55 protein-coding genes (2 of these 55 cut by a window edge) are annotated in these 57,671 nt (G+C 48.3%); 31 read left to right on the top strand and 24 right to left on the bottom strand.

The window, feature by feature from the left end; translation table 11 throughout:
- Positions 1-210: the start of a mechanosensitive ion channel family protein gene (locus D1627_RS09505; protein WP_119432021.1), read on the bottom strand. Its footprint begins 1,113 nt before the window's first position; 210 of the gene's 1,323 nt are visible here — the first part of the coding sequence; it begins with the start codon at positions 208-210; its stop codon lies beyond the left edge, outside the window.
- A gap of 267 nt (positions 211-477) precedes the next feature.
- Between D1627_RS09505 and D1627_RS09500 the strand changes: the two genes are divergently transcribed.
- The 7 genes from D1627_RS09500 to D1627_RS09475 all read left to right on the top strand — a co-directional run bounded on the left by D1627_RS09500 (position 478) and on the right by D1627_RS09475 (position 6,523).
- On the top strand, positions 478-1,011 hold the full coding sequence (locus D1627_RS09500; RefSeq protein ID WP_119432020.1) for a DUF2911 domain-containing protein: 534 nt from the start codon (positions 478-480) through the stop codon (positions 1,009-1,011).
- Positions 1,012-1,350: 339 nt separating this feature from the next.
- Positions 1,351-2,334: a sterol desaturase family protein gene (locus D1627_RS09495; RefSeq protein WP_119432515.1), complete on the top strand. Its 984-nt coding sequence runs from the start codon at positions 1,351-1,353 to the stop codon at positions 2,332-2,334.
- Between the two features lie 246 nt (positions 2,335-2,580).
- Complete coding sequence (locus D1627_RS09490; RefSeq protein WP_119432019.1) at positions 2,581-4,563, top strand: tetratricopeptide repeat-containing sensor histidine kinase; 1,983 nt, start codon at positions 2,581-2,583, stop codon at positions 4,561-4,563.
- 13 nt (positions 4,564-4,576) lie between these two features.
- Positions 4,577-4,834 (top strand): hypothetical protein, encoded by a 258-nt coding sequence (locus D1627_RS09485; protein ID WP_119432018.1) that lies wholly within the window; start codon positions 4,577-4,579, stop codon positions 4,832-4,834.
- Positions 4,782-5,060 (top strand): hypothetical protein, encoded by a 279-nt coding sequence (locus D1627_RS18285; protein WP_147383263.1) that lies wholly within the window; start codon positions 4,782-4,784, stop codon positions 5,058-5,060. Before D1627_RS09485 ends, D1627_RS18285 begins: the two co-directional genes overlap by 53 nt.
- Positions 5,061-5,334: 274 nt before the next feature.
- On the top strand, positions 5,335-5,709 hold the full coding sequence (locus D1627_RS09480) for a DUF4174 domain-containing protein (protein WP_158607166.1): 375 nt from the start codon (positions 5,335-5,337) through the stop codon (positions 5,707-5,709).
- Between the two features lie 19 nt (positions 5,710-5,728).
- A complete protein-coding gene (locus D1627_RS09475) occupies positions 5,729-6,523 on the top strand; it encodes an SDR family NAD(P)-dependent oxidoreductase (RefSeq protein ID WP_119432016.1) in 795 nt (264 codons plus the stop codon).
- A 341-nt stretch (positions 6,524-6,864) separates the two neighbouring features.
- Here D1627_RS09475 and D1627_RS09470 read toward each other — a convergent pair whose 3' ends face one another.
- From D1627_RS09470 to D1627_RS18335, 4 genes are all read right to left on the bottom strand, one after another.
- Entirely contained in the window at positions 6,865-7,515 is a 651-nt protein-coding gene (locus D1627_RS09470) for a hypothetical protein (RefSeq protein ID WP_119432015.1), read from the bottom strand.
- 167 nt (positions 7,516-7,682) lie between these two features.
- Positions 7,683-7,946 carry a hypothetical protein gene (locus tag D1627_RS09465; protein WP_119432514.1) on the bottom strand — a complete coding sequence of 88 codons (264 nt, stop codon included), beginning with the start codon at positions 7,944-7,946 and terminating at the stop codon, positions 7,683-7,685.
- 162 nt (positions 7,947-8,108) lie between these two features.
- Positions 8,109-8,576: a DUF1801 domain-containing protein gene (locus tag D1627_RS09460; protein WP_119432014.1), complete on the bottom strand. Its 468-nt coding sequence runs from the start codon at positions 8,574-8,576 to the stop codon at positions 8,109-8,111.
- A gap of 85 nt (positions 8,577-8,661) precedes the next feature.
- The gene (locus D1627_RS18335; RefSeq protein ID WP_158607165.1) at positions 8,662-8,814 is read right to left on the bottom strand and encodes a hypothetical protein; all 153 of its coding nucleotides are present in this window, start codon (positions 8,812-8,814) and stop codon (positions 8,662-8,664) included.
- A gap of 136 nt (positions 8,815-8,950) precedes the next feature.
- Here D1627_RS18335 and D1627_RS09455 point away from each other — a divergent pair, with 136 nt between their 5' ends.
- Positions 8,951-9,136, top strand: a complete 186-nt coding sequence (locus D1627_RS09455) for a hypothetical protein (protein ID WP_119432013.1) — start codon at positions 8,951-8,953, stop codon at positions 9,134-9,136.
- A 158-nt stretch (positions 9,137-9,294) separates the two neighbouring features.
- Here D1627_RS09455 and D1627_RS09450 read toward each other — a convergent pair whose 3' ends face one another.
- Positions 9,295-9,708 (bottom strand): hypothetical protein, encoded by a 414-nt coding sequence (locus D1627_RS09450; protein ID WP_119432012.1) that lies wholly within the window; start codon positions 9,706-9,708, stop codon positions 9,295-9,297.
- Positions 9,709-10,177: 469 nt separating this feature from the next.
- Here D1627_RS09450 and D1627_RS09445 point away from each other — a divergent pair, with 469 nt between their 5' ends.
- Positions 10,178-10,780, top strand: coding sequence for a short chain dehydrogenase (locus tag D1627_RS09445; protein ID WP_119432011.1), 603 nt, complete (start codon positions 10,178-10,180; stop codon positions 10,778-10,780).
- A gap of 111 nt (positions 10,781-10,891) precedes the next feature.
- On the opposite strand, the gene D1627_RS09440 is transcribed toward D1627_RS09445, so the two are convergent.
- Both D1627_RS09440 and D1627_RS09435 read right to left on the bottom strand, forming a co-directional pair.
- Positions 10,892-11,446: a lipocalin family protein gene (locus tag D1627_RS09440; RefSeq protein ID WP_119432010.1), complete on the bottom strand. Its 555-nt coding sequence runs from the start codon at positions 11,444-11,446 to the stop codon at positions 10,892-10,894.
- 18 nt (positions 11,447-11,464) lie between these two features.
- Positions 11,465-11,899, bottom strand: a complete 435-nt coding sequence (locus D1627_RS09435) for a GNAT family N-acetyltransferase (protein WP_119432009.1) — start codon at positions 11,897-11,899, stop codon at positions 11,465-11,467.
- Between the two features lie 272 nt (positions 11,900-12,171).
- Here D1627_RS09435 and D1627_RS09430 point away from each other — a divergent pair, with 272 nt between their 5' ends.
- From D1627_RS09430 to D1627_RS09415, 4 genes are all read left to right on the top strand, one after another.
- Positions 12,172-12,669 carry a YajQ family cyclic di-GMP-binding protein gene (locus D1627_RS09430; RefSeq protein WP_119432008.1) on the top strand — a complete coding sequence of 166 codons (498 nt, stop codon included), beginning with the start codon at positions 12,172-12,174 and terminating at the stop codon, positions 12,667-12,669.
- A 121-nt stretch (positions 12,670-12,790) separates the two neighbouring features.
- Positions 12,791-13,573: a TerC family protein gene (locus D1627_RS09425; protein ID WP_119432007.1), complete on the top strand. Its 783-nt coding sequence runs from the start codon at positions 12,791-12,793 to the stop codon at positions 13,571-13,573.
- 131 nt (positions 13,574-13,704) lie between these two features.
- On the top strand, positions 13,705-16,017 hold the full coding sequence (locus D1627_RS09420) for a M20/M25/M40 family metallo-hydrolase (protein WP_119432006.1): 2,313 nt from the start codon (positions 13,705-13,707) through the stop codon (positions 16,015-16,017).
- Positions 16,018-16,138: 121 nt separating this feature from the next.
- The gene (locus D1627_RS09415; RefSeq protein ID WP_119432005.1) at positions 16,139-16,714 is read left to right on the top strand and encodes a DUF4142 domain-containing protein; all 576 of its coding nucleotides are present in this window, start codon (positions 16,139-16,141) and stop codon (positions 16,712-16,714) included.
- A gap of 26 nt (positions 16,715-16,740) precedes the next feature.
- Here D1627_RS09415 and D1627_RS09410 read toward each other — a convergent pair whose 3' ends face one another.
- The 3 genes from D1627_RS09410 to D1627_RS09395 form a co-directional block, all read right to left on the bottom strand.
- The gene (locus D1627_RS09410; protein ID WP_119432004.1) at positions 16,741-17,400 is read right to left on the bottom strand and encodes a hypothetical protein; all 660 of its coding nucleotides are present in this window, start codon (positions 17,398-17,400) and stop codon (positions 16,741-16,743) included.
- A gap of 464 nt (positions 17,401-17,864) precedes the next feature.
- Positions 17,865-18,881, bottom strand: a complete 1,017-nt coding sequence (locus D1627_RS09400) for a dipeptidase (protein WP_119432002.1) — start codon at positions 18,879-18,881, stop codon at positions 17,865-17,867.
- Between the two features lie 61 nt (positions 18,882-18,942).
- Complete coding sequence (locus tag D1627_RS09395; RefSeq protein ID WP_119432001.1) at positions 18,943-19,503, bottom strand: DUF4864 domain-containing protein; 561 nt, start codon at positions 19,501-19,503, stop codon at positions 18,943-18,945.
- A 138-nt stretch (positions 19,504-19,641) separates the two neighbouring features.
- On the opposite strand from D1627_RS09395, the gene D1627_RS18650 reads away from it, so the two are divergent.
- Together D1627_RS18650 and D1627_RS09385 are read left to right on the top strand one after the other, a co-directional pair.
- Positions 19,642-20,430: a phosphatase PAP2 family protein gene (locus tag D1627_RS18650; RefSeq protein ID WP_119432513.1), complete on the top strand. Its 789-nt coding sequence runs from the start codon at positions 19,642-19,644 to the stop codon at positions 20,428-20,430.
- A gap of 309 nt (positions 20,431-20,739) precedes the next feature.
- Positions 20,740-21,186 carry a hypothetical protein gene (locus D1627_RS09385; protein WP_119432000.1) on the top strand — a complete coding sequence of 149 codons (447 nt, stop codon included), beginning with the start codon at positions 20,740-20,742 and terminating at the stop codon, positions 21,184-21,186.
- Between the two features lie 79 nt (positions 21,187-21,265).
- Here D1627_RS09385 and msrA read toward each other — a convergent pair whose 3' ends face one another.
- On the bottom strand, positions 21,266-21,766 hold the full coding sequence (msrA, locus tag D1627_RS09380) for a peptide-methionine (S)-S-oxide reductase MsrA (RefSeq protein WP_119431999.1): 501 nt from the start codon (positions 21,764-21,766) through the stop codon (positions 21,266-21,268).
- Between the two features lie 89 nt (positions 21,767-21,855).
- Here msrA and D1627_RS09375 point away from each other — a divergent pair, with 89 nt between their 5' ends.
- Positions 21,856-22,944, top strand: coding sequence for a DUF3616 domain-containing protein (locus D1627_RS09375; protein WP_119431998.1), 1,089 nt, complete (start codon positions 21,856-21,858; stop codon positions 22,942-22,944).
- A gap of 63 nt (positions 22,945-23,007) precedes the next feature.
- Entirely contained in the window at positions 23,008-23,454 is a 447-nt protein-coding gene (locus D1627_RS09370; RefSeq protein ID WP_119432512.1) for a hypothetical protein, read from the top strand.
- Between the two features lie 146 nt (positions 23,455-23,600).
- On the opposite strand, the gene D1627_RS09365 is transcribed toward D1627_RS09370, so the two are convergent.
- The 4 genes from D1627_RS09365 to D1627_RS09350 form a co-directional block, all read right to left on the bottom strand.
- Positions 23,601-23,825: a hypothetical protein gene (locus tag D1627_RS09365; protein WP_147383261.1), complete on the bottom strand. Its 225-nt coding sequence runs from the start codon at positions 23,823-23,825 to the stop codon at positions 23,601-23,603.
- Positions 23,826-23,909: 84 nt separating this feature from the next.
- Entirely contained in the window at positions 23,910-25,430 is a 1,521-nt protein-coding gene (locus D1627_RS09360; RefSeq protein ID WP_119431996.1) for an HTTM domain-containing protein, read from the bottom strand.
- Between the two features lie 82 nt (positions 25,431-25,512).
- The gene (locus D1627_RS09355; RefSeq protein WP_119431995.1) at positions 25,513-25,809 is read right to left on the bottom strand and encodes a hypothetical protein; all 297 of its coding nucleotides are present in this window, start codon (positions 25,807-25,809) and stop codon (positions 25,513-25,515) included.
- A gap of 193 nt (positions 25,810-26,002) precedes the next feature.
- Positions 26,003-27,361, bottom strand: a complete 1,359-nt coding sequence (locus tag D1627_RS09350) for a lysophospholipid acyltransferase family protein (RefSeq protein WP_119431994.1) — start codon at positions 27,359-27,361, stop codon at positions 26,003-26,005.
- A gap of 118 nt (positions 27,362-27,479) precedes the next feature.
- Between D1627_RS09350 and D1627_RS09345 the strand changes: the two genes are divergently transcribed.
- Positions 27,480-28,133, top strand: coding sequence for a DsbA family protein (locus D1627_RS09345; protein WP_119431993.1), 654 nt, complete (start codon positions 27,480-27,482; stop codon positions 28,131-28,133).
- A gap of 57 nt (positions 28,134-28,190) precedes the next feature.
- On the opposite strand, the gene D1627_RS09340 is transcribed toward D1627_RS09345, so the two are convergent.
- Both D1627_RS09340 and D1627_RS09335 read right to left on the bottom strand, forming a co-directional pair.
- The gene (locus tag D1627_RS09340) at positions 28,191-28,595 is read right to left on the bottom strand and encodes a hypothetical protein (protein WP_119431992.1); all 405 of its coding nucleotides are present in this window, start codon (positions 28,593-28,595) and stop codon (positions 28,191-28,193) included.
- A gap of 234 nt (positions 28,596-28,829) precedes the next feature.
- Entirely contained in the window at positions 28,830-29,108 is a 279-nt protein-coding gene (locus D1627_RS09335) for a hypothetical protein (RefSeq protein WP_119431991.1), read from the bottom strand.
- Between the two features lie 222 nt (positions 29,109-29,330).
- On the opposite strand from D1627_RS09335, the gene carB reads away from it, so the two are divergent.
- The 4 genes from carB (at position 29,331) to D1627_RS09315 (ending at position 36,642) form a co-directional block, all read left to right on the top strand.
- Positions 29,331-32,144, top strand: a complete 2,814-nt coding sequence (carB, locus tag D1627_RS09330) for a carbamoyl-phosphate synthase large subunit (RefSeq protein WP_119431990.1) — start codon at positions 29,331-29,333, stop codon at positions 32,142-32,144.
- Positions 32,145-32,797: 653 nt separating this feature from the next.
- Positions 32,798-33,082, top strand: coding sequence for a DUF4834 family protein (locus tag D1627_RS09325; protein WP_119431989.1), 285 nt, complete (start codon positions 32,798-32,800; stop codon positions 33,080-33,082).
- Between the two features lie 42 nt (positions 33,083-33,124).
- The gene (locus tag D1627_RS09320; RefSeq protein ID WP_119431988.1) at positions 33,125-35,569 is read left to right on the top strand and encodes a YfhO family protein; all 2,445 of its coding nucleotides are present in this window, start codon (positions 33,125-33,127) and stop codon (positions 35,567-35,569) included.
- A gap of 173 nt (positions 35,570-35,742) precedes the next feature.
- On the top strand, positions 35,743-36,642 hold the full coding sequence (locus tag D1627_RS09315; protein WP_119431987.1) for a 1-aminocyclopropane-1-carboxylate deaminase/D-cysteine desulfhydrase: 900 nt from the start codon (positions 35,743-35,745) through the stop codon (positions 36,640-36,642).
- 73 nt (positions 36,643-36,715) lie between these two features.
- On the opposite strand, the gene D1627_RS18280 is transcribed toward D1627_RS09315, so the two are convergent.
- The gene (locus tag D1627_RS18280) at positions 36,716-37,126 is read right to left on the bottom strand and encodes a hypothetical protein (protein WP_147383259.1); all 411 of its coding nucleotides are present in this window, start codon (positions 37,124-37,126) and stop codon (positions 36,716-36,718) included.
- Between the two features lie 925 nt (positions 37,127-38,051).
- On the opposite strand from D1627_RS18280, the gene D1627_RS09305 reads away from it, so the two are divergent.
- Entirely contained in the window at positions 38,052-38,687 is a 636-nt protein-coding gene (locus D1627_RS09305) for a DUF4230 domain-containing protein (RefSeq protein ID WP_119431985.1), read from the top strand.
- Positions 38,688-38,712: 25 nt separating this feature from the next.
- On the opposite strand, the gene D1627_RS18670 is transcribed toward D1627_RS09305, so the two are convergent.
- Together D1627_RS18670 and D1627_RS09295 are read right to left on the bottom strand one after the other, a co-directional pair.
- Positions 38,713-38,895, bottom strand: a complete 183-nt coding sequence (locus D1627_RS18670; protein ID WP_394342582.1) for a PLDc N-terminal domain-containing protein — start codon at positions 38,893-38,895, stop codon at positions 38,713-38,715.
- Positions 38,896-39,218: 323 nt separating this feature from the next.
- Positions 39,219-39,704, bottom strand: a complete 486-nt coding sequence (locus D1627_RS09295) for a regulatory protein RecX (RefSeq protein WP_119431983.1) — start codon at positions 39,702-39,704, stop codon at positions 39,219-39,221.
- 258 nt (positions 39,705-39,962) lie between these two features.
- Between D1627_RS09295 and D1627_RS09285 the strand changes: the two genes are divergently transcribed.
- The 3 genes from D1627_RS09285 (at position 39,963) to D1627_RS09275 (ending at position 44,317) form a co-directional block, all read left to right on the top strand.
- A complete protein-coding gene (locus tag D1627_RS09285; protein WP_233555577.1) occupies positions 39,963-40,853 on the top strand; it encodes a DMT family transporter in 891 nt (296 codons plus the stop codon).
- 98 nt (positions 40,854-40,951) lie between these two features.
- Positions 40,952-43,537 (top strand): DUF5686 and carboxypeptidase regulatory-like domain-containing protein, encoded by a 2,586-nt coding sequence (locus tag D1627_RS09280; RefSeq protein ID WP_119431980.1) that lies wholly within the window; start codon positions 40,952-40,954, stop codon positions 43,535-43,537.
- 483 nt (positions 43,538-44,020) lie between these two features.
- A complete protein-coding gene (locus tag D1627_RS09275; protein WP_119431979.1) occupies positions 44,021-44,317 on the top strand; it encodes a hypothetical protein in 297 nt (98 codons plus the stop codon).
- 54 nt (positions 44,318-44,371) lie between these two features.
- Here D1627_RS09275 and D1627_RS09270 read toward each other — a convergent pair whose 3' ends face one another.
- Complete coding sequence (locus D1627_RS09270) at positions 44,372-45,319, bottom strand: EamA family transporter (protein WP_119431978.1); 948 nt, start codon at positions 45,317-45,319, stop codon at positions 44,372-44,374.
- 221 nt (positions 45,320-45,540) lie between these two features.
- Here D1627_RS09270 and D1627_RS09265 point away from each other — a divergent pair, with 221 nt between their 5' ends.
- The 5 genes from D1627_RS09265 (at position 45,541) to D1627_RS09245 (ending at position 56,056) form a co-directional block, all read left to right on the top strand.
- On the top strand, positions 45,541-47,997 hold the full coding sequence (locus tag D1627_RS09265) for a bifunctional UDP-N-acetylmuramoyl-tripeptide:D-alanyl-D-alanine ligase/alanine racemase (RefSeq protein ID WP_119431977.1): 2,457 nt from the start codon (positions 45,541-45,543) through the stop codon (positions 47,995-47,997).
- Between the two features lie 145 nt (positions 47,998-48,142).
- Positions 48,143-48,394 (top strand): FeoA family protein, encoded by a 252-nt coding sequence (locus tag D1627_RS09260; RefSeq protein WP_119431976.1) that lies wholly within the window; start codon positions 48,143-48,145, stop codon positions 48,392-48,394.
- 6 nt (positions 48,395-48,400) lie between these two features.
- Positions 48,401-50,554: a ferrous iron transport protein B gene (gene feoB, locus D1627_RS09255; RefSeq protein WP_119431975.1), complete on the top strand. Its 2,154-nt coding sequence runs from the start codon at positions 48,401-48,403 to the stop codon at positions 50,552-50,554.
- Between the two features lie 701 nt (positions 50,555-51,255).
- A complete protein-coding gene (locus tag D1627_RS09250) occupies positions 51,256-54,504 on the top strand; it encodes a SusC/RagA family TonB-linked outer membrane protein (RefSeq protein WP_233555576.1) in 3,249 nt (1,082 codons plus the stop codon).
- A gap of 28 nt (positions 54,505-54,532) precedes the next feature.
- Positions 54,533-56,056, top strand: a complete 1,524-nt coding sequence (locus tag D1627_RS09245; RefSeq protein WP_119431973.1) for a SusD/RagB family nutrient-binding outer membrane lipoprotein — start codon at positions 54,533-54,535, stop codon at positions 56,054-56,056.
- A 169-nt stretch (positions 56,057-56,225) separates the two neighbouring features.
- Here D1627_RS09245 and D1627_RS09240 read toward each other — a convergent pair whose 3' ends face one another.
- Both D1627_RS09240 and D1627_RS09235 read right to left on the bottom strand, forming a co-directional pair.
- Entirely contained in the window at positions 56,226-56,942 is a 717-nt protein-coding gene (locus tag D1627_RS09240) for an SAM-dependent methyltransferase (protein ID WP_119431972.1), read from the bottom strand.
- 240 nt (positions 56,943-57,182) lie between these two features.
- Positions 57,183-57,671, bottom strand: the 3' portion of a protein-coding gene (locus tag D1627_RS09235; protein WP_119431971.1) for an alpha/beta fold hydrolase. 282 nt of this gene lie beyond the right edge of the window; only the last 489 of its 771 coding nucleotides appear in the window; its start codon lies beyond the right edge, outside the window; its stop codon occupies positions 57,183-57,185.

The following is a 57,671-nucleotide window of genomic DNA, read 5'->3' as shown; positions in this document are numbered from 1 at the left end:
GGTTATTGCCACCGCCAGCACCGTTGCCTGCCTGAAGTTCTTTAATCGGTTTTCTGCCCCCTTTACGGCACCCTCGCCGGAGATTCTTCTTTTGACTTTTCTGCGGGGAGAACTGGTTTGCTGCGATACGGACGTTCTGCGCCTGCTGCGGGTAGTATAATTTTGCTCGTGTGTTGCTTTTGAAGTGGAGGGTCTTCTGTAGGAAGCCATATACGTATGTCGGTTTTGCGCTTTAAACCCAAAGCGCGGTAGCTGGTTTTTATACCTACTGCTATACGCAGAAACCCATGGCTTGTGGTTACACAGGGTTATCTTGTTTCCTGGCGAAGCTGAGCTGCCGTTTGGCGGGCTTTTATGGCATAGTGGCTAAATTAAGTTTCAGGATATGAGGGAATTACTAACTTAGAGGGAAGGCAAAGTACCGGATAATAATCCAATGCTTTGCCGTATATCTATCTTAACCTTACAGTGAAAATTATGAAAAACACACGCATCTTAAGTATGGTAGCCGTGCTGCTGCTCGGTATATTAGTTAGCACCAGCGCAATGGCACAGAAACAAGACAAAGCTCAGCGCGCCAGTCCACCTGCCACAGCAACTGGTAAAATAGGTAATGCCACCCTCACCGTAAACTATAGCAGCCCTGCTGTTAAAGGCCGCGAAGTATGGGGCAAGCTAGTACCTTATGGCGAAGTATGGCGGGCAGGAGCCAACGAGGCCACAACCGTAACCACCGATAAAGATTTGATGGTGGAAGGCAAAGAACTGCCGGCCGGCACCTATAGCTTTTATGCCATACCCGGCGAAGACCAGTGGACCATTATTTTCAATAAAACGGCCGAGCAATGGGGCACGCAGTATAGCCAGGAGCAGGATGCCCTGCGCGTAACGGTAAAGCCCCGTAAGGCAGGAGCCATGCAGGAGCGCCTAAAGTATAACGTAACCGACGAAGGCATTATACTGCAGTGGGAGAACTTGGAAGTGCCCGTTTCTGTAGATTCTAAGGAATAGCATAGCCACACTTGGCTGCTAAGAGCGGCAGGCGCGAAATGCGTTTGCCGCTCTTCTTTTTGTGTTATGGCTCGGCTCCGCAAAAGTTTATTGGTCGGCCGAAACCCAGTTGCTAATCTTTGGTTTCTTGGGCGCTTTGGCTATTTTCAAGTTGTTGTTTACCAGCATGCTGTGTGCTGTCTGATGCTTTTTTTAATACTTATACTTGCAATCTTCAGCAGCAGAAGCAGCAACTCAGGAATAGGAATTTGCATAGGATATAGTTAAATTTCGGATATGCGCGCAGTTCTGAAAAAGCTGCCGTTTAAATATTTTACTACTTGCCATACATATTTCTCTATGGAAATTCTTTTCGATAACATGCCCAATCCCTTCGTGTACTTTGTGCCGATATTCGCCCTTCTGATCTTAGGCGAAGCGTACATTAGCTACCGCGAAGACAAGGAGCTATACAATTTCAGAGACTCGATAGCCAGCACATGGGTGGGGTTGGGCGCAGCACTGTTCAATACCCTTACCAAAGCCTACCAAATAGGCTTGTTCTTTGTGTTTTATAAGCTTTTTGAACCACTGCGCGTCACCTACCTTGGTTACGAGAACATGGGCTGGGCCTGGTGGGCCTGGGTGCTTTGCCTTGTTGGTGATGATTTTAACTTTTACTGGCACCACCGTTTTTGCCATACCGTGCGTATTTTCTGGGCGGCACACATCGTGCACCACTCCTCCGAGAAGTTTAACCTGGGCACTGCCTTCCGCAACGGCTGGACAATCTTCCTGTACAAGCCGTTCTACTGGATCTGGTTGCCCATACTGGGGTTTAACCCCGTAATGATTGCCCTGTGTATGTCATTCAACTCCATTTACCAGTTCTTCCTGCACTCCACACTGGTGCCTAAGATTCCTGTGTTTGGCCAAATTTTTAATACGCCCTGGGTGCATCAGGTGCACCATGCTTGCAACGTGGAGTACCTCGATCGTAACCATGGCGGCATACTTATTATCTGGGACCGAATGTTTGGCACGTACATGGATAAAGACAAATACCTCGAAACGAAATTCGGCGTATTGCACCCACCTGTAAAGCACGACCCAATTACCCTTAACTTTCATGAGTTTTCAGACATCTGGAAAGATGTAAAGCAATCCAGCACATGGCACGAGCGCCTGATGTATGTATTTGGCCCTCCGGGGTGGAGCCCTGACGGAAGCCGTAAGACCTCTAAGCAACTGCAAGCCGAGCTACAGGCTCAATACGTAGCGCAGCTGCAGCAAGCCGAAGTAAATGCGCCGAGGCAGAATACCCCGCAATTAATAGCCGAGTAGCTTTCACAATTAAATTTATAAGTGCCGCCCCCAAGTGCAGTTACGTCTATGCTTGGGGGCGGCCTTTTTATGTTCAGAAAGCCTGAGAGCTTATAAAGAAGAGCTATACTTTGCATGGCAACGGTAACTGTAAGAACTGGAATCATTGCTTAAAAAGTGGTAATGAGTTGCGTTATATAGGATGTTTTCTATTTTTACTTAGTCAGTTGTTGATTTACTTTTAAGGAGCCTTGTTAAGGCCGTAGTATGAGGCACTATTTACTCGTTTTGTTCAGTTTACTTGCAGGAGCAGCCTATGCGCAGCAAACGCCGATAGACAGCCTGCAGGCAGCGCTCGCCAAGGCAACCACGGATTCGGCGCGCGTGATGCTGCATTGCCAGCTAAACGAGCACTATTTTCTGTCTGACCCTCCGAAGGGGATTATTCACGGCCTGAAAGCTGAGAAACTGGCCGCGAAAATCAAGTTTAAGATAGGGCAGGCCAAAGCCCTGAACGCGCTGGGTATTTCCTACCTCATCATGGCCGATTATGGCAAGTCTCTGGAAAAGCACCTGCAGGCCCTGAAACTACGCGAAAGTATGCGCGACACGGCAGGTATGGTAGCTTCTTACATCAACCTAGGCAACGTATACTTTAAAACCCACGACCAAGGGCGCGCTTTAAAAAACTACTTAGCGGGCTCTGTGCTTGCCGAGAAGGTTAGTGACAAGCTTGGCCTCAGCCGGATTTATAATAACGTTGGAAGCTTCCACGAAAACAAAGGCGATTACAAGGAGGCGCTCAAGTATTTTTTAAAAGCGTCTAAACTGAAGGAAGAACTTGGCGATACCCGAGGGTGGGCCGTTACGCTGGAGCACATTGGCGTGGTGCACATGTTGCAGGGCAATGCCAGGAAAGCGCTGCCTTATCTTTTTCAGGCATTGCGGCTAAATGAGGAAGCACATAACAGCGTGAGCAACATTGGCACCAACCGTATGTTAGCAGAGGCTTACCTTAGCCTTAAAAACTACGAAGAAGCCATGCGCTATGCCCGGCAAAGTTACGAAGCGGCTCAAAGTATAAAATCGCACAACGAAATTACGGTATCGGCTGGGCTGGTTGAAACAATTGCAGAAACGCAGGGCGATTTTAAAACCGCTCATACTTACCTGCAGATAGTGGGGGCGCACTCCGACAGCATGTATAACGAACAGGCCGACAGAATCCGGGAGGAGATAACGGCTAAGTTCGAAACGGAGAAGAAGGAGTTGGAAAACCATCGGTTACGCGCCCTTTCCGAAAACCAAAGTGCGTTGCTGGAGCAGAAAAATCTGGTGCAGGGCTTAGGAATCATAGCTATTCTCCTGCTTAGCGTGTTAGTTATTGTTCTGTATCTGGGCTGGAAGCGCATGAAATCCCAGAATCTTCAACTTGGGAATCTATATGTACAAGTACAAAACCAGAACGCGGAAATTGGGCTGCAGAAAGACGCCATAGCCGGGCAAGCCACAGAGTTGCAGATTCAGAATACAAAGATGGAGCAGGCAAATGCTTTTAAAAGTAAAGTGCTGTCCATTATCTCCCATGACCTGCGCAGCCCTCTGGTTTCAATTAAGATGATGTTTAACCTGCACCAGCGCAAGCAGCCGGGAGAGGTTGATATGAAGCATATGTTCTGGTTACTGGAGAAAGAAGTGGATGTAGCCATGAACATGCTAAACAACCTGCTTGTGTGGGCTCAGGCGCAAATGGAAGGAGGCGAGATACACAGCGAGCCTGTAACACTGCATGAACTGGCCCATGAAAATCTGGCGTTGCTCGCCAGCCAGGCGCAGGGCAAGGACATAAGTTTGGTTAATAATGTGCCGGCATTTACACTGGTACAGGCCGATAAAGAGCGTCTTAACTTTGTGCTGCGCAACCTGCTTTCCAATGCCCTTAAATTTACTTACCCCGGCGGGCAGGTGCAGGTACTTGCTACACTGGAGCAGGACGAGGTGGTGCTTGCCATTCAGGATAGCGGCAAAGGCATCCCTGATAAATACATGAGCCTGCTTTTCACGAACCGCCGCTTCTCTACGGTAGGCACTTGCAACGAAAAAGGCACGGGCCTTGGCCTGCTGCTGTGCCAGGAGTTTGTTGAAAGTATAAACGGGCGCATATGGGTAAAAAGTAAAGAGGGGAGAGGAACCACCTTTTTTGTAGCCTTGCCCAAAGCCGAAGTAGGGCAGGTAATAGAAACGGTTTAGATATTATGAAACTATGAAACAAACCTACTTTCAGTACGACACCGGTAAATACTTTAGTGTGGCTGCGCGTGCCGGCAGTTGGATAGTTTCCGGGATAATGCTCGTGTACTTGCTCTCAGGAGCATGGATTGCGGTGCTGTTGCTCCCGCTAGGGCCGATAGCGCTACTGACCAAATACTTCTTAGCCTTCGACCTGGAGCAACAGGCATACCGAAGGTGTGCGGATAGGAGGAATAACCTTTGGAAAGAAGTTACCACTGCCGGGTTTTGAGTTCGCTTTCCTGAAGAAGAACACGTACAGCCAGACCTTTGAGTCCAAAGCCTCTATGTCTGTGGCGCACCGCGAGAAGTATGATGGCTACCTAAAGCTACGGAACGGCAAAAAACTGCACCTGCTACAGCATAGCCAAAAAGAGCCAGCCATGCAGCAAATGCAACAGGTAGCAAGCCAACTCCAAACCGAGTTCCGCGACCTTACAGAACAGAAGTACGTCTAGGGGTTCCCCACTTCCCATTTTTGCGCATTGATAATTCTTCTTTGTTATCCATAGCATAGTTTCGGTCTGCAAAACCTAAGGTTTTCTTCGGATAAGCCCAATAGCCTCTGCCCGCGCTTTTCACGAAGTATGGCAGGCAGCATTTCCGGCTCAGCCAATCCTGCCCACCCTTATGTGCGTAGGTGTATGTATGCGATGCAAGTATACTTTACCCCTGCTCTTACTTTTCCTTTGTTGCACGGCAGTGGCCTGTGCCCAGCAACCTAATGCACCTATGTACCTCGATGCTTATAAATGGAAAAACCGCCTAGTGCTGGTCTTTGTTCCAGATGAGGCTAATGCCGCCTATCTCTCTCAGAAAGAAATGTTATACGCAGAGAAGCCAAAGCTAAACGAGCGCGATATAGTGCTAATAGAGCTGGTTGGGGGCAATAAATTATACATAGACGGCAAGCTACAGCATGAAAAGCAAGCGAAAGCCATACAAGGCTGGTTTCAGGTTCCCCCGGATAGTTTTGCCATACTGCTACTGGGCAAAGACGGAACCGAAAAACTGCGCCGCAACCAACCCGTAGAGCCTGAAGAACTATTTGGCCTGATAGACCAGATGCCCATGCGCCGTCAGGAAATGAGAAACGATAAAAACTAAGTATAAAAAGACGAATAACGTGAGTGATAAAAGAAAGTACACCGCACTGATAACCGGTGCCTCCGGTGGGATTGGCCAAGAATTAGCAGCGCTGTTTGCCCGCGATGGGCACAATCTGGTATTAGTTGCCAGGTCGGAGGAGAAACTGCATAACCAAGCCCTGCACTATGCCATTACGTATGGCATCTACACCAAGGTAATTAGCCAAGACCTTAGCAAAGCCGATGGGCCCGCAAAGGTTTTTGAGGAGCTTAAGAAAGACGGCGTAGCGGTAGATGTGCTGGTAAACAATGCTGGTTTCGGTAACTTCGGCCCGTTCCGGGAAACTGCTTTGCAAAAAGAGCTGGATATGATGCAGCTTAACATGGTGTCTCTAACGCACTTATGCAAACTGTTTTTAGACCAACTGCCAAAAGGAAGCAACGGAAAGATCTTGAATGTATCGTCAACGGCTGCTTTTCCGCCTGGGCCGTACATGGCTGTTTACTATGCCTCAAAAGCGTATGTGCAAAGCTTCTCGGAAGCGCTTGCCGCCGAACTTGAGGACGATAGCATAACCGTGACAGCACTATGCCCCGGGCCTACCAAAACAGATTTTCAGGATGCTGCTAACTTGCATGAGTCCGGTTTGTTTAATAGCCAGCTTGTTGCCGATGCCAAGAGCGTGGCAAAAGCTGGCTACAATGGCATGCTGGCTGGTGAAGTAGTGGTTATCCCAGGCATTCAGAATAAACTTACAGCTTTCTCGGTACGGCTGCTGCCAAGGCATTTGGTGCGGCAAATGGTAAAGAAGATACAGGGAAAGCGGAGCTGAAGCGTAGTTTATACTTTACAAACACAAAGCCCAGGTTCTCTGATATAGCCTGGGCTTTGTGTTTTTAAACAGCGCATTCCATACTTGCCTCTAGTAAAGGTTAGCTTGCAGTTTATAAACTGCCGCAATGATACTTCTCGTTGCCACTAAGTGTAACTCCACGGCTAGCTTTGGCTAGGTTTTAGGTTAACTGAGGTTTCTGAGTGCTGCTAGTGATCAGCAATGGCTACGCTCATACCCTGCCTAAGCCACAGGCTTTTGAAGCGACATCAGCATGAGCATCGCAGTTCTTGCAGCATGCGGCAGTACAAGCTAGATACTAAAATAGAGGCCTTAACTGGCTAACGGAGTGCGTACTCTGTGATAATGCATTTATCTTTGCGGAGCTTGCGATAAAGCGCCCGTGCCAGGTAATTATTTAGCGTGTCGTAACCAGCCGAAACGCCCTGTACTAATGTATTGGCATACCATACAGGTTGTAGGCTTTTAGTATCTATTAGGTAGCTATGGAAATCTGCGTTTGGCTCTGTGTCTATGGTTGTGGCACTGGTATACTCAAAATTTACGGTTTGGGCAGAGTTTACGGTTGTCCAGTAACTGCGCTGGTTTACCAGTAAGATGCCATCCGCGCCAGTGTATTCAATTTGATCTAGGAAATCACTGTAGCTAACATCGGTGTTTAACTCAAATAAGTCCTCAGATTTGATGACGCGTGTTTGTGTCCCTTGCTGTGATAGGTTTCGCTCCAGGCTTTTCTCCAACTGTTTGCGATATTTCAGGTTTTCAAGGTTGTTAAATTTACCTCGCACATACTTATTATATGTAACGGAATCTAGCTTGCTAAAGTCTTGGTCTATATTTACTACCAACGTTACAATGCCGACATAGTACTTTTGAGACTTGTTGAGGTTAGCAGTGTTAGTGCTGGAAACAGCACAGCCAGAGAAAAGCAAGATGCTTAGCATCAGGCAAATAGAAAGAGAGGTTTTCATAGGGTATATTTATTTTAGTTGAACTCACACACCTAAAGCAGCTCCATTTCCAAATAACCAACCGGGCACAACTGCTGGAAAATATTCTAATCGTGCAATGTATAAAAAAAGGAGAAAGCATTGCTTTCTCCTTTAAGTTATTTTTATAATTATCTAAAGCGCCAATATTAATCGTGGCCAAGCTGTTTTACCAGCTTATTGTATATGCCCAGTAGCAGGAATGGTGCCGGCCACTGACCCACGAAAAGCGCTTCATCGTCTTTCTTCATTATTTTGAGCACTAGCGAGGCTCCAATTGAGCCAACGGCTGCCCATAAAAATACGTCGGATGGTATTTTAGCGGTTTGCTCTTCAATAGCGGTTGCTACTTTTCCTTCTTTCTTATCAGGGTTCATGCTGTCTACCTTGTTCTTCAAATCTTGTGCTTCCATAGTTTTATGCTTGTTTAATAATATGTTGTATTCCTGGTTAAAACGCTTAAACCAAAATATTGTTTGCAAAACTATGTAGAAACCCTCTGGTAAGGCAGCCTGCAACTGGCAGCATAAGTATAAGTTTGCTAAGGAGTGGCGCTATTTAAGTATGATGTTAAACTAGCTGGCAGGCTTACTTTTGAATTGATGCTCATACGTTTCAATCCATTGCTGGGGCGTGACTTTGGCAGCCAGCTCGCCGATGAGCGTTAATGGTAGATGCCCCGTTTTCTTAAACCGAATGCAGCTTTTCCCCATATCCAATTTAGTGGTAGCCTGCTTGGCATACTCCTGTTTAAACCAACCCAGAAGTGCTTCATCCGCATAAATACCCATGTGGTACACCGCGATGAAGTTTTTTTGGGAAGCTATGCTCATAAACGGTAACGGCTCTGCTGGCTTGCAATGGTAACCTGCAGGGTAGAGCGAATGCGGCACCACATAACCGATCATGCCGTAAGCCATCGTTTCCTCGAAACCGGCAGGCAAGTTCTCAAGTATGGTTTGCCTTAATTGCGCCATGGCCTGCTGGCGGTCTTCGGGTAACTCGGCAATGTACTGCTCGGGGGTGAGGGCTGTTGATTGCATCAGATAGCGGTTTAAGGTTATAGTTAATGGCAACTGCCTGAAGATACAAAACTATTTTTACCTACCATCAGACAGCACTGCTAAACTAAAACCGCTGGTTTCTGGAGATAACGTACGCCACCTGCAGCCCCGCCGCCGGATATGCCTGGCTATTATCGAAGTCAAAATCAGTGGCATAACCCAAGCCCAGATGGCCTTTAGTATCAATTGCTGCCCCAGTGGCCGCTGCATGCCCCAATGCACCTCGCTTAAAGTGTGCGATTCATAGGGTGTGCCGAGGCGTTCCAGTCATCCGTTTCAAAAATCCTGTTGGTGGTATACTTCGTCTGGAGTGCGATGTAATTGCCGGTATTATCTATGGTTGATTTGCCCTAATGCGCTCTAGTGGCTTGGTTGTACGTATACTTTACCTCGTACCGAAAATAAACAGCGGGCTTGTTGAGGATGAGCGTGCTACGGAAACCATTGGCATACGCCTCATCTTGGATGGAGTAGCCGCCACCCAAGCCAGCGCTCAGGCTTACAGACCATTTCTGGCTGAAAAGCACTTCATTGCCTAACCCAACGCCCTGAAGCCCGAGCTCTAGTTTAGTTATAAGCCCGACAAGTGGCTTTAGTTCCGGGGACTGCGTAACAGCCGCTGTGTTTGGGAGAAGTAGAGCTAAAAGAAGAATATTTGTTTTCGTATAGCATGCTGTTTGGTTTGTGGCGCGGAATTTTATTCAAAAGGAAGTAAATCTGGTTCCAGAAATGCAGTTTTGGCTGCTTCGGAGCTGAAAATGTCGATTCCGTAATGGCAATTCATCAGTTCTTTAAAGTTATACTTTAGCCTAGGGAGTGCTGCAACAAAATCTGCGAAATTGTCAGCATCGGATTTGCGCATAAAGTGATGCACGGCTTTGACAGCAGCCACTGTCAGGGTCATATTATACTTGCTCTCTGCGCCTACGTGCGCTACAAAATTCTGAAGCTGCGCCTGCACATTTTCTATCGCTTTGGTAATACCATACTTCCGGATGTGAATCCAGGCTAGCCGCAGGTGCGCTTCATGGCTGAAAATAGATGGTGGCAGCTGGCAGTGCTCAAACTGGCTCTCAAACGCTGCATCGGAAAGGGCAAGGTGCTTTTCCATGATTGTTGGGTATAGTGTACTTTACAAATGTAAAGATACAAGCTACAAGTATATTCTAAACCTTGACGGGCCTACTCATGCTCTTATGCGAATAACTTATCTGCATCACACAGGTTCTTCTATATATTGATATTTATGAATATGCTTTTATGGTATAGGTTACGGCTAACCATTAACGTAAGTAAATCGCTGTCTAACCTTATGCAATTGCAAATGTTAGTATAGCAAAAAGCACCAAGAAAGCACTTCCTCTGCATGCCCTGGCATTTCTGTAGTGGCGTTCAAGCAACTCGAATTCAGGAGAAAACACGTTGTTATAGCCTGCTATTACTTCTGGTGTGGTAAGTGCGAGGAAAACGGACTGCTGTTAACTAAACGCCGTGTAAGTTTTTGAAGCATCTATACCTTGTGAGTTAACAGCCTAAAGCAGACAGATTGATTTTAAACCATTTTATATAAGAGATAAACAATGAAGATACTGATAATAGGAGGCAATGGAACCATCGGTCAGAAGGTAACCAGCCACTTTGCTCCAAACCATGAAGTGCTTGTAGCCGGGCGAACAAGTGGCGATGTAACCGTGGATATAGCCGATACCAGCTCTATTGAGGCAATGTTTACCAAAACAGGCAAGCAGGATGCCATTATTAGCATTGCTGGAGAAGCCAGGTGGGCTGAATTTAATGAGCTATCGGAAGATGATTATTATATTGGCCTGAAGAGCAAGCTAATGGGGCAGGTTAACCTTGTACGCATTGGGCAGTATTACCTTAACCCTAAAGGGTCAATAACGCTTTCTACAGGTATATTAGCCGACGACCCAGTGGTTAAAACGGCAAGTGCAGCCATGGTAAACGGCGGTATTCATAGTTTTGTGCAGGCTGTTGCGCTAGAGATAGAAAACGGCATTCGGGTGAATGCGGTATCCTTAGGGATGGTGGAAGATGCGTATGAAAAGTATAAAGACTACTTCCCGGGCCACAACCCTATCCCGATGCAGAAAGCGGTTAATGCCTACATTAGAAGCGTGATAGGTAAGGCTAACGGAGAGGTGATCAGGATATACAGTTAAAAGGTTAAATTCCCAAAGCATCAGTAAATCGAGCCTGAAACATGAAGAGCATCAGCCCAAAGTATACATACTAACGGTTGATGCTCTTTTGTGCAAAATTGTATAGCCAAGCTACTTGCCCGTGTAGCAGCTTTGGTCCATTTTCTCCATCTTCTCTACCGGGAAGCCTTTCTCCTGGGCCAGTTGCAGCAGGCGGTTATAGGTTTGGGGGTTTAGCTGTGGTGAGCGGGCAAGTATCCAAAGGCTTTCGCGGTCCGGGGAGCCAACAAGCACATAGCTATAGGCCTCATCAAGCGCCAGAATCCAGTAATCGCCACGGAATGGCCAGAAGAATTGCACGCGCAGTTTACTATTGTTGCTGCCCTCCACCGGAAAGCCCTTGCCCTGCACCTCTTTTAGTTTTCCGTTAGGGCCACCCTTGCGGCACACGTTATGCACCTCCACATAGCCATCCGGGTTTATTTTATATTCCGCGAACACACAGTGGCACCCTTTCTCATAGCGTTGCGGCAGCGCTGCAATCTCATACCAACGGCCTTCGTACTTGTTCAAGTCCACGCTTCCCACGGTTTGGAGAGGCGCGTAGCTGCGGTTGCAACTGTTAAGTATAAACGCGCCGGCCAGTAAGGCCCCGGCGCCAAGCCATAGTTTCGTGTTTTTATTCATGCTCAGGTATGTTAGTACCTACTGCAGCGGCTTGCCCATGCTGTAATGTTGGATGGTGCCGAACAGCAGGTAGGTTTTTTCATGTACTTCATACCCGTTGCGGCGGTAAAAGTTTACGGCATTGTCGCGGGCTTGCAGCATTATGCGTGTTGCGCCTAAATTGCGCGCGCGCTCCTCTAAGTAAGCCAGCAATTGGTCTCCGAGGCATTTGCCCTGCTGGTCGGCCCGGATGCCCATAAAGCGCAGCTGTCCCTCTTGGGGTGTGTTCAGATGCAGGCGGCACACGCCAATGGCCTCGCCGGCCTCGTTTACCAGCATGGCATGTATGGCGGAGGCGTCGTCGTCTACGCGCTCGCTGCCTTCGGGCTGGCCCCAGGGTGCGCGCAGTGTTTGGTAACGCAAGCGGTAATACTGTTCAAACTGCTCTGGGGTGGCGGGTTCTATAATATGCATGGAGTTGATCGTTGGTTGATAATTGTTAATTGCTGCATGATTAAACGGTTGTATGCTTTCTGCTGCATGTATTATTGATGGCTCGTTAGGTGACTAGTTGCTCTGTTTCGTGTAGCAGCCAAGTATGGAAACTCCGGGTTGTAAAGAGAGCCAGCCTCTAACAATGTAACCGTGTAGCAATTTAACCACGCAGCGGTGCAAGAATCAACAATTAAAAATAACTTTGTCGTATCAACACATGTAAAATCAATTTTTAAAGCATAAGAAAAACTATGGCATCTTTTGACATTGTAAGTAAAGTAGACCCACAAACCATGGACAACGCCGTGAACGTGGCGCGTAAGGAAATCATGAACCGCTACGACTTCCGCGACACCAAAGGCAGCCTGGACTATGATAAGAAAAACAACGTCGTAAACATCACGATGGAAAACGAAATGCGCGTGCAGCATACCGAAGACGTGCTGATCGGTAAAATGGTGAAGCAGGGCCTGGATGCTACCGCCCTCGATTTCTCCAAAGAGGCGTACCAGTCTGGGGCGATGCTCAAGAAAGATATCAAGGTGAAGGCCGGCATTGAGAAGGACACGTCCAAGATCATCATGAAAATAATTAAGGACAGCAAGCTGAAAGTATCGGCGGCCATGATGGATGAGATGATCCGGGTGACGGCCAAAAAGATAGACGACCTGCAGGGCGTAATTGCATTGCTGCGCGGTAAATCCGAAGAAATAGGCATGCCGCTGCAGTTCGTGAACATGAAAAGCTAAAACCTAATTGTTGAATTGCTGCATTGTTGAAGGTCAGGTCTTCAAGCACTATGCAACAACTGCGTGCCGGCTGCGCTGCCATTTAACAATTTAACCATCAAACAATTTATCTTAAATCCGTATGGAGATTTTCGCTAACCCAGATACATGGATCAGCCTGCTGACGCTGACCTTTATGGAAGTGGTGCTCGGCATCGACAACATTGTGTTTATCTCGATTGTGGTGGGCCGCCTGCCGCACGAGCAGCAAAGCAAAGGCCGCACCATTGGGTTGGCACTGGCATTGATTTTCCGTGTTATCCTGCTGCTGTTCATCTCCTGGATTGTGGGGGCCAGCGCGCCGCTGTTCAGTATAAACCTGCCCTTTACCGAAGCCGATTTCCCGGTATCGTGGCGCGATATCATACTTTTTGCCGGAGGCTTGTTTCTGCTGGCTAAAAGCACCACCGAGATCCATAACAAGCTAGAGGGCGAGGAAGAGGAGGAGGGCGCGGGAAAAGTATACGCTACGCTAAGCCGAACCTTAGTGCAGATCGTGCTCATCGATATCGTTTTCTCCTTCGACTCCATACTTACGGCAGTAGGTTTGGCGCAGGAGGTAAGCGTTATGATCATTGCGGTTATACTTGCCATGGGCATCATGCTGATATTCGCCAAGTATGTCAGCGATTTCGTGAACCAGCACCCAACCGTGAAAATGCTGGCGCTGTCCTTTCTTATACTTATCGGGTTTATGCTAGTGGTAGAGTCGTTGCACCAGCACATCCCGAAGGGCTATATCTATTTTGCCATGTTCTTCTCGCTGCTTGTAGAGATGCTGAACCTGCGGCTGCGCAAGAAAACGAAACCCGTGCACCTACGCCAAAACGAAGTACTGGACCCCGAAAAGGAAAAGGTCGTATAATACATTACTGGAATCTCTGAAAAAGGGGCGGCGCCTGCTATAGGTGCCGCCCCTTTTTTGTGCCCTGTTTATACTTCGGCCTAAAAGCGTTACATTAGGGTAGGGATAGATACAGACACAACCTCGCGCTCATGCAAAACCGAAACCGGGTACTTGCCGCATTCATACTTCTGGCCATTACAGGGCTGGCTCTCCTGAGTTTATACTTGCTGTCGCCGCCTAAGCCTGTGCCAGCAACTGCCAGTGCTACTGTTTTTTCTGCGGAGCGGGCCATGCAGCACGTGCACCAAATGGCACAAGAGCCGCATGCCATGGGCACCGCAGCGCATGCCAGGGTGAGGGAGTACCTGCTCGGGGAGATGCAGCAGTTGGGCCTGCAGCCGCAAGTGCAGGAAGCCACTGTGGTTAACAGCCGTAATGGCATGGCGAGCGTGGGGCATGTCTATAACTTGCTGGGCCGGTTACCAGGCACCACTCCCGATAGCAGCGCAATTTTACTAGTGGCCCACTACGACTCTCAGCCTAACGCCCGCGGCGCCGGCGATGATGCAGCCGGAGTAGCAGCTATCCTGGAAACTATCCGAGCGCTTAAAACTATAGCCCCGTTACGGCACGATATCATTGTGTTGCTGACCGATGGCGAGGAGTATGGCCTGTATGGCGCGCGGGCTTTTCTAAAACACCCATGGGCAAAAGAAGTGGCACTGGTCCTGAACCTGGAGGCGCGCGGAAACAGCGGACCAAGTATGACGTTTGAGCTAAGCCCTTACAATGGCTGGCTCGCCGACCAGTACGCGCAGGCGGCGCCGTATCCATTCATCAGCTCGCTGGCTTACGAGGTGTACAAGCGCATGCCCAACGATACCGATTTTACGGTGTTTAAAGAAGCAGGCTACAGTGGCCTGAACTCCGCTTTCATTGATGGCCTGGTGCACTACCACAAAACCACCGACGCTCCCGAAAACCTGGATACAGGCAGCTTACAGCAACACGGCAGCAACTTGCTTGCGCTGGTAAAGCGTTTCGACAGCTCCGAGTTCACGCAAACCAAGGCACCCGATAGGGTTTTCTTTAACGCAGCAGGCAACTGGGTGGTGAGCTATGGTAGCAACCTAAACATAGTATGGGTAGCGCTGACAACCTTGCTTCTGGTTGCAACATGCCTTCTTGGCATACGCAAACGGGTCTTCTCGGTGCGACAGGCTTTGTTGGGCTTGCTGGCTTTTTTAGTATTGGTTGTGGTGGTAGCGCTCCTGTTTATCCCGATTAACAATTTGGTTTTGGACTTATTACCTGTGCTTAACCCACACCTTGGCCTACACGCTACTCATACTTTCTTTGTGGCATACTTGCTGCTAGCGCTGGGGCTTTCCCTGTTGCTGCTACAGGTTGCACTGCGCTGGGTAAATCCCTTGTCCATTTTTATGGGCGCAATTATACTTTTATACTTTCTGATGCTGGGGTTATACCTGCTGCTGCCGCTAGCTGCGTACCTGCTGTTATTCCCGGTGCTGTTTGCGTTGGCAGGTGCATTCGTTATGTTCCTGCTGGAGCTAAACAAGCAGCAAGGCTGGAAGTATGCATTAGTACTATTAGCGGCTGCTGACCCAGCAATATTTATCGTGTTCCCGGTGGTGCAGATCGTGTTTTTAGCCTTCGGGATGAGTATGCCGCTTGGTACGGTGGTGTTGTTCCTGTTGTTGGTTGGGCTGCTGTTGCCGTTGCTTCTGTTTGCCCTGCAGTGTTATACTTTCGGTAAGGTGCCGGCGCTGCCACTTGCTGCCTTGCTTGTAGGAATAGTGTTTCTGATGCTGGCTATCAACAACCAAACGCCAACCCCGGAACGGCCGCTTCGCAGCCATGTTTCCTATTACCTTAATGCTGACACTGGCCAAGCTTTCTGGGCATCAGCCTATACTTTACCTGACATGTGGAACAAGCAGTTTTTCAATGAGCCAGTAGTAGAGCCGCTCAAGGAGGTGTATCCGCATGCAGGCATTTCATACTTGAAAAGCAAAGCAGAGGCTGTTAATTTGCCAGCACCCGTAGCCGAGGTGTTGCAGGATACGGTTATAAGAGCGGAGCGCATACTTCGGTTGCGGCTGACATCGCAGCGCGGGGCGGCACACATGGAACTTGTGTTGCAACCAGAACCTGCCAGTGCCTTGCTGCAGGCATCGGTGGCCGGAGAGCCTTTGCAACTGGAGCCTATCACCATAGAAACCGGCGAAGTATACTTTATGCGCCTGCACGGTCTGCCGGTCAGTAAAACAGTGGATCTGGAGCTACACCTTACACCCAAAAAACCGCTCACTGTTTACCTCTACGACCAGGTGATTGGCTTGCCTGCGCAACTTGTAAAGCAAGCCAAACCGGCACATGTTATAGCAGAGTCAGGCCGCGACAGCAACCTAACGGTTGTCCAGAAAAGTTATACTTTCTGAGGCCTTATTTAGTAGTCTGAGGAGGGTGAATTATACTTTGAGGTGAAGTTTATGATTAGCTCAACCTAAGTATACTGATGCATAGTATAGGTTAAAAAGATCTATACTACGCACCCGATATATGTTAACCGATAAATTGATTTCTTTCATCCTTGGTGTGATTTTTCTGCTGGTGCTGGCTTGCGAGGGACCTGCTGCTGAAAAGGATACCGCGGAGGCAATACCTGAAACACGCACACGCACCTTACTGCACGAGCCGGCCTTCTGGGATTATGCCGCCAGCAGCAACATGCTGCAAGTGGCGCTGGGCAAACTGGCTGAGCAAAAGGCTAGCTCCGCTAAACTGCGAGCAATGGCCCAAGATGCCGTAACATATCATGCCGGAGCCTTGCAGCAACTGCAGCAGTTGGTAAGTAAACAGGATAATATCTTATTGCCAGATAGCCTTGCCGGAGCCGATCAGGGCCTGGTGCAGGAAATGAAATTGCTGGAAGGCGAGGAGTTTGATCTGCGGTATCAGGAGTTTATCATTAGTACGCACAACGCGCAACTAGACCGCTATGAAGAGGCCTTGGTGAAAGCTGATGATCAGAAAATACGGGATTGGATAATGGATATGCGTAGCCACCTGCGCGAAGAGATAAACGCATTTAGCAAACTGGACTCTGCTAGCGTGGCAGAAGATGCATTGTTATAACACAGAATGTGTTGTTGCCCGGTGGGCTACTTCCAGGCTTCAGAGGCTTTGCGCGCCATCCGGAAAAACAGTTCGCGGTCCAGGCCGGCTACCTGCCTTGCCTCGCACTCACTGTAGCCATTCTCCACGGCATTCAGGTAATCGTAGTATAATTGTGCCAGCTCCAGCGAGTCATCCTCAAAACATTCAGTAAGGTCTTCTTGGCTGCGTTTTTCGGGCTCAAACACTTTAGAAGGATACAATTTGTCGAGCTGGTAGATAAGGTATTTCTGGTGGGTTTTGTTTGATCTGCCGCCAAAAAGCTGCTCCAGTGGCAGGTCTTCGTCTTCCTCGTCGTATTCCTCGAAACCATCTTCTATAGCCATGGGTTCATACACAATAATATCGTGGCCGGTGAGCTCGAGGTACTCATCAAACTGCTCCTTAATCGGGATGAGGGTAGGGGTTTCGTAAGGCTTATCCAGCACTTCGGCCAGGTGTAGCGCCATTTCCTTACCTTTTTCGCCGGCAGCAATCAGTATTTGGTTAAACTGGCAGAAGTCACAGCCCAGGTAAACGAATTTATACTCATCATCAAGCACCGTAAAACACCAAAGCGTAATAAACTCGGTATCGTCAATCACAACTGTATCAATATACAGTTCATTTATTTGTACGTAGTGCGGCGAATATTCCTGAGCGTCCATGGCATTACGGCTTTAAGATTTTGGTTTTTGGCCCATACGGTGCTGTGCGGGTATTATTTTGCGTATACGGAGTTTTGCGGCACATGGCAATCAATCTATATAGAAATTTGAGTCAAGGCCTAATCATCATGGCGGCGCACATAATAAATTATGCCTCCGAGCGCAGTTATGCCAATACGAATAGCCCAACTGCCGGTCTCTCCAAACTGGCTTAACCAATTGAGAACAACTAGATTAGCGCCCGTAAACTCGAGCACCAGCGAAACCAACCCAGCCAGCAAAAGAAATAACCCGATAAATTTCATAAATATAAATTTTTTGAGTGAATGCCAGGTCTCCGTATTCTCCGCACAAAGGCTTTATCCTTTTGTCAAATCCTGGTAATTTAAATATAGGAATAATTACGTATAAAACCAGAAGTTAATTAAAAAGTAGGATGTGCACAGAGGTAGAATAATCTCAGCCTATTCCCAGAGGCGTTCTACAAATTGCCGGGCGTTGCTATATGCCAGTTTCTGTAACTGCCGGGGAGTAAGTTGCTCCCGAAGGCTATGCAAAATATGGGCATAGCTGCTGCCAGCCTGTTCGTGCACCTTATGGTAGAAAGGGAAACGGCTGAGGTCCTGCTCGTCGGCAAAATAGAAGTAATCGGCACCAAAGCATAGCGCGTCTTCAGCACCGTTTGCAAAACCATACACAATGTGCTCCAGCAAAGCCTCCTCCGGCAACTCAGCATGAACAAACTTGCGCAAGAAATTCATGCCAATAAGCCCCTTGCGCCGGATAAGCTCCTGAGCCAGCTCATCGGGCAGGTTGCGCTCGTGCTGCCATACATGCCTGAAGTTTGAGTGGCTCGCAATCAGCGGAATGTCCAGTTTCTCGCGGTCTATATGCTCCAGCATGTCGAAGGCCAGGGCATCGCTGGTATGCGATAAATCCACGGCGATGCGGCGGCCGTGCAGATAATCTAGCAGCATTTTGCCGTCTCTGGTAATGCCCTGCATGCTGGCGTTGCCTCCGCCAAAACGATTGGCTGTATGGTGGGTAAAGCTGATGTACAAGATGCGGCCGCATACTTCAATCATCTTCTCAAGGCGCTTAAAGCCATCTTCCAGCGGCTCATGCTCCTCGCAGAAACCAGCGGCGTTCTCAATGGCCGCTACCATGCCAACCCCGCCGGGCTGCTGCATCACCTCGGCTAGCTTGGCGGCATTGGTTACGGCAGTCAGGCAGTTGGTTTGGTCGTCGGCCAGGCGCCGAAACATGTCCCGCTGTAATTCAGCGTAACGTGTGCTGCCTGTGCCCACAGCGGAGTAAATTGCCATTACCTGAAGCTTAATATTGCCCTCGGCCAGGCTTGGCACGGCACAACCAATGTCTTCCAACTTGTTCATGTCTGCGTTTGGCACATCGGTGAGATATACCAGCAGGTCACAATGCAGATCTATAACAGGAAGGCTTAGGTTTGTAGGTAGGCTCATAAAAAATCAGGTTTACTTCTGAGAAAGATACGGCAAACCTTGTATCGTGGCTAACGGAAAATTAAATCTGGCTGGTTTGGCGTGCTTGTTCCATACGCGCGACACCCTCAGTCATCCAGCAGTCTTTATAAGTACCTTTAATTTGTTTGGTAAGTATAAACATGTAGGCTTCCTGCTGCCCGCTGGGTGTTTCGATGAGTATAAGCTGGTATGCGTTTTTGCCGGATACAACCATTTGGCCGGGCGTGTAGCTTTTAAAGTTCAGGATTGGCCGATAGGCCGGGTCGCGCACCATCATCCGGAAATGGTCCAGGGGGCCGAGGTGCATCCTGTTAGTGGGCGATGAAAAGTTAAATACCGTGATCACGCCGCTATCGCTGCGGTCGTTTTGTTGCAGGGCCTTAAGCTGTATGCGCACTACCTCGCGCGGCGAAAGCGCTTTGTCTGGCTTCAGGTACGTCCATTTGGAAGTATGGCTGATTTCGGAACTGTCAGAAGTATACGTGGCAAAGTTCTGATCGCTCAGGGCAGGCGCGGCCGGAAACTGAGCCCAGAACAAGCCCAGCAGCAGGATGCCTATCACCAGCATCACCCGATCAAACACTTTATCTCGCTTCTGCATATAAATATGTACTTTACCTGGATGACGATTGTTGTGAGCGGAGCCAACTTTGGGAGATAAATATTGACTGCCATGATGCAAAAGCGTGCTCCGGAAAACAAAGGAATCTGGCTGCGTATACCTGCACAGCAAAAGCCTATGAAAAATATATTAACGTCTAAAGTAAGGTATGCCACTAACTGGGTGCTGCACCAACCTGCCGTGCGTCGGTTTAGGCAGCGCTATCCTAAACTAACCGCCTTTGCAAAAGGCCGCTTTGATACAAAGTACTTCATAGGGTTGCCACTTACGCTTATACTTGTGGCGGCAGGCGTAAACATTGCGCTACTCTCAGAGCTAACCGAAAGCGTTCTGGATGCCGAATGGGTTGTAGTGCTGGATAAACAATTCAGCACCATGCTCTATGAGATACGCACGGAGTGGCTTAGCCAGTTTCTGTTGCTGCTAACCAAGCTGTGCGACCAGGAGGGCGTCTTTATTATTGGCGGCATAGCTACGGTAATGTTGCTGCTGCGGAAAAAGTGGGTGGCTATACTTGCTTTCTGGATTACGATGGCTGGGGTAGGCCTATCGGTGCGCTTAGGGAAAAATTTCGTGAGCCGTGCCCGCCCATCCGATGTAGCCTATTATACCATTGAGCATTTCTCTTTCCCAAGTGGGCATTCTACCACGGCTATAGCGCTATTCGGACTGTTAGCCTACTTTATGCACCGCCACTACGATGAGAGATGGCAAAGGCGACTGGCTGCATGGCTGGCAGTGGCCTTTATACTGGGCATTGGTTTCAGCCGGATATACTTGGGGGTTCATTATCTTTCAGATGTACTGGCGGGCTTCATGCTGGGGGCGTTTTGGCTGCTGGTTGGTATCAGCATTGTAGAAGTCATGCTCTATCGCAGGCATAGGCAGGAAAGCCTGCAAAACTAACAAGCCATACTTGCCGAAGCCCCGCTGAGAACTCCTGCCACTAGTATTTTAGGCTTTACACCACGTATGCGCTACGTACACTAAATATGCACCTTTTTGTACTTGACTATGAACACGGTTAGGTGGCTACGCTAATTGCCCAATAATCATAATATTAGTTTTACTGGTCAAAAATATAGCTATAAGTGTAACTAAGCTGCGATTTTAACGATAAAATAAACCTAAGCCATCCGGATTCAGGTAAAAAACAACCTGCGGTAAGCCTAGAGTTAAATTGTACCATTTTTAAATATAAAGAATAAAAGACTTATGGAAGTTAATAAGAATAATAACAATACAAGCACTACAAACAACGCCTCGAAAACAAACGAATCTACAAGTAGCAATAGCTCGACAAGTAGCAATAGCCAGAACGCACAGGGCCGCAGCAACCAGCAGGCTACTACAGGCAAGGGCGGTTTAAAAGATTTTCAGGGCAAACTGAAGCAGTATGGCAGCACTGCCGCAGATAAGTTCAATAAGATGACAACCACTCAGAAAGCTGCCGTAGGCGGTGCTGCGTTGGCGCTAGGTGCAGGTTGGTTAGCACTGAGCTCTAAGAACAAGAATAAGGTTAAAAACCAGATTAGCTCGGCAGCCGCCAATGCAACAGATAAGATGAAAGAGGCCAACAAAAACATGACAAGCTCTTCTTCTCAAAAGCAAAACACTTCTGGCAACAGTTCATCATCAACAACAAATGCAAGAGTAAAGTAAGCGAGAGTATACTTTAAGCTACACGACAGAAAAGCCGGACATTACGTTCCGGCTTTTTTTTGTGCTACAGGTGTAAGCGCTACGAAGCCCTGCAACCAGCCATGCCACGCTTCAGCAAATACTGCTGGTGATGCTCTTCGGCAGGGTAAAACGTATCGGCGGGCACAATCTTAGTTACAATCTCGCGGCCGCTAAACTCCGGCGACTGCTGCCAGTTCTCTTTGGAAGTCTCAGCGATAACGCGCTGTTCATCGGAGTGGAAGAAGATTACAGAGCGGTACTGTGTGCCAACATCCGGCCCCTGGCGGTTATGCTCTGTCGGGTTGTGGTAGTTCCAGAACACCTGCAGCAGTTGGTCGAAACTGATTTGAGCGGGGTTGTATGTAACCTGCACCACCTCAGCGTGGCCCGAGCGCCCAGTGCTAACATCCTGATATGTTGGATTATCCAGGTGCCCGCCCATATAGCCAACAGTTGTGCCGGTTACCCCATCCAGGTTTTGAAATGCCATTTCGGCGCCCCAGAAACAGCCGGCGCCGAATGTAGCCTTTGCTGTGTGATTATTGCCAGTTAATTCCATGGTTTAGTAAGATTGTTCGGTTTTGTATACGTTATAATGGCAGGTGCCATGGTGCAAATGCATACACCTGTATCTTTTACAACTGAGGAATGAAAAAGAAGGTTATACTTACGTTTGATTCAAAACTGAGTCAAAACCCGGAAGGGAAGCATGTGCGCGACGGCCTGTCTACGGTGCTTCTAACAGATAACAATTTGTGGCTCAGCTGTGATGAGCGCACAACAATTGAGCGGCTGACGCTGCAACCCGACGGCTCTTTTGCTGCCCATTACTCGTTTAACCTGGAGGATTTCCTGAGTTTGCCTGGCGGAAAAGGGTCAGGAATTGACATAGAAGGGATAGGTATGGCGAACCATTACCTCTGGATTATGGGATCGCATAGCCTGAAGCGCAGCAAGCCCAAGCGCCACCAGTCTATTGCGAAGCAAGTTAAAAGGCTTGCCAGGGTAAAGAACGACCCCAACCGCTACCTGCTGGCGCGCATCCCCATTCTGCAGGATAAGGAAAGCGGAGAGTATATGCTGCACCGCTTTGCTCAGAACCCCGACAACCCCATGCACACCTTGTGCGCCGCACAAGTCCGAGGCAACAGCCACAGCAGTATGCTTACCGAGATACTGGAGCAAGACGAGCACCTGGCTGCTTTTATGGATATATCGGGTAAGGACAACGGTTTCGATGTAGAAGGGCTGGCTATTTTCGGTGACCGGATTTTTATTGGTTTGCGTGGCCCAGTGCTGCGCGGCTGGGCCGTGGTGCTGGAAGTAGAGGCCAAAGAAGATAAAAAAGGAATACTGCACCTGGAGAAATTGGAAAACGGCAGGCTATACAAAAAGCACTTCTTGAACTTGCGCGGCAAAGGCATCCGGGAGCTTCGCTTCTTTAATGAAGACTTGTACATACTTGCTGGCCCAACCATGGATTTAGATGGCGTAATCGCCATTTACCGCTGGCGAAATGCCGTTGGACAGCAGGAGCAGCTATTGCATAACAATGAACTGGAGCGGCTCTGCGAAATACCACATGGTACCGGTAAAAACTCAGGGAAAGACAAAGCCGAAGGGCTGGCCATTTTGGATGAGAAGCACGTGCTGGTAGTTTTTGATAGCCCCGTAAAAGCCCGCAAGGTAGGGGAGGGGGCGGTTAAGGCCGACGTGTTGCAGTTGCGACACATGTAACCTTATGGTAGCATTTTGCCTATATACCTCAACAGCAACCATGCAAACCAAAAGTATAAAACTATGAACAATGCGATAAAAGCAATGGTTGGGGGGCTGGCAGGAGCCTGTGCCCTAACCCTATTGCACGAAACTGCACGGCGTCTGATGCCGGATGCCCCCAGAATGGATGTGCTCGGGATGCGCTCCATCACCAAAATTATGAAAAAGGCCGGTGAAGAGCCGCCACAGAACAAGGAGGAACTGCACAACTGGGCGCTCGCCGGAGACATGCTTTCGAACTCCCTTTTTTACAGCCTAGCGGGTACAGGCAAAGATGCCTGGTGGCGCGGGGCCATACTTGGTGCCGCTGCCGGAGCAGGAGCCGTATTTTTGCCAGGGCCACTAGGCTTAGGCGAAGAACCAAGTAACAAAACCCATAAAACGCAGGCCATGACCATCGGGTATTACTTGCTGGGCGGTATGGTGGCAGCTGCTGTAGGCCACGCACTCAGCAGCGACGAAGATTGATTCTGGTATCACTTAATAAAACACAAGGTGGGCCGGCTTCTTAAGAAGCCGGCCCACCTTGTGTTTGGTGAGGTTCATACTTTACAGAGCAGGTTAAATCAGTAATGTTGCTGATTTTACTTTGGCCCCAAAAACTTGCGCGCCATTTAGTGGTTAATGCCCGTAGTGTCGCCTGTTGCGTTGCTGGCAGTGTCTAGCGGGCTTACGTTGTCTTGGCTCATGCTGCCTTCGTTTTCATCATTAGGTTGCCCATCCAGTTCGTTTTCAGTAGATTCTGTGTCTACGCCTGTCGTGGTCTCAGAAGAGCAACTGTAAAGGCTGGTGCTCATAAAAACAGCAGCGGCAAGTATAGCAATGTGAGTTTTTTTCATGATCATATTCAGTTTAAGGGTTGTAAAAGATTACACTTGTACGTTACTTTCTTTAAAACCGATCAGGTTATTTGTGTTATACCTTCACTCTGGGGCATTGGCACAAGAGCAAAGCACTTGGCGGGTTGGAGTGGCTACCTGATAGTCTGGTAGCGAGGGCTCCAGCATATACACTACCTCTAAGTTTTTGATTGGCGCTTGCGGATGTGCCTCGTTCCAGCGGCGCACCAGGTAATTGCAGTAGTAAGGCCGCAAGTATGAGTTTGAAACGAATAAGTAGTTTTCGGAGTATTTCCGCCAGCGGTCGTTTTTGAAAAGCGCCATAACAGAGGCAGGCTTAACATGGTCTAATGCCTTACCTTCTTGGTTAAGGTCGATAATATTGCCTGTCGCGGTTTTGCCCTCCAGCACATACCAACCATCATCCTTGAAAACAGTCGGGGAAAACATGCCCCAGTGCTGGTCGAGGCGTAGCAGGTAGCCAAACCAACGGCTGCTATCAGGCAGCGTGCGGAGCGGCAGGTTGGTGGTGCTTAAGTTCCACCAGATGCTGTAAAGCAGGGAAAACACTATAAATGCACTCAGAAAGTATGGGCGTAGGCGCGTTGCGCTTGCACGGTTCGGCAGATGCACCGACACCCGGATGCCGGGCAGCTTATCCAGGTACGAGACCAGTGGCCAAAACTGCCCGCTTCGCAAGCGCCTATACGAAGCCATCAGGCGCCTGTCAATCCAATCCATAAATGATGCCGGGAGCAGTCCCGCTACCGAGGCAATGTTTATCAGATAAAACAAGCCTACAAACAACGTAAGGCTGATGCCAATATGCAGGCTCACTAGCACGCCGACCACCACCATCCGGAAGAATTTAGTATAAAACGGAATAAGCAGCAGGAAGGGGAGGATAAGTTCGGTGTACACCGTAGCTAGGGTTAAAAAGCGCAGCAGATCAGGGTATTGGTAGATCAACTTGCCACCGGGCATCAGGATTTGATCCAGGCTGAGGGCATAGTATAAAGCTGTGCCGTCGGTGCGCCACTCCGGTGAGTTTTTCAGTAGCCCGGTGCAAAAGTATACTAAGGCAATCTGTAGGATGTACGCTATCGAGGCCGGGCTGAAATAGCTGGTTGTTTGCTCAGTGAGCCTTGTTCTAACAGAATTAATGGCATCGTAAGCGTAATATCTGCCCCACGGAAGGAACATGCCCCAGAACAGAAGCATGCGCAGCAAGCTGTCGCCGCCCTGGGTAATCATCGGGTTTCTGTTCTGCAGCGAAACCAAAAGCAGCCAGCTTACTACAGTGGCTGTTCTTGTTTTATACCCCAGCAAAAGGCTAAAAGCAGCAAGGGCGGCAAGTACAAAAAGCAATAGCTGCGCCTGCCACTGCCCGCTAAGTGCATGAAGCGAGAAGTATTGTGGTAGCCAAAGGTATTGGTGCAGCACGTGCAGGGGCAAGATCCCGGTGTTAGCATAGTGCGCTTCCAGGTCTGTTGCCCGTATAGCCAGGTCAAGCAGGACTATGCCAGCGAGCCAGATGCGCATCAGGGCTAGTGCCCGCAGGTCTACCGTAAAAACATGTCGTAAGTATTGCTCCAGATACTTCATGCATGTGCTGTGTTAAGAAACATAAAAAGGCAAACCCGCGAGTGTCTGCCTTTTTATATCTGTATTACCGTTCAGTAATTAGCTACATGGTTGTAGTCCCGGTTGTACCTGTGGTTGTTCCAGTCGTGGTACCGGTGGTTGTTCCGGTTGTGGTACCGGTTGTTGTTCCGGTTGTGGTACCGGTGGTTGTTCCAGTCGTGGTACCGGTTGTTGTTCCCGTAGTTGTGCCGGTTGTGGTGGAGCCGTAATCATCATCCATGGTGCCGGTTTCAGAATTTATATCTGCCTCAGAATCCGTGGTGGAGTCAGAGGTGGTGCAACTAAATAGTAAGCCCGATACTACAAGGGCTGCAGCGCAGTTTACAAAGGTCTTTTTCATAGCTTGTTGTCTGTTTTAACCAGTATAAGATTTAATACTAGCCTTACTTTTACGAGCAGTGGGAGTTAAGGTGGATTTCCAGTGCAATGTTTGTTTATGGGCTTAATAGTTATTTAGCTAATGACGGCTGGGTGCAAGGTATAGGTGCAGATCGTGCTGGTAAAAGGAAGGAGTCTTTTACGAGGGAAGGTTGTTAAGAACCCGTATTTTGGAGTGCAAGATACTCTACACGGGCCTGTTCTAGCTGTGCAATTATGTGCTCTCGCTCCTTCTGTAATTGCTCTATCAGGCGCCGGCGCTGAAAAAACATCCGGAGCAACAGCCAGTGTGCCTGGGTGTGGAGCAGCGTATCCCAGTAGCCAAGCGTAAAAAAGCCGCTCAGTGGCAGGGTAATCAAGTGAAGCACTAGAATCAATCCTTCCATATCTATCCATTGCGAGAGCAACCATACTTCCAGCCAATAAAATAGCGGAAAGGTAAAGATGCCAACAGTGAGCATAATAGGCGCATACCACTCCTCCTCTTTGGTTACAGCGCGTGCCACCCTGGAGGGGATAATGTAGGGAAGGTAGTTATGCAGCAACCCATACAGGTAAATAGGTAGGCCTAACAATAGGAAAAACAATCCGATGGCGCTCTTACGAAGTATGGTTGTAGGGCCTTTACCTAACAGGGCATCGTGCAGCCGGAGGCGCTTTAGCTGCAGGGTATAGTGGTTGATCTCTTTCTTAATGGCATTGACCCGCTCGGGTGCCACCTGGCTAAAATGGTTTATGCCTCTAATTATAGCTTTGGTAAGTATAAAATCATGAATGTGCGGCGGTGCAGTGGCAGGAATGGTGGCAGCGAGTCGTTTTTTGTACAGTGTTTCTACTTGGCGCGCCAGCGTGTCTTCCTCGTCGGTTGGGGTATGGATAATGCGGCTTTCCAGGCAGTTTCTGATTTCATCCGTCAGGGCTACGGTAGCCGCTTTTTTATCCTGCACATAGGCTTCCAGGTAATCGGCAACTTCTATCGGCTCACCAATGTTCACAAAAACATTGCTGCGGAACCGAGTAGGCGCTGAGTAATTCAGCCCTATTGGCAGTATCTTTACGCCTAATGTGTAGTTGTTTTCTGCCTCGGCGCCCAAGGCAATGCGTGCCGTGCCTGTTTTAATCTTGCGCAGGCGGCGCTGGTTGAAACTGTTGCCTTCCGGGAAAATGAGCAGCGTTTGGCCATCCCGCAACGCCCGAAAACTAGCCGAAAAAGCCTCTTCGTTGCTGATAGGCTGGTCAGGGTTGTCCTCGCGCCGATGTATTGGGATGAGGTGCATTTGGCGCAGCATCCAGTTCTGGAAACCCGAGCCAAACACTGTCCCTTTCGCAATAAAGTATACTGGCTGGCGCAGTAGCGAGGCAATCACGATTGGGTCCATGAAGGTATTAGGGTGGTTGCTTACGACCAGCAGGGGACCCTGGGCAGGTATCAGGTGGCGGTTACGCACCTCAAACTTCCGGAAAAACACCTGAAGACCCACCCGGTAAATAAACTTAAGTATGGCGTAAAGCATAAGGGCTCTGTAACAATCAAAAAAGCAAGATAGCTTTTTGCCGCCATAGCTGCTTGGCAATCTTTGGAAAACCTTTGCCCCATTGCGGAGTTGAAAACAAAACAAATTACCTGATCTGATGAAAAACCAAACAATATACTATGTTCAGGATGCCCTGTGTGGCTGGTGCTATGGCATGAGCCCCGTTATGGAGCGCCTCTATAAAGAGCATAACCAAAAGTATGATTTTGTAGCCTTAAGCGGCGGCATGATTCGCGGTGAGAACGTGCGCCCGATTAGCGGCATGGCCAGCTTTATACGCCAGGCGGCCCCGCGGCTAGAGGAGGTTGCCGGTGTGAAATTAACAGATACTTACCACCGCGAGATACTGGACAAGGGCACCTACCAAAGCAACTCTGAGCCGCCTGCCATAGCACTAGCCATACTAAAGGACTACTTCCCGGACCAACAACTGCCTATGGCCACGGCAATCCAGAGGCTGCATTTTGAGGAAGGCAAAGACCTGAACGAAGTGGACGTATACCTGCCTGTAGTGCGTGCTTTCGGCGCAGACGAGGGTGACTTTAAGCGAAAGTTTACAGATAAAGAGTTTCTGGCAAAGGCGAGGCAGGATTTTGAGTTGGTAGAAAACTGGGGGATTACAGGTTTCCCGGCTGTTATCTGCCAATCCTGGGAAAAACTATACTTAGTGGCCCGGGGCTACATGCCTTACGAGCAGCTTTTGGCTGCCCTGCAGCAGTTGGAGCAGGACGCTGGCGAGGCGGGGAGATAAGCAGTAGGTGCAACCTATACTACCCGTATGCGCCATATACAAGGCTCGGGAAGGGCCTTACTTTTGCTGGTCTTCTATCAACCAGTCATACGCAGAGGTAAGGTCCTCAAAAACCCGTACCTCAAAGGGCAGCGGGTTCGCTTTGTTATGGATAAACTCTTGCACCTGGGTGCTGGCGGCAGGGTCAAACGAATTAATAATGGCAAATCGTTTTAGCGGCAACTTTTTAAAGTCTTCAATATATTCTGTGAGGGTCCAGCGGGTGTCTTCTGGAGGCAGGGGAGGCAATAGGCGCCTGTCGGCAATGGCGTAAGATATGTCCATGGAGGTAACATAAGCCAAAAAACGATTCAACGCATTACGGTACTCACGGCTCGTGCAGTGAGCATACCATTGCGTCACGATTACGTTGTGCGCAGGGTAATACTCTACATGTATATATGGTGTGTCCGATAAAACCATAAGAACTTGTATGACATTGAGATATCCTAATATTAGTGTTTAATCTGTTGACTTCAAAACATTAAATACTAATATTGATATTAATTGAGCTGCATAAAATTGTTTTTTTTAAATGTGAGTGTGCATGCTAATTTTAATATAGCTGGCATGCTAGCCATACTACATAAGCAAAAGCCCGACTCAGAACAGTAGTTATCTGGGTCGGGCTTTTGTATGGCTAGTAAGGCTAAAGCGCTACTTGGTGCGCAGGTTGTTGGCGTTGCTGCCATCCAGTTTTCTGGTGTCCTCTTCGTTCTTGGCGGCTACGTTACCACCTTGTTCTTTGCCTTCGTATTCACCATCCATAATGTCTGTTTCCTTTTTCAGGGAGCCAGCCAGTGGTTCCGGGTTTTCGTCGGGCAGGCGTTTGCTCTCGTCTGCATTTGTTATATGATCATCCTGTCTTGGGGCCATAAGTGAAATAAAGTATGGTTTATACTTGTAGCTTACGTGCGATAGAGGATTTATGTACATGTTGGCCGGATATACTTTATATTTCCATCTTTTTATTGATCACTTTTGATAAGTCATAATATGCCCTCACATGCCGGGAAGGGATAAAATACGGCTCAATTAGAAATTAAAGCTAGCTTAAAAGATGCTATAATAGGGTAGTAAATATGCATCCAGGGATTTTTCCTTTTGCGTGCCAAAACATTTTGCGGTAACTTTGGGCAATTTATACATACCATCCCAATGCCTAAAGACACCTCCATCAAATCCGTTTTAATTATTGGTTCTGGTCCTATCATAATCGGCCAGGCCTGCGAATTCGACTATTCTGGCTCACAAGCCGCCCGCTCGCTCCGCGAAGAGGGAATAGAAGTCATTCTCATCAACTCTAACCCAGCCACGATCATGACCGACCCGGTAACGGCCGACCATGTGTACCTGAAGCCGTTGGAGAAGAAGTACATCATCGAGATTCTGGAGAAGCACCAAATTGATGCCGTGCTGCCAACCATGGGCGGCCAGACCGCCCTGAACCTTGCCATAGACTGTGACAAAGCCGGTATATGGAAAAAGTACGGCGTGAAAATCATCGGCGTGGACATCAAAGCGATTGAGACAACCGAGGACCGCGAGGAGTTCCGATTGAAGATGCTGGAGCTTGGCGTGAACGTGTGCAAGGGCGAGACAGCCACATCGTTTTTGGAAGGAAAAGAGATTGCACAGGAGATTGGCTTCCCGCTGGTTATCCGTCCGTCGTTTACGCTGGGTGGCTACGGTGGTGGCTTTGTACATACCCCCGAGGAGTTTGATGCAGCCTTAACACGCGGCTTACATGCTTCGCCTACGCACGAGGTGCTAGTGGAGCAAAGCATCCTGGGGTGGAAGGAGTATGAGTTGGAACTGCTGCGCGACAACATCGGCAACGTGATCATTATCTGCTCTATAGAGAACTTCGACCCGATGGGTGTGCATACCGGCGACTCGATTACGGTGGCCCCGGCCATGACGCTGCCCGACACGGTATACCAGCAGATGCGCGACCTGGCCATCAAAATGATGAACGGTATCGGGCAGTTTGCGGGTGGCTGTAACGTGCAGTTCTCCGTGAACCCAGAAGACGATACCATCATCGCCATTGAGATTAACCCGCGCGTTTCCCGCTCTTCGGCGCTGGCCTCCAAAGCTACCGGTTACCCAATCGCGAAGATAGCAGCTAAGCTAGCCATCGGGTATAACCTGGACGAACTGAAAAACGCCATCACCAAAACCACGTCGGCTTACTTCGAGCCTGCCCTGGATTACGTGATCGTGAAAATACCGCGCTGGAACTTCGATAAGTTTCCGGGCGCAGACCGCAAACTGGGCCTGCAGATGAAATCGGTGGGTGAGGTGATGGGCATTGGCCGCACCTTCCAGGAGGCGCTGCAGAAGGCATGCCAGAGCTTGGAGATCAAGCGAAACGGCATTGGCGCGGACGGCAAGGAGAAGACCAACTACGACGAGCTGATTTATAGCCTCGCCAACCCAAGCTGGAACCGCCTGTTCAGCATCAAAGACGCCATGCGCATCGGTATCCCGACCAGCACCATCCAGAAGCTCACGAAAATCGACCCATGGTTCCTGAACCAGATCGAGGAGCTGGACGTGACGGAGAAGGAGATTGAGAAGTATAGCCTGGCCACCATACCGGCAGAGTTGCTGCGCGAGGCCAAGATAAAAGGCTACGCCGACCGCCAGATTGCGCACCTGTTGCGCTGCAAGGAAAGCGAAGTGCACAGCGTGCGCACCGAGTTGGGCATTACTAGGGTCTACAAAATGGTGGATACCTGTGCGGCTGAGTTCGAGGCGAACACACCTTACTACTACAGCACCTTCGATGGGGAGAACGAGAGCGTAGTGTCTGATAAAAAGAAAGTAGTGGTGCTGGGTTCCGGCCCGAACCGCATCGGGCAGGGCATCGAGTTCGACTATAGCTGCGTGCACGGCGTGCTGGCGGCCAAGGAGTGCGGCTACGAGACCATCATGATCAACTGCAACCCAGAGACGGTATCCACAGACTTCGACATTTCGGACAAGCTGTACTTCGAGCCAGTGTTCTGGGAGCATATCTACGATATCATTCTGCACGAAAAGCCAGAAGGCGTAATAGTGCAGCTGGGCGGGCAGACAGCCCTGAAATTGGCCGAAAAGCTGGAGCGCTTCGGCATCAAGATCTTCGGAACAAGCTACCAAGCCCTAGACTTAGCCGAGGACCGTGGCTCGTTCTCTGCCTTGCTCCGCGACCTGAGCATTCCGTACCCGCCGTTCGCTGTGATTGAGACGGCAGAGGAGGCGCTGGAGCTAAGCAAGGAGTTAAAGTTCCCGCTGTTGGTGCGCCCAAGCTACGTACTGGGTGGCCAGAACATGAAAATCGTGATCAACGAGAAAGAGCTGGAAGCCCACGTGATCGACCTCCTGAAGGACCACCCAGGTAATAAAGTGTTGCTCGATCACTTCCTTGATAACGCCATTGAGGCCGAGGCCGACGCGATCTGCGACGGCGAGGATGTATACATCTGCGGTATCATGGAGCACATTGAGCCAGCCGGTATTCACTCCGGAGACTCTTATGCCGTGCTGCCTCCGTTTGACCTGAGCGAGAAGGTGATCAAGCAGATTGAAGAGTATACTAAGAAGATTGCGGTGGCCCTTCAGACTGTAGGTGTGATCAACATCCAGTTCGCCATCAAGAACGAGACAGTATACATCATTGAGGCGAACCCTCGTGCCTCGCGCACCTTCCCGTTCATTGCCAAGGCCTACCGCGAGCCATACATCAACTACGCGACCAAGATTATGCTGGGAGATAAGAAGGTAAAGGACTTTACCTTTAATCCGTACAAGCACGGGTATGCCATTAAGGTGCCTGTGTTCTCGTACAACAAGTTCCCGGAAGTGAACAAGGAGCTGGGGCCGGAGATGAAATCCACTGGCGAGGCCATCTACTTCATTGACGATCTGCAAGACGATTACTTTACCAAAGTATACTCTGAAAGAAAGTTATACTTGAGTAAGTAAGAATCTGTGAAATTATACTTAAGCCCTTTCCTGTTTTCAGGGAAGGGCTTTTTGTTTTAGGACCTCGGTTATACTTAGTCTCAATATGGCTCTGATATGAATAACTATACTTGAAAACCAGTGGAAGGAGGTTGTCTGTATTACCGGGGCCAACCACCCCTGCCTTATCAAAGGAGGGGCAAGAGTCTGAAACTATCAAGGTAAAAGCTTCATTGTACAGCCATCGCGCGGATAGGTCACGAGCTGTGCTCATATGTGTAAACCCACTCCTTGTCCCCTCCCGAGAAGGGACCAAAGCCAAAAAAATGAAAACATACAGGTTGTAGCGCCATGGACAAACTGTAACTAGAAAAGATATAGCTTGGCCTCAGTTGCAAGTAGGCACAAGTGGGCGCTTGCGCCAGAAGAGCAGCTATAAAAGTTTATACCTGTAAGTATAAAGTATAACCAAAGTATAAGTGAGCTAACAAAAGCATAGCTCCCTAAGCAAACCGGAACTAACCTTGCCAAAGCTGCATTTCCAATCTGTAGTCCTTATCTTTGCAGGGCACCGCCAAAACGTCAGGTAACAAAAGCCTGGCAAAGGAGTTGTATGAAGGATTGGGTACTGTTTTTGCAGTGCACCCTATGTATCAAAAAGAGAAAGCTTTACCATGATTAAGTTCATATTCACCACCTTACTCATTATTTTCTTCCTTAGAATGATTGCCCCTACCTTGTTTAGGTGGTTACTCGGCCTTTTCCTGAAGAAAAGTATGCGCAACGGCACTTTTTTCTACTCTAACATAAACCAGCAGCGCCAAGCACAGCAGCAGCAAAGCAGCCACAACGCAAACGGCCGCGCCAAAGGCGATATCAAAATAGACTACATCCCCGACCAGCCAAAAGACAAGAGTTTCAACGGCGGAGAGTATGTGGATTATGAAGAAGTAAAATAAAACTACTATCTTTCAACCTCTATTTGAGGTTTTTTGAAAGATATGACAACTTCGTTCAACGTTAAGCGCGATGTGCTGCCACATGCCATCGCAGTAGTTATTTTCCTGCTCCTGACGGCGGTATACTTCTCGCCGGTTCTGTTTGAAAACAAAGGCCTGGCCCAGCACGACATCCTGCAGTTTAAGGGCGGTGCCAAAGAAATACAGGATTACCGGGAGCAAACCGGCAATGAGGCCCTCTGGACCAACTCTATGTTTGGGGGCATGCCAGCCTACCTTATCCAAACCCACTTCCCCGGCGATTGGTCTGGCTACATCCACAAAATCCTGACATTTGACCTGCCGGCACTGGCGGGCAATATATTCATTACGCTGATCTGCGCATACATTTTATTGGTGGCAATGGGCATGAGCTCCTGGCTGGCCATTATCGGCGCGGTGGCGTTCTCGTTTACATCCTACAACCTGATCATCCTGGAGGCGGGGCACAACACTAAGTCCCTGACGATTGCTTACATACCGATGGTGCTGGGCGGGCTTGTGTACGCCTTGCGCAAAAACCTTTGGGTGGGCGCTGCGCTTTTTGCGGTTGGCCTTACTATGAACCTGCACTTCAACCACCTGCAGATGACTTATTACATGCTCCTGCTGGTGCTTGTGTTTGCGGTGGTGGAGATTGTTTACGCTATCAAGAACGGTGCGTTTGCCGAGCTGTTTAAGCGCGGCCTGGTACTGCTGGTAGCCGCCATTCTGGCAGTAGGCGTTAACTTTGGGAGGTTGTATACAACTGCTGAGTACAGCAAGTATAGCATCCGGGGCAAATCTGAGCTGACCGAGCCAAACAGCGGCGAGAAAGTTGGCAGCGGCCTGGACCGCGAGTATGCCTTTAACTGGAGCTACGGCGTTGGCGAGACCATTACCCTGCTGATCCCGGACTTTTACGGCGGCAGCAGCAGCGCGCCACTCGATACTGATTCTGAAACCTACAACGCATTCCTGAACATGGGTGCGCCTGCCGCGCAGGCCGAGCAACTGGTAAAACAAGGCTTGCCTATGTACTGGGGGCCACAGCCAATGACGAGCGGGCCCGTGTATGTGGGCGCCATTGTGTGCTTCCTGTTTGTGCTGGGCCTTTTCATCGTGAACCGCCGCTGGACGAGCTGGCTGGTGGCCGGAACCATACTTTCGATGATGCTGGCCTGGGGCAAAAACTTCGAAGCCCTAAACTACTTTATGTTTGATTACTTCCCGCTATACAATAAGTTTAGAGCGGTGTCATCTACCCTGGTTATCGCCCAGATTACGATGCCTTTCCTGGCTATACTTGCCCTTTGGAAACTGCTTAGCGAGCGCGACGAGATCAAGAACCTGGATAAGAAATTGCTAATTTCAGGCGGTATAACCGCAGGTGTGTGTTTGCTGGTTTGGTTGTTTGCAGGCTCTGCAAGCTTTATTTCGGATTCTGACCAGCAACTGATACAGGCACAGTTCCCGATCGATGCCATCCGCGCCGACCGCGCAAGTATGATGCGCTCCGATGCTTTCCGCTCCCTGGTGTTTATTGTGCTGGCAGGCGGCTTGCTATACTTCTACATCAAAAACAAAGTATCCGCTACGGTGGCTATGGCAGGCGTGGGCGTGCTGCTGCTTGTTGATTTATGGACAGTAGATAAGCGCTACCTGAACAGCAACGATTTCCAGCGCCAGGTAGAAGCTAACTATTTCCAGCCAACGCAGGCAGACCAACTGATCCTGCAGGACAAGGACCTGAGCTATCGGGTTATCAATTTACCGAATCCGTTTAACGATGCCCGCACGTCATACTTCCACAAATCGGTAGGCGGGTACCACGGTGCCAAGCTGCGCCGCTACCAGGATTTGATCGATAGGCACATTTCGCAGAATAACCTGGAGGTACTGCGCATGCTGAACACCAAGTATGCCATTACTGGCAACCAACAGCAGCCCGTGCAGCGCGTGCCAGACCCGCTGGGCAATGCCTGGTTTGTATCGGAGGTAAAACCGGTAGAATCACCGGATGAGGAAATCAAGGCCCTAACCATGTTTGATGCCGGCACAACGGCTGTGGTAGATGTGGCTAAATTCCCTGAAGTAGAGCGCCGCCATTTCAACGCAGACAGCGCAAGCATTAAGCTGGTGAGCTATGCGCCTAACGAGCTTAAGTATGAGTCGGAGTCGGCTCGCGAGGGTTTGGTAGTGTTCTCTGAGATTTACTACGCTGATGGCTGGCAGGCATACCTGGATGGCGAGCCGGTAGATCATTTCAGGGCAAACTACGTGCTGCGCGCCATGGAAGTACCTGCGGGCAAACATACCATAGAATTTAAGTTTGCTCCAAAAGCTTATTCGCTTGGCAACACCATCTCGTTAATCTCATCGATCCTGTTGCTGTTGGTTATTGCAGGCGCAATCTACTACGCGATAAAAAAGCAGCCCGTAGCGCAGCCGGTGGTAGCGAAAGTTTAATGAAGTTAGAAGGTTAGAAAGTTGGGAAGTTAGAAAGGTACGTTGATTGATGGTTTTCCTTTGGAGCAATCAACAACTCAACAATCTACCATTCAACAATTCAGCAATTCAAAGTATAAACAGAAAGCCCTGGCAGTTGCCGGGGCTTCTTTTTTTGCCAATATTTACCAGGTATGGAAGCAAAAGTGCAAAAGTTGGAGAGCAAGTGGCTGCAGGAGCGTGGCGTAGAAGTATGGGTAAAGCGCGAAGATCTGCTGCATCCGCATATTTCGGGAAATAAGTGGCGAAAACTGAAGTATAACCTGCAGGAAGCGCAGCGGCAGGGGCATCATACTTTGCTAACTTTCGGCGGCGCTTATTCTAACCACATTGCGGCCACGGCTGCGGCCGGGCAGGCGTATGGCTTGCGTACCATAGGCATCATTCGCGGGGAAGAGCATTTACCTTTGAATCCAACCCTGGCGCTGGCTACCGAAACGGGTATGGCGCTGCACTACATCAGCCGCGAAAAGTATCGATTAAAAGACGAACCTGCGTTTCTGGCAGCCTTGCAAGAGCAGTTTGGGCAGGTATACCTTTTGCCCGAAGGCGGCACCAACTTATTAGCGGTGAAAGGCTGCACCGAGATCGTTCAGGACATCGATATGGCTTACGATTACATTTGCTGTGCCATGGGCACTGGCGGCACATTGGCAGGTATTGTGGCGGGGTTAGCAGGGCAGCAGCAGGTGCTGGGCTTCCCGGCGCTTAAAGGCGGTGATTTTCTGAAAGATGAAGTGCAGCAACTGGTGCAGGCTTACAGCGGAGAAACTTATACAAACTGGCAGCTTATCACAGACTATCATTTTGGAGGTTACGCCAAGGTAAAACCCGAGCTGCTAAACTTCATGGAGCAGTTTAAGCAGCAATACGGTATACAATTAGAACCCATTTACACAGGCAAAATGCTTTTCGGCCTTTTCGACCTGATAGCAAAAGGTTATTTCGAAGCGGGCAGCCGTATTGTAGCGGTGCACACGGGCGGGCTGCAAGGCAACGCAGGCTTTACAGAGCGGCTTGGGTTGAAGGTGTAAGGAGCTGTTGTGGTATTTTGATGAAAAGATAAAAGCTCAGAATCCTTACAGGTATGAGCCCGCTGGCAACTTTTTAAACAATAGAACCAGTTTGAGAAGCTACGCTAGATACATGGTTATATGTACTGGAAGATGTTAATCCGATACTAGTGAATACAAAAATATAAGGCAAGAGCGGCACCATGAACCTATTGTCCCAGTCTACTGCCAGAGCCATGACCATCAATGTCTGAAGCGACATGACTGTAAGCATAAACGTATAGATTGGGTGCTGAAGAATCTTTCTGAAGCCTTTCAAAGCAAAAAAATATGCCGGCAGATAGAAAACCACAATAGTTGCATTATGTATGACAGAGTAGTATGGCCTAACCTGCCCCCAAAAGTAACCAAAGCGCAACAGCAATAACTTTATATAGTTAACCGGCTGATCTGCCACAATGTAAAACATCTGCATAACTCCAGCACCGGCTGTATTTGAAGGCATAGGCTTCATGTTAATCCGAACATCCTGATACCCTTGTATTGCGTGCCCTTGCAATAGGCTGTTTATAGGTGAGTAAATCTCCAAAGAAATGTATGCCCCATAAGCTAAAAAAGGCAAGGTTATTACCGAAAACGTAAGCTTACTGCTTTGGCTAAATCTTTCATGGAACCTATGGATAAGATAGCCTATTACTCCGATCACAAGAAAAAAACCATTGGGGCGCAGCACAACAACGAACAAGAATAATAAGGCGCAGGCTATCGTGTCGAACCTGCTCTTGGTTTTTATGGATAGGTAATAAAGTATAAAAATACTGGTACTTATATACAATGACTCAGTATGGATATAGAAATTCCATAGGTGTATCTCGGGCCAGGCTATATAAAGAAAGGAGCATATAAAGCTGCTTACACGGTTACTTGTGAGGTTATACACTGCACTATAGAGGCAGATAAGTGCCAAACCAGATACTAGTACCTGTATCAGAATTACTGATTTGATCGGGAGTTCTAGCAAGTGCAGAATAGCAGTTAAGAAAAAGGTATACCCTGAATAAAGGATGCTATCTGCTCTATACCAGTAAGTCTCGCCTGCCATTAACGAATCAGCATAGGCAAGGTATCTGTGGCTGTCGAAAACGATTTTCACCCCAAACCTAAAGTATAAAGCAATGTTCATCAACAGCCTCAAAAGTATGAGTAACTGTAATCGCTTCGGGGCTGCTAGCCATGCTGCGGCTGCCTTCTTTTGGGTCCTGAGTTTGCCGTAAATATGATGTGCCAAGTATGAAAATACACGTGTTAAAAGATGTAAGGTATTAACAAAGCGGACTTTTACCTAAGGATTTTTTGCAGTGCCATAAACGCTTTTTTGTAGCATTATATTTGCAACGTCGTATTTGAACATATATCCTGAATAAGCACCTATGCCCCTACTTCGTTTTATACTTAAGCTCACCCCCTGGATTCTATTGATTTTGCTCGGCGTGTACCTGTGGCGCACTTTTGGCGAGTTTTTTAGCAAGCCGGATAAAAAGGAAGAGCCGGAGGTAGTGGTGAATTTCAACACTGTTCTCACCTCAGTGGAGGATCTTGGCAAAATGGAATTAGTGCGTTACAATTTCAAGGATGTGGTAGAGTATGAGAAAAACGTGTCGCGGTGGGTGCCCAACTCCAAAGTGGTGCTGATTGTGGCTGGCGAGGCTGTAGGCTGCGTTGACTTTACTAAAATCACGCAGGCCGACATACAGTTTCAGGGCGATTCGCTGGTGCAGGTGGCGCTGCCGGACCCAGAGGTCTGTTATTACAAAGTAGATCACAGCAAATCAAAGGTTTTCAGCAAAGAGAACACATACTTTCAGGATGCAGACCTTGTGGAAGAAGCTTATACTTACGCCGAAAATAATGTAAAGCGCGCCGCTCTAAATTCCGGTATCCTGAGCCAGACCAAAGTAAACGCCGAAAAAATACTGAAACCGATCTTAGAGGAAGTAACTGGCCGCCGCGTGGTGCTGGTGCCACAGCGGAGAGTTCAGAACCCAGAACTGCCGCCTAAACAATAGGTCTGTCTGATAATAGTAACTGCTTTTAGGCCGCAGTAATGTCTCTTTTTTGCTTCCTGCCAATCAGGAGGTAAAGCACAGCGCCCACTATTGGTAGAACCACAACTACGATTACCCATACTAACTTGTCTGTACCTGTCTTGAAGTCGTTCCTAAGTATATCTTGGAGTGCCCAAAGCCATAGAATAACTGATGTGGTGCAAACCATGAATAAAAGTGTTTGCCAAGTGACTAAGTTACTGCTGATAGAAATTAGTTGGTTTGTAATCATGGCGATGGGGCAAGTTTTAGATAATGAATGTGTTACAAGATAAAGTTAAATAATATAGCCGGGCTTTGCAATGCTAGCCTACCTGTTTGTCGCGCCGTGGAACAGCAATGTGCTCTTGGATGGCTTCACAACCTTTTAGACGCTGATGAGATGCAGCAACAGTAAAGCATGGTTGAAATACGTAGCTACACTTTGCATTACAGGTATGGGAGATTCACAGATTTTTCAACTAGTGCTGTAGAATTAGCAAAAGCAAAGTACTACTTTTCTTCCAGCCCCTTCAGCGCATCCTGAATCAGATCGTTCTCATAGCCTTTACTCATTAGAAAATAGGTGAGTTTCTGGCGGCGGGTAAACGGGTTTTTCTCTTTCTCGGTGGCGTTCTTCTTTTCCAGCAGTTGCAGCAGGTTTTGCTCGTATACGTCGGGGTCGATTTCTTTCAGGCCCTGCTTGATGCAGTAATCAGAAATGCCTTTCCCTTTTAAGCCCTGCATGATTTTGCGACGACCCCATTTCTTTAGGCCATACTTGCCGCGCACGTAGCTTTGGGCATAGCGCTCCTCATCAATCATTTTTTCCTGGCTTAGGCGCACGATCAGTTCCTCTACATCGTCGGGCTCAAGGCCGTAGGAGTAAAGTTTATCGCGCACCTCCTGCTGCGTGCGGTCCTGGTAAGCGCAGTAGGCAGCAGCCTTCAGCAAGGCTTCTTTGGGGGTATAGGTTTTCTTTTTCTTGTCGCGTTCCAAAAGAGAAAAGTAAGTTAGAGGGTTAAAGAGTTAGAGAGGTTGGGAGGTAGAGAGGTTAGAAAGTTAGAAGGTTGGGAAGTTAGAAAGGTGTGGCTTAGTGGTAGGTTTTTCTTCCCAGCAATTAACAACCAACAATCTAATAATTCAACCATCCAACAATTAACAATCATCAACCAACAATCAGTAACCATAAGCAAGTTAACCACTATTAGCAATCTACGGGCAAAAGCCTGACCTTTGTTGTGAAAAGTGTTAAAAATGAAGTTATCAAAAGGAGTAATATACATGCTGCTGTCTACGTTCTTTTTCGCGCTGATGCAGGTGTGCGTGAAGTGGGTGCCGCATATACCGGCAGAGGAAATTATCGTTTTCAGGTCGTTGATCTCGCTGGTAATTAGCATGGCCTTTCTGAGGAGAGCAGGTGTGAGTGTATGGGGCAATAACCGGAAGTGGCTTTTTGCACGAGGAGCAGTTGGGGCCGTGGCGCTTATACTTTTCTTTAATGTGCTGCAAAACATACCCCTGGCAACCGCCGCCACGTTGCAGTACCTGTCGCCGATTTTTACGGCCATTATAGGTTATTTTATGGTGAAGGAACGGGTGAGGCTATGGCAATGGGTTTTTTTCCTGATCTCTTTTGCCGGCGTGCTCGTAATTGAGGGCGTTGAAACAAACGTAGACAGTCTGTATCTATGGCTGGGGGTAATTAGTGCAGTTTTTACGGGCCTGGCCTATAGCATCGTGCGCAAACTGAACGTGCAGGAGCACCCGCTGGTCATTATCTTCTATTTTCCGCTGGTAACGCTGCCGGTGGTGGGTATTTATACTTTGTTTAACTGGGTGCAGCCCGAAGGCTGGGATTGGGCCATGCTGCTGTTAGTGGGCCTTTTTACGCAGCTGGGGCAATATTATATGACGCTCTCTTACCAGAACGAGGAGATCTCTAAAGTCGCGAACCTTACCTACATTGGTATTATTTATGCACTGCTGTTCGGTTTTATTTTCTTCGGCGAGTTACTAAATGTCTGGACCTATGCAGGCATGGCACTGGTACTGTTGGGCGTGTTGCTGAACGTGCAGTACAAAAATAATATCACCAGAAAAGCAACCTTAGCTGCCCAAAAAAGCTCTACAGAAGAAGAAGTGTAAGTATAAATGCACCTAAAGTATAAATAGTATAATCATGTGCTAAATTATCTGCATTTCGTCTGTACCTTTTCATAGATTTTAGCTTTAACCTTACACACATGCGCTTTTGCTACCTGCTCTTGCTGCTGCTGTTTTTGCCTGCCCTTGCCTGGGCCGGTACATTGCGCGGCCGCGTGACCGATGAAAACAACCATGGCTTACCCTTTGCCAGCATCTACATTAAAGAGACTGCCAGCGGCACTGCCACCAACGACCAGGGCCTTTACCAATTAGCATTGGCGCCGGGCACGTACACCATAGAGTTTAAGTATGTCGGGTATCGTGCCCACCTCGAAACCGTAACCATCGGGGCCGACGACCAGGAACTGAATATAACATTGCAGCCCGAGGTGCTTAACCTGAAAGAGGTGGTGGTGCGCGCCACCGACGAGGACCCGGCTTACAGCATCATGCGCAATGCTATCCGGCTGCGCAAATACCACCGCGACGAAGCACTGGCCTGGAGCGCCCGCGTGTACATGAAAAGCGTGGCCCGCATGGATAAAGTGCCTTCCAAGATACTGGGTATAAAAGTGGTGGATGTGGATACGGGCATTGTGTACTTGTCGGAGTCGGTGTCGGAGCTTGCGTATAAGCGGCCCAACAAAATCCATGAACGCATGATCTCGAGCAAGGTGAGCGGCCAGAAGAAAGGCTTTAGCTTTAACCAGGCCTCCGAGATGAACATCAGTTTCTACGACCCGCTGCTGAAGGTGCAGGGCCTGAGCGAGCGCGGCTTCGTGTCGCCGCTGGCCAACAATGCGCTGTTTTTTTACCGCTTCGAGTACCTGGGCACCTTTCAGGAAAACGGCCACACCATCAATAAGATCAAAGTTATCCCGCGCCGCAAAAACGACCCGGTGTTTGCCGGTAATATTTACATTGTGGATGGCACCTGGCGCGTCCATAGCACCGACCTCAAGCTGACTAAAAACGCCGGAATTGAGTTTGTGGACTGGATAAGGGTGCGGCAAGTATACGCCCCGGTTACAGAGCAAGTATGGCTGCCTGTGTCGCAGCGCTTCGATTTTGAGGCGGCTGGCCTGGGCTTTAAAGGTGGCGGCTATGCCATGGGCGTGTACTCGAAGTATAAAGTGCAGCCAGCCTATGCCAAACCACCCAAGCTGGAGGAAGTGGAGCCCGAAGAGGAGCCAATTATCGACGCTGCTAAACCTCCTAAAAAGCCTAAGTATAAGCTTGTAGAACCTGTGCAGGCACCCGAGCCGGAGCAACCTGTTATCAGCGATAAAGTGTTCAGCAAGGAGGTACTGCTGGTAGAGAAAGGCTCTAACAAACGCGATTCTGCGTACTGGGCCAGTGTGCGCCCGGTGCCGCTCACGCAGGAGGAAGTGGCAGATTACCATAAAAAGGACAGCCTCGAGGTGATCAAAAACTCCAGACCGTACCAGGACTCGCTGGATGCGGTGCGCAACAAGCCCTCGTTCGGGAGCTTTCTGCTGGGCGGCTATACGTACTCCAACACATACGAGCGCAAATTTTACCGTTTTGACCCGCTGCTGAGCCTGACGGGAGGCCCGAGTATTTTGCAGTACAACACCGTGGAGGGCGTGGCCGCCGACCTGCGCGTGGAGTTTGTGAAGCGCTTCGAGGACCGCCGGTCTTATACCATTGAGCCCGCCGTGCGCTACGGTTTCAGCAACGAAAAGCTCAACGGGAAACTGCGCATGAGCTATCACTTTGACCCATTCAAGAACAGCAATATTGCCGTGGAGGGCGGCCGCTACGTGTACCAGATCAATAACCTGAACCCGATCTCACCTTTCGTAAATACGCTTTATTCCTGGCTTGCCGAGCGCAACTACATGAAGCTGTACCAGCGCGATTTTGGCCGCATAACTTACCGCAGCGAGCTTTGGAATGGGGTGAGGCTGAGCCTGGGCGCCGATTACGCCCACCGCATGCCGCTACAGAACACTGCAGACTTCAGTTTTAGGAAGGGGATGGATGACGTGGAAAGCCGCTTTACACCGAACGTGCCCGTAAACGCTGAACTGGCCGATGCCGCTTTTTCGCCGCACCAGGCCCTTACGGTTAGCGCAGCGCTCAGTTTTAAGCCCGGTCAGGAATACATTACCCGCCCCGACGATAAAATAAACCTGGGCTCTAAGTACCCGACCTTTACGCTGAGTTACCGCGGTGGCCTGAAAGCGCTTGGTGGCGACGTAAAGTACCACACGGCAGCCCTTAGCCTGAGCGACGACATTAGTTTTGGCCTGCTGGGCCGCAGCAAGTATAGCGCGATCGGGGGCGTGTTCTGGGGCAAGGAAGATATGCGGCTGATGGATTACAAGCACTTTAACGGCAACCGCACCTTGGTGGCAGGTGTGTACAACGGCTTCCAGCTGCTGGATTATTACCGCTACAGCACGAACAACGCTTACTTGGAGGCGCATTACGAGCATCATTTCAACGGCTTTATCTTTAACAAGATTCCGCTGTTCCGTAAGCTGAAACTGCAGGAGGTGGTAAGTATAAACTACCTGAACACGCAGCAATCCAGGAACTACATGGAGCTTGGCTTAGGCATTGAGCACATCTTTAAAGTGCTGCGCGTGGATTTTGTAACCTCGTTCCAGGAAGGAAACAGGGCCAGAACGGGCCTTATGGTTGGCTTCGGTTTCTGATGGCTTAAAGTATGAACCGGCCGTGCAGGTATGGCTCCTGATAACCAATTAGCGTGCAGGCCGTTAAAAATAGCCGAAGAACCAAGTAACTAAGACTATGAATACATCAAACATATTAAAATCGGGCGTGGCCGTGGCCTTTCAGGAAGGAAACAGGGCCAGAACGGGCCTTATGGTTGGCTTCGGTTTCTGATGGCTTAAAGTATGAACCGGCCGTGCAGGTATGGCTCCTGATAACCAATTAGCGTGCAGGCCGTTAAAAATAGCCGAAGAACCAAGTAACTAAGACTATGAATACATCAAACATATTAAAATCGGGCGTGGCCGTGGCCTTTCAGGAAGGAAACAGGGCCAGAACGGGCCTTATGGTTGGCTTCGGTTTCTGATGGCTTAAAGTATGAACCGGCCGTGCAGGTATGGCTCCTGATAACCAATTAGCGTGCAGGCCGTTAAAAATAGCCGAAGAACCAAGTAACTAAGACTATGAATACATCAAACATATTAAAATCGGGCGTGGCCGTGGCCTTTGCCGCTGTTGTGGGCTTTGGCTGTAGCAACGAGCGCCCCGAGTCTAACCCAACCGACGACGTGAGCACCTCCGAAGCCATTGTAGAAGAGGATGAGAGTGCCGCTAACCTAAACAATCCGCGCCCAGCGCCCATCGGCGACACAGCCGTTACCGGCGAGCAGGCTGACCAGTTTGGCGACATGAACCCCAATGTAGACTCAGCGGCCCGCCAAATGGAGCAGCTGGACGAACAGAAAAGACGTAAAGAATAATAAGTAGTTAATCTATAGAAAGAGGCCTTGCTGATTAATTGGCAAGGCCTCTTTCTATTTAACCACAGCCGTAGTGCCAACCGGCGGAATAACCAGGCCATCACCGCCTTTCTTGCGGCTTTTTATGTGTAGGTTATAAATAATCACGGAGATAAAAATGATCAGGTAAGCTGCTATTTTGGTGCCGGTTGTCTGCTCCCCAAAGTATAAAAAAGCCATCAGGAAGTTAAGGATCGGGTTAATGTACATCAGGATGCCGATGGTGCCCGAGGTAAGCTCTTTCAGTGCAAAAAGGTTCAGGAACAGCGGCAGCACGGTAAAGCCCGCGCTAAGCAGGCCAATGTTCAAGAAAAAGTGCGTATCCAGGTGCGCGCCTTCATCAGCCAGGTAAGTATAAAACGGCCCGATAAGTATAAACGCCACCAGAAGCTGCAGCTTTAGGAGTACAATCTTATCGTAGGCTTTTAGCAGGCGTTGCGTAATCAGGTAAAACGCATAGCTCAGAGCGATAAGCAAGCTAAACAGCAGGCTCGTTAGCTCGCCGGTGCCCACCAACACGCAGCTCAGCGCGCTTAGGCCAATGGCAAACCACTGGTTTATCCGGAGTTCTTCTTTTAGCAGCAGAAAGCCCAGCACAGCCGTGATTATGGGGCAAAGCAAGTATGAAAAAGAGCCCGTCTGGATATCGATGTGGTTGACAACGTAGATGAATGTGAGCCAGTTGGTGGTAAGCAAGGCGCCGCCCAGGAAAGTATAAAGCCAGAACATGCGTTTCTCATGCGTGGTAACGGACTTCAGTTGCTCCCAGGTGGCCTTTAGCTGCCTGCGCCGAAACAGCAGCGATATAATAAACAGCAGCCCCACCGATAGCCCTATCCGGAAGTATAAAATCTGTCCGCTGGGGTATGCGGCCAGCGCCTTTAACGGGAAAGGAATGAAACCCCAGATAATAAATGCCGCCAGCCCCGCAGCGTAGTATGGTTTGGTATTAGTAGCCTCCATAGGTCACTCAAAAGTATAAAAGTGCGCAAAGGTAGGGGTTTAATTGTTGATTGTTAATTGCTGCATGGTTGAATTGCTAGTTTGTTGATTGCTCCGAGGAAAGTCAGTCAACTCAGCACACCTTTCTAACTTCCCAACCTTCTAACTTTCTAACTCCTCTATCTCTCTAACTTTTAAACTTTCCCTTCCTATCTTTGATGTAGAAGTATAAACGCTACCGCATGCTTACCTTTCAGCAGTTACAAAGTATAACCCGGGCGCAGCTGGTGCAGTTGGTGCAGCCGCTACCCATCGTGCACCTGCTCACCGATAGCCGCAAGCTGTCGCAGCCGGCTGGCACGGTGTTTTTTGCCATCCGGGGAAAGTATAACGATGGGCACAAGTACCTGGGCCAGTTGTATGCGCAGGGCGTGCGCGCGTTTGTGGTAGAGCAGGGCAAGCCCGAAGAACTGCAGCAGCTTTATCCAGAGGCCAACTTTTTGCAGGTAAAGAACAGCCTCAATGCCTTACAGGCCCTGGCGGCCTGGCACCGGGCGCAGTTTAATATACCTGTGTTGGGTATTACCGGCAGCAACGGCAAAACAATAGTAAAAGAGTGGCTCTCGCAGTTGCTGAGCCCCGAGGAACTGGTGGTGAAAAGCCCGCGCAGCTACAACTCGCAGCTGGGTGTGCCGCTCAGTGTGTGGCAGATCCAGCCTATGCATACCTACGGAATCTTTGAGGCTGGTATCTCGCAACCCGGCGAGATGGAAAACCTGGAGCAGGTTATTCAGCCCACCTTAGGCATATTCACCAACATCGGCAGCGCCCACGATGAAGGCTTTGCATCCAGAGAGCAAAAAGTAACGGAAAAACTGAAGCTGTTTGCTCACGTTGAGCTGCTGTTTTACTGCGCCGATTACGACCTGCTGCACCAGCAGGTGCAGGCCCAGGGCATACACTCGTTTACCTGGAGCCGGCAGCACCCCGAAGCAGACCTGTTTATAAACGCCACCTCTACCGTGGGCCATAAAACCATTGTGGTGTATACATTTGCAGGTGAAAAACAGCGGCTGGCCATACCTTTTACTGATGAGGCTTCTGTGGAGAATGCCCTGCACTGCCTGGCCGTGCTGCTGCACCGCCGCCTGCCCCTATCCGACATCCAGGACCGCCTGGACCGCCTGCACCCCGTGGCCATGCGCCTAGAAATGAAGGAGGCCATAAACAGTTGCTACCTGATAGACGATACCTATAACAATGACCTGGCCGGCCTCGCCATTGCGCTGGATTTGCAGGCTAGCCAACCGCAACGCGGGAAACGCACGCTTATACTTTCCGATTTGCTGGAATCGGGCTTGCCAGAAGAGCAGCTGTACGAAAAGGTCGCCAGCCTGGTGCAGGCACATAAGGTGCAACGGCTAATCGGTATTGGGCCAACCATCGGTAAGTATAGCCATCTGTTTTCTGAGGCTGACTTTTATACTTCCACCACTGATTTCCTGAAGCACTTTGAGCCTGCCAGTTTCCGCAACGAGCTGATTTTAGTGAAAGGCGCGCGTGTGTTCGGGTTTGAGAAGATTGTACAGGCTTTTCAGCAGAAGGTGCACGGCACGGTGCTGGAGGTTAACCTTGATGCCATGGTGCACAACCTGAATTACTACCGGGCCAAACTTGCCCCCGACACAAAGCTGATGGTGATGGTAAAGGCCTTTGCCTACGGTAGCGGCAGCTTCGAGGTGGCAAACCTGCTGCAGTTTCACCGGGTGGATTACCTGGCAGTGGCTTACGTAGACGAGGGCGTAGCTTTGCGCGAGAATGGCATCACGCTGCCCATTATGGTCATGAACCCTTCGCAGGATAGCTTTGCCAAGCTGCGGCAGTACAATCTGGAGCCCGAAATCTATTCTCTGGAGCAGTTACAGGCTTTCCTGGAATCGCTGGAGGTGGGGGCAAAGTATAAAATACACCTGAAACTGGATACAGGCATGCACCGCCTGGGCTTTGTGCCAGAGGATTTTGAGAAGCTCCTTGCCATGCTGGCGCAGCATCCGCAGGTGCAGGTCGTGAGCGCGTTCAGCCACCTGGCCGGTGCCGATGAGGCCGTGCACAACGACTTCTCAGAGCAGCAGATCGCCGCCTTCCGGAGTATGGCCAGCGCGCTGGAAAACGGCCTGAAGTATAAACTGGTGAAGCATATCCTAAACTCAGCGGGAATTGTGCGTTTCCCGGAACATCAATTGGACATGGTGCGCCTGGGCATTGGCTTGTACGGCGTGGAGGCAACCGGCTCGGAGCAGGAGGCACTGCGCCCGGTAAGCACGCTGAAGACCACCGTATCGCAGGTTAAAAGTATAAAGCAGGGCGAAACCGTGGGCTACAGCCGTAAAGGTATGGCTGATGTGGCTAAAACCACCGCTACCATTGCCATAGGCTATGCCGATGGCTACGATCGCCGGTTCAGCAACGGGGCGGGGCAGGTTATCATTAACGGCCACCGCTGCCCAATCATCGGGAACGTGTGCATGGATATGTGCATGGTTGATGTAACAGGCTTGCCAGTGAAAGCCGGAGATACCGTTATTGTTTTTGGCCCACAGTTAACGCTGGTTGAGTTAGCGCAGCGCATCGGCACGATCCCTTATGAGTTGCTTACAAACGTGAGCACGCGTGTGAAGCGAGTTTTTTATTCGGAGTAAAAAGCGTGCTGGCGATGCCAGGTTTATACTTTGCAGGCGATCGCCGGAACTTGCAACGGCCAAATCGTCAATTCTTTTGCAATAAAGTTGAACACCTCGTAACTTGCAGTTGTTTATAAGCAGTCTAAATAAAAACAGCTAAGAGGTGCAACACAAGGTAGAAGAGCATAAAGGGCGCAAATCTGTGCGCGACCTGAAGATAGGAGAACATGGTGTTATATGCTGCCTCCAGGACCCTGAGATGGGCCTTAAGTTGCTTGAGATGGGTTGCATACCCGGTACCAGTGTTAAGATGAACAGCCGCGCTCCGTTCGGCGATCCAATTACCATCATCGTGAATAACTATACCCTCTCGCTGCGCTTAGACGAAGCCGAGACCATCTTACTCAAGCAGTAAATTTTCATGACTGTAGCAACCCAACCTGAAATAAAGCCGACCTCCACACTTACTTCTGGTCCGGGCATGGCTAAAATTGCCCTGATCGGTAATCCAAACTCTGGTAAGACCTCACTTTTTAACCAACTTACGGGCTTAAACCAGAAGGTAGGCAACTTCCCGGGTGTTACAGTGGATAAGAAGACCGGTTATAGCCAGCTTACCCCGCAGCTCAGAGCCGAGATTATTGATCTACCGGGTACATATAGCCTGTATCCTAAATCGCTGGATGAGCGCGTTATCACGGATTTGCTCTATGACCCTACCTCCAGACACTTCCCGGATCTTGTAATCGTTACCGCCGACGCCTCTAACCTGAAGCGTAACCTGCTGCTCTTTACACAACTGGCCGACCTGCAACTGCCCGCTGTACTCGCTTTGAACATGGTGGATGTGGCTGAGCAGGAGGGTGTAAAAATTGATGTAGAGACCTTGCAGCGTGAGCTTGGCGTGCCGGTTATACCTATGAATGCCCGTAAAGGCATAGGCGTGGCTGCGCTTAAAATTGTAATGACGCAACAGCTGGAACCTAACCGAAATACTTTTTTCGAGATTTCGGCTGACCTCAAGCCGCTGCTGAAAAACATTAAACACAGGTTTAACCTGAGCAATGACTACCTGGCGCTTCAGTTTGCGCACCAGTATAAGAGCCTGAAGTTTCTTTCGGATGAAGATGCTGCCTGGCTGCACGAGCAGCTGGAGATAGCTGCTTTCGAGTCTAACGCACAGCAGGCTAACGAAACAATAAACCGCTACACCCGCATCAACGAGTTGCTGCTGGATGCCGTGCGCGTGGAGAAGGTAGAGAAGGATGAAAAGTTCAGTAACCGCCTCGATCAGGTACTGACGCACAAGGTGTTTGGCTACCTGATTTTCTTCGCCATACTTTTCCTCATCTTCCAGGCCATCTTTGCTTGGGCCAGCTACCCCATGGATCTGATAGACGAAGGCATTGCCGGTCTAAACGGGTTAATCCAAGATAATTTTGATGGCCCGCTGATCGACCTCCTGACAGAAGGCGTAATTGCCGGTTTGGGAGGCGTGCTGGTGTTCGTGCCCCAGATTGCCATACTCTTTGCCTTTATCGCCATACTTGAGGAAACAGGCTATATGGCCCGTGTTACTTTTATGATGGATAAAGTGATGCGGAAGTTCGGCCTGAACGGTAAAAGCGTGGTGCCGCTGATCTCGGGTGTGGCCTGCGCGGTGCCTGCGGTTATGTCGGCGCGTACCATCGAGAACTGGAAAGACCGCATGATCACCATCTTCGTGACGCCGCTGATGAGCTGCTCTGCCCGTATCCCGGTGTATACTGTGCTAATTGCGCTGGTGGTGCCGGAGAAGTATTACCTGGGCTTCCTGAACTTGCAAGGCCTTGTGCTGATGGGCTTGTACTTGATAGGGTTTCTGGCGGCCATACTATCTGCGTTGCTGCTTAAGATTATACTTAAGGCCCGAGAGCGCAGCTACTTTATCATGGAGTTTCCGACCTATAAAATGCCGCGCTGGAAGAACGTGGGCCTTACCATTATCGAGAAATCCAAAGCCTTCGTGTTTGAAGCCGGTAAAGTGATCGTGGCTATCTCGATCATACTTTGGGTACTAGCCTCCTACGGCCCGGGGAACACCTTTGAGCAAGCTAGGGAGCAAGCAGTTGCCGAAGCCCAGTCCCGCAACCTGAATGAGGTGCAAACGGAAAACAAGATTGCCTCTTATCAACTGGAAGCCTCTTATGCGGGTATTGTGGGCCGAAGTATAGAACCAATCATCAGACCGCTTGGCTACGACTGGAAGATCGGTATTGCGCTGCTCACCTCTTTTGCCGCCCGTGAAGTGTTTGTGGGAACCATGTCTACCATCTATAGTATAGGCGAAGAGGAAAACGTAAGCACGATCAAAAACAAGCTTATGTCTGAGAAAGACGCCAGCGGCGACCCGTTCTTTACGCCTGCCCGTAGCTTCTCACTCATGATTTTCTACCTGTTTGCCATGCAGTGCGTAAGCACACTGGCCATTGTGCGCCGCGAAACCAAAAGCTGGACCTGGCCACTGGCCCAGCTCCTTTATATGAGTGGCCTGGCCTATGTCATGGCATTTATCACGTACCACATCTTCAGCTAGAAGCTAAGCTTTATATTTAGGAGTAGTAACAAACAAGGGAGTCCCAAAAGGACTCCCTTGTTTGTTACTATATTCATCATATATCAGCACTAATAGAATCAATAGACTTGTAGCTTTAAATTGTATTTTTTGTACAAATAAATAAAACTATTTGTTTGTATGTTCTCGTATAGGGTGATGGGTTTCTGTAATATAAAGTAGAATAGGACTTAAAAATCATTGCCAAAATTTCGGTTTTCTTCAACAACATAGAGATAATTATTAATGTGTTGAAAATTAGTGTTTTAACTATATTTGGTAAGATGCTAAAGTAGAGGTAAAGCAGAAAATTGTGATTAATATTTTGTAAATATGATACGATTTTAATATACTTGAATTATCTCACCTTAAACAAATAACTTATGAAGAAAGATTTACTCCTTGCTAAAGTGCTTTTGGAGCACTGCTTTCAACCTCCTCCTCCTATTATCAAGACAATGCAATCTGTTAATTATTAGAGTGTTATAGCTAAGTTTATTGTTGCTGATTTTAAAGTACCTGTATACTTAGCTTTACATATCTTTTGTTTTAACATCAGAATAACTGCTAGCTGCATATGAATGCCAAACTAGTAGAATAGGATTATTGTGTCTTTTGTGTTCTGTTGTTTAAGTAAACTGTTTACGATGAATCTCCACTTAAGGTGTTAATCCCTTATAATCTTGCAATCAGACAATAACTTTAACTCTCACTTTAAACAAATTACAATGAAGAAAATTCTATTGTTAAGCTTCTTACTGGTTAGTGCTTTGCTGCAACAGGCAATGGCACAGGTAAGGACCATCACCGGTAAGGTGACGGATGCTTCCACAAGTCAGCCATTGCCAGGTGTGACGGTACTAGTAAAAGGTACTACTGTTGGTACTGCTACGGGTGCTGACGGTAGCTATTCTATTAATGCCCCTGAAAATGCTGCGACATTAGTGTTTAGTTTTATAGGGTATCAAACTGTAGAAAAGCAAATTACAGGTAACAGTGTTAATGTTGCATTACCTATCAACTCACAGCAACTTAACGAGGTAGTTGTTACAGCCCTAGGTATTCAGCGCGAAGAAAAATCAATAGGTTATTCTGCACAAAAAGTTGGTGGAGATGAGCTTAGTCAAGTGCGCGAAACAAACGTAGTAAATTCATTATCTGGTCGTGTAGCTGGTGTTCAAGTTGGCAACAACTCCGGTGCTATGGGTGGATCAGCACGAGTTACGATGCGTGGAGTTAGCTCTATCTTCGGTAACAACAATGCCCTCTTTGTTGTTGACGGCGTTCCAATTGAAAACTCTAACACAAACTCTACTGACCAACAGCGTGGTGGGGGAGGCTACGATTATGGTAGCGCTATACAAGATATCAACCCTAATGATATATCCGAAGTGACAGTGCTTAAAGGTGCCGCTGCAACAGCGTTGTACGGTAGCCGTGGAGCTAACGGTGTTATTGTAATCACTACGAAAAAAGGTACTAAGAAGAATGGCATTGGTGTAACTTATACTTTAGGTCTGACCTTAGATAAAGTATCTGTCTTGCCTAAGTACCAAAATAAGTATGGTGGTGGCTATGGTTTCACTAAGCTTTACTACAACGAAAACCCTGAAGCCTTTCCAGAGGGAAGACAAGGGGCATATGATGATGGAGACGGAAAAGGTAGCTATGACTATGTGCCAGACTACGCGACAGATGAATCATGGGGTCCGAAATTTGAAGGACAGTTATATCGCCCTTACTGGAGCTGGGATGCAGATAAGAACAATCCAAACTTTGGAGAGTTAGCAAAATGGGAGGCTCAGCCAGATAATATTCGTGATTTCTTCGAGACTGGTACTACTTTAACGAACTCGGTAGCATTTGAAGGCGCGAATGATAATGGATCATTCAGATTATCATATTCAAACCTTGACCAAGATTTCATTTTGCCAAATTCTGATCTCAAGCGTCATAATATTGGTTTTAATGGTAGCTACAAGCTGACTGATAAATTAAATGTGTCTGCTAGTGCAAACTACGTGACACATGATGCTGTAGGCCGTCCAGGTACTGGTTACGACGGTAAAAACGTAATGCAACAGTTTACGCAGTGGGGACAACGCCAACTAGATATGGACCGTGCTAAGAACTATATGCTTGAGGATGGGACACAGCTTACTTGGAACCGTACTGCTTGGGATAACCCAACGCCAAAGTATACAGATAACCCTTACTGGACTAGATACATGAACTATCAAAATGATAGTAGAGATCGTATCTTTGGTAATATGACTGCTAACTACAGATTCACAGATTACTTAAGCAGTGAATTGCGTGTTTCCACAGATACATATTCGGAAATACAAGAAGAGCGCACAGCAATTGGCTCACAGGATATACCTGGCTATAGCTTATACAAGATCAATTTTATGGAGAACAACATCCAGGGTATTGTTAACTTCAATAAAGACCTGAGTGATAACTTCTCTCTAAATGCTTTTGTAGGTGCAAACAGAATGACACGTACCCGTGGTAATTTATACGGCGCCACAGTTGACGGCCTAAGCTCTGCGGTATATAACCTCGAGGCTTCGGTAGGTCGACCATCTATTGATGATTATAAGTCTGAGAAGCAGATCAACTCAATTTTTGCTAGTGCATCTTTAGGGTATAATGATGTTCTTTTCTTAGATCTTGGAGCTAGAAATGATTGGTCTTCAACCCTACCTACTGGTGAGAACTCATACTTCTACCCTTCTGTGTCTGCTTCTTACGTGTTCACAGACTTAATAGATGCTTCTTGGTTAAATATGGCCAAAGTAAGAGCTGCAGTAGCAAAGGTTGGTAATGATACTGATCCGTATAATACTTTACTGTCTTATAACCTGCATCAGCCTTTCGGCTCCGACTCAAGAGTGTCTGTGCCTAATACCCTGCCTAATATTGACTTAAAACCAGAGATTACAACAGAGTATGAGTTAGGTACTGAGTTTAGAGTTTTCGATGACAGGCTAGGCTTCAACTTCTCATACTATAACAGACAGACGGAGAACCAAATTCTGCCAATAAGCCGCTCTGCAGCAACAGGTCATACATATAAGTATGTGAACGCCGGATTGGTTGAAAATAAAGGTGTTGAATTGAACTTATATGGTACACCGGTAAAAACCAATGACTTCTCATGGGATGTTAATGTGAACTGGGCTAAGAACAAGAATAAAATTGTTGAGCTGACTGATGAGCAGAAAACTATAATTCTTGCAAATGCCCCATTTGCAGTGCGCCTTGAAGCACGTGAAGGAGAGTCCTTTGGGTCGATAATTGGTTACGATTATGTATATGATGATAACGGTAACAAAGTAGTTACAGCTGGAGGCTATTATGCTCGTACATCAGAGCAAAAAGTAATAGGATCTATTCTTCCAGACTTTACAGGTGGTGTTACAAACACATTCAGATACAAAGGCGTTTCTATGTCTGCTCTTGTAGATTTCCAGAAAGGTGGAGACTTCTTCTCAACTACACAGATGTGGGGTAACTACTCAGGTATCTTGGAAGGAACGGCGGCTGGCACTATCCGTGAAGACGGAATTGTAACTGACGGTGTCTTAGCTGATGGCTCACAAAACACTAAAGCGATTTCAGCGGGTGATTACTTCTACTACAATGGAGGATACAGATTGAATGCTGCTGATGTTGTAGATGCAAGCTACCTATACTTAAGAGAGGTAACGTTAGGCTATTCTCTTCCTAGTTCATTGGTTAGTAAAACACCTTTTAATAATGTGAAACTGGCATTTGTCGGTAGAAACTTATGGTTGATAAGCTCAAACTCTGAGCACGTTGACCCTTCCAACATCACTAATTCAATTACTAATATTCAGGGTATTGAAGGAGGTGCTCTACCTTCAGTTCGCTCTTACGGTTTTACATTAACTTTAGGACTGTAATCAATTCAGAATTTAAATTAGAACTAACATGAAGTTATATAATAAATTATTATTAGGAGCAGCATGTATTTCTCTCATGTCGTCTTGTACGGATGGCTTTGAAGAAATGAACATCAATCCTAATCAGCCAAGTGATGCTACATCAGCACAACTTATGACAACAGCTCAGTATAACTTTGCTGATAACATAGGAGATGAATGGAATAATGGCCGGATGGGTATGTATTATTCTCAATACTGGTCTTCAACGTATTATACTGATGAAAGCCGTTATTTAATACGGGAAGGAACAAATAATGCAATGTGGAACCAGTTCTACCAGGACGTATTAAGAGAGTTAGTTGAAGCTCAGAAAATTGATGCTGATAAAAAGCTTCCTGGATATGAGAACCGTATAGCAATCGCTGAGATATTTAAGGTTTTGACTTACCATTATTTGTCTGATATCTACGGTGGCTCGATACCATATGCTGAAGCATTGAATAATGATATTGCTTCTCCAGTGTATAACTCAGGACCTGAAATATATGCAGGATTATTATCTACATTAGAAGAGCAGATTGCAGCTTTAGATGAGTCAAAGCCTAGTTTCACTTCTGGAGATATTATTTATGGAGGTGATGTTTCGAAGTGGAAAAAATTCGCAAACTCACTGCGATTGCGTATCGCATTGCGCATGATTGATGCAAACGAGTCAGCAGCAGTGACAGCAATAAGCAAGTCATTAAACCCTGCAAACGGAGGCATCATCATGAGTAACTCTGAGAGTGCAGAGTTCCGTTGGATTGATGGTGCCCCAAATAATAACCCACTAAACCAAGCATTCAAGACGCGTATAGACTTTTCAGTTTCAGCACCTTTTGTAGATTATCTGAAAAAGTACAATGATCCGCGTTTAGCAGTATATGCTGATCCATTAAATAATAATGGCACGCCTATCTTAGATGCTAATGGCAAATTGCAGTATGTGGGTGAGACCTATGGCTTAGATGCTGGCGAAGGTAACTCAAATGGAAACACGAAAGTTGTGAGCCTTCCAAGTGATTACTTAATAGGCGCCACTTCTCCTACAGTAATTCTTAATTATGCTGAGGTTGAGTTCATGTTAGCTGAAATTGCTGCAAGAAATCTTGGGGTAAGTGTTTCAGGTACTGCTCAAGAACACTATGCGAAAGGGATTAAAGCATCTTTTGACAATGCAGGTCTAAGCAACGATGCATATGTTCAATATCTAGCTAATGTGCCTTATGTGGCAACTAACCTTGAAACGGCATTAGATGCAATAGGCTCTCAGAAGTGGATTGCCATGTATGGACAAGGAATACAAGGATGGCTGGAAAGACTGCGTTTAGACTTTGAAGACCCATATACTGGAGAAGAAATTTTTGCCCTTCCAGCTGAGGGGTCACTTGACCCTGAGGTAGATACTGTTCCATTTAGAATGACTTACCCATTAGTTGAAGCATCCTTGAACGGTGAGAATTATAAAAAAGCTGTTCAAGCCATTGGTGGAAATAGCAAAGGCGTAAAAGCCTGGTGGGACGTGAAATAACATAATGTAGAGATTGATTAAATAAAGTAGATAGATAAGAAAACTAGGTAGTAGTCTTCTTCATTGGACAAAGGCTCCCGGCTTCCGGGAGCCTTTTCTTATTTAGCAACAAAAAAGGCCCAAGCTATACTTTAGCCCGGGCCTTTGTGCATATAAAGGTTCTGTGTCTTTACTTGTAGATCAAGAACACGGCAGGTTGCTTATGTATATCGGGCAGCTTGCCGCGCCATTGGTTTATACTTTTGGTTTGGATGAATTCATGCTCTGGCGAGGTGATGTTGGCAGCGATGCACAGTTTTGTTTCCGGATGCAGGGTAGAGAGCAGGTCTTCGAGCAGCTTGTTGTTGCGGTAAGGCGTTTCCATGAAGATCTGTGTCTGGTTGCGCTGCTGCATTTCCTTCTCGAGTTGACGCAGAGCCTGTAGCCTGTCACGTTTCTCAATGGGCAGGTACCCATGAAAGCAGAACTGCTGGCCACTGAAGCCGCTGGCCATTAGACTGAGAAGTATCGCCGAAGGGCCTGCAAATGGCACCACTTTTATGCTTTTCTGGTGGGCATACTTTACAACCTCAGCACCTGGGTCGGCTACGCCGGGGCAGCCGGCTTCCGAGATTATTCCGGCATCTTTCCCTTGCTCTAAGGTCGGGTTTAAGGAGGCCTGAACCTGTGCAGGTGTAGCATCCTTATCAATCTGCACAAAGGTGAGTTGATCAATTACAAGCTCCGGACAAATGCTTTTTACATAGCGGCGAGCCGTACGCAGGTTTTCTACAATAAAGTATGTCAGGTGCTGTACGGTTTCCTTCACCTGAGGAGATATCACTTCATCCTGTGTGTTATCAGCTAGTATAGTCGGTATTAAATATAAAGTGCCGGTGTTCTTCATAACGCAAAGGTAAAAGTAATTGCTGGATTGCTTAAGTGATAAACTGCGAAGGCCTGCAAAAGTATAAACAAAACTGCCACAGCTTCTAGCGGTGGCAGTTCAATGTCAGAATCAGGATTTGCAGGATGTAAGAATGGACAGAATGATCATTTGAAGTATAAATCCGAGTTAATATTCTGAAGTAGATTTCATACTTATGATTAAGCTCCAGTTCATCTTCTAATCCAGTAAATCCAAATGCTAGTCGGCGCTCAGGAAAGTGGTAACTAGGTCGTATACCTCGTCGGGGGCTTGGGCGTGTACCCAGTGGCCGGCCTCAGATATGGTTTCTACCTCAACCAAAGTAAACAGGTGCTCAATGTTGCTATAGATATCCTCTTGTTTGATATAGCCAGACCGGCCGCCTTTTATAAACAGTGCGTGTTTTTTAAACGGTACATCGGCTGTAATGGCAGCGGCGATATGCTCATAGTTTTTTTCTAATGCATCGAGGTTCATGCGCCAGCCGAAGGTGTTATCCTCTTTGCGGTAGAGGTTTTTCATCAGGAAGAGGCGCACATCTTCTTCACTTATACTTTTGGCCAGCTGCGCATCTATCTCACCACGGCTAGTTGCCTGGCTCAGGTCTACTGATTGCAGCGCCTCAATAATCTCGTCGTGATGCGGCGGGTAGGCTTTAGGCGCAATGTCTACCACTATCAGGCGGGTGAGCCGGGTTGGGTATTTCAG

Origin of the sequence: Pontibacter oryzae, assembly GCF_003576375.1 — a bacterium.
Taxonomy (GTDB): Bacteria; Bacteroidota; Bacteroidia; order Cytophagales; family Hymenobacteraceae; genus Pontibacter; species Pontibacter oryzae.
This window is presented reverse-complemented; position numbering and strand designations above follow the sequence as displayed.

Excerpts from the sequence above, each read along its gene's own strand:
- D1627_RS18670 (WP_394342582.1), bottom strand. The coding sequence starts at position 38,895 with ATGGTTTGCACCACATCAGTTATTCTATGGCTTTGGGCACTCCAAGAT.
- D1627_RS09455 (WP_119432013.1), top strand. The coding sequence starts at position 8,951 with ATGCGCTCTAGTGGCTTGGTTGTACGTATACTTTACCTCGTACCGAAA.
- D1627_RS18650 (WP_119432513.1), top strand. The coding sequence starts at position 19,642 with ATGAAAAATATATTAACGTCTAAAGTAAGGTATGCCACTAACTGGGTG.
- D1627_RS09450 (WP_119432012.1), bottom strand. The coding sequence starts at position 9,708 with ATGGAAAAGCACCTTGCCCTTTCCGATGCAGCGTTTGAGAGCCAGTTT.
- D1627_RS09315 (WP_119431987.1), top strand. The coding sequence starts at position 35,743 with ATGGAAGCAAAAGTGCAAAAGTTGGAGAGCAAGTGGCTGCAGGAGCGT.
- D1627_RS09435 (WP_119432009.1), bottom strand. The coding sequence starts at position 11,899 with ATGCATATTATAGAACCCGCCACCCCAGAGCAGTTTGAACAGTATTAC.
- D1627_RS09335 (WP_119431991.1), bottom strand. The coding sequence starts at position 29,108 with ATGTACATAAATCCTCTATCGCACGTAAGCTACAAGTATAAACCATAC.
- D1627_RS09240 (WP_119431972.1), bottom strand. The coding sequence starts at position 56,942 with ATGAAGAACACCGGCACTTTATATTTAATACCGACTATACTAGCTGAT.
- D1627_RS09470 (WP_119432015.1), bottom strand. The coding sequence starts at position 7,515 with ATGAAAACCTCTCTTTCTATTTGCCTGATGCTAAGCATCTTGCTTTTC.
- D1627_RS09425 (WP_119432007.1), top strand. The coding sequence starts at position 12,791 with ATGGAGATTTTCGCTAACCCAGATACATGGATCAGCCTGCTGACGCTG.
- D1627_RS09265 (WP_119431977.1), top strand. The coding sequence starts at position 45,541 with ATGCTTACCTTTCAGCAGTTACAAAGTATAACCCGGGCGCAGCTGGTG.
- D1627_RS09385 (WP_119432000.1), top strand. The coding sequence starts at position 20,740 with ATGGAAGTTAATAAGAATAATAACAATACAAGCACTACAAACAACGCC.
- carB (WP_119431990.1), top strand. The coding sequence starts at position 29,331 with ATGCCTAAAGACACCTCCATCAAATCCGTTTTAATTATTGGTTCTGGT.
- D1627_RS09495 (WP_119432515.1), top strand. The coding sequence starts at position 1,351 with ATGGAAATTCTTTTCGATAACATGCCCAATCCCTTCGTGTACTTTGTG.
- D1627_RS09320 (WP_119431988.1), top strand. The coding sequence starts at position 33,125 with ATGACAACTTCGTTCAACGTTAAGCGCGATGTGCTGCCACATGCCATC.
- D1627_RS09400 (WP_119432002.1), bottom strand. The coding sequence starts at position 18,881 with ATGAGCCTACCTACAAACCTAAGCCTTCCTGTTATAGATCTGCATTGT.
- D1627_RS09460 (WP_119432014.1), bottom strand. The coding sequence starts at position 8,576 with ATGCAATCAACAGCCCTCACCCCCGAGCAGTACATTGCCGAGTTACCC.
- D1627_RS09275 (WP_119431979.1), top strand. The coding sequence starts at position 44,021 with ATGAATACATCAAACATATTAAAATCGGGCGTGGCCGTGGCCTTTGCC.
- D1627_RS09285 (WP_233555577.1), top strand. The coding sequence starts at position 39,963 with ATGAAGTTATCAAAAGGAGTAATATACATGCTGCTGTCTACGTTCTTT.
- D1627_RS09365 (WP_147383261.1), bottom strand. The coding sequence starts at position 23,825 with ATGAAAAAAACTCACATTGCTATACTTGCCGCTGCTGTTTTTATGAGC.
- D1627_RS09375 (WP_119431998.1), top strand. The coding sequence starts at position 21,856 with ATGAAAAAGAAGGTTATACTTACGTTTGATTCAAAACTGAGTCAAAAC.
- D1627_RS09500 (WP_119432020.1), top strand. The coding sequence starts at position 478 with ATGAAAAACACACGCATCTTAAGTATGGTAGCCGTGCTGCTGCTCGGT.
- D1627_RS09430 (WP_119432008.1), top strand. The coding sequence starts at position 12,172 with ATGGCATCTTTTGACATTGTAAGTAAAGTAGACCCACAAACCATGGAC.
- D1627_RS09345 (WP_119431993.1), top strand. The coding sequence starts at position 27,480 with ATGAAAAACCAAACAATATACTATGTTCAGGATGCCCTGTGTGGCTGG.
- D1627_RS09480 (WP_158607166.1), top strand. The coding sequence starts at position 5,335 with ATGTACCTCGATGCTTATAAATGGAAAAACCGCCTAGTGCTGGTCTTT.
- D1627_RS18280 (WP_147383259.1), bottom strand. The coding sequence starts at position 37,126 with ATGCCTTCAAATACAGCCGGTGCTGGAGTTATGCAGATGTTTTACATT.
- D1627_RS09325 (WP_119431989.1), top strand. The coding sequence starts at position 32,798 with ATGATTAAGTTCATATTCACCACCTTACTCATTATTTTCTTCCTTAGA.
- D1627_RS09415 (WP_119432005.1), top strand. The coding sequence starts at position 16,139 with ATGTTAACCGATAAATTGATTTCTTTCATCCTTGGTGTGATTTTTCTG.
- D1627_RS09485 (WP_119432018.1), top strand. The coding sequence starts at position 4,577 with ATGAAACAAACCTACTTTCAGTACGACACCGGTAAATACTTTAGTGTG.
- D1627_RS09305 (WP_119431985.1), top strand. The coding sequence starts at position 38,052 with ATGCCCCTACTTCGTTTTATACTTAAGCTCACCCCCTGGATTCTATTG.
- D1627_RS09280 (WP_119431980.1), top strand. The coding sequence starts at position 40,952 with ATGCGCTTTTGCTACCTGCTCTTGCTGCTGCTGTTTTTGCCTGCCCTT.
- D1627_RS09395 (WP_119432001.1), bottom strand. The coding sequence starts at position 19,503 with ATGCAGAAGCGAGATAAAGTGTTTGATCGGGTGATGCTGGTGATAGGC.
- feoB (WP_119431975.1), top strand. The coding sequence starts at position 48,401 with ATGACTGTAGCAACCCAACCTGAAATAAAGCCGACCTCCACACTTACT.
- D1627_RS09440 (WP_119432010.1), bottom strand. The coding sequence starts at position 11,446 with ATGAATAAAAACACGAAACTATGGCTTGGCGCCGGGGCCTTACTGGCC.
- D1627_RS09360 (WP_119431996.1), bottom strand. The coding sequence starts at position 25,430 with ATGAAGTATCTGGAGCAATACTTACGACATGTTTTTACGGTAGACCTG.
- D1627_RS09340 (WP_119431992.1), bottom strand. The coding sequence starts at position 28,595 with ATGGTTTTATCGGACACACCATATATACATGTAGAGTATTACCCTGCG.
- D1627_RS09370 (WP_119432512.1), top strand. The coding sequence starts at position 23,008 with ATGAACAATGCGATAAAAGCAATGGTTGGGGGGCTGGCAGGAGCCTGT.
- D1627_RS09245 (WP_119431973.1), top strand. The coding sequence starts at position 54,533 with ATGAAGTTATATAATAAATTATTATTAGGAGCAGCATGTATTTCTCTC.
- D1627_RS09350 (WP_119431994.1), bottom strand. The coding sequence starts at position 27,361 with ATGCTTTACGCCATACTTAAGTTTATTTACCGGGTGGGTCTTCAGGTG.
- msrA (WP_119431999.1), bottom strand. The coding sequence starts at position 21,766 with ATGGAATTAACTGGCAATAATCACACAGCAAAGGCTACATTCGGCGCC.
- D1627_RS09270 (WP_119431978.1), bottom strand. The coding sequence starts at position 45,319 with ATGGAGGCTACTAATACCAAACCATACTACGCTGCGGGGCTGGCGGCA.
- D1627_RS09445 (WP_119432011.1), top strand. The coding sequence starts at position 10,178 with ATGAAGATACTGATAATAGGAGGCAATGGAACCATCGGTCAGAAGGTA.
- D1627_RS09355 (WP_119431995.1), bottom strand. The coding sequence starts at position 25,809 with ATGAAAAAGACCTTTGTAAACTGCGCTGCAGCCCTTGTAGTATCGGGC.
- D1627_RS09410 (WP_119432004.1), bottom strand. The coding sequence starts at position 17,400 with ATGGACGCTCAGGAATATTCGCCGCACTACGTACAAATAAATGAACTG.
- D1627_RS09465 (WP_119432514.1), bottom strand. The coding sequence starts at position 7,946 with ATGGAAGCACAAGATTTGAAGAACAAGGTAGACAGCATGAACCCTGAT.
- D1627_RS09490 (WP_119432019.1), top strand. The coding sequence starts at position 2,581 with ATGAGGCACTATTTACTCGTTTTGTTCAGTTTACTTGCAGGAGCAGCC.
- D1627_RS09420 (WP_119432006.1), top strand. The coding sequence starts at position 13,705 with ATGCAAAACCGAAACCGGGTACTTGCCGCATTCATACTTCTGGCCATT.